Raw genomic sequence first — 42,628 nt, 5'->3', positions numbered from 1 at the left:
TATTATTGAGTTTGAAGACAGACTTGTGAAACATATTAACTAAAACTGCAGTTACACAGAATCTGTTACACCCTCGATAAGGCCCGTACAGTGGTATCTAAAGTCGCAAATAACTTATCTTCGACTAATACTTCAGAAGCTGTTAACCCACGCATTAGCGACGATTTACCTGCATTTGTATAACCAACTAACGCAACACAAGGCATTTCGAAGCGACTACTTCGTTGCTCTTGCATCACTTCTTGAACTTTCTTTAGCTCACGCCTTAGTTCGGCCTGCTTATCGCGAATTTTACGACGTTCAATAGCAAAAAGGCTCTCGGCCACACCTCGACCACTTTGGCGTTCTCGATCTCCCCCATGATGACTGCGTAGTCTTGGGGTTAAATAATTTAACCGTGCCAGTTCAACCTGTAATCGAGCCGTACGAGTATTAGCATGACGACTAAAAATTTCAATGATAATGCCGGTTCGATCATACACTTCTACTCCCAAAACGTTCTCAACATTACGTAATTGCATTGGGCTAAGTTCACAATCAAACACTACGACATTAGCATGCTGCTGGGTGTTAGATGACGTTAAAAATTCGTTTAATCCTTGTTCATCAATGTTCGCCAAAGAATCAATTTGTTCAACGCTATCAAGCTCTCCCGTCATTCTCGCCAACTCTTCGAGTTTACCCTCACCTAATACCGACAAACGCTTAGTAGAGTTCTGCTTTTGAGTTTGCGTTGCGAAAACGGTAAAACCAAGAGTACTAACTAATCGTCCTAACTCCTCCAACGATCTATCAATATCCTCTATTTTTGTATTAGGAGTGCGAATTGAAATTAATAATGCACGAGTATCAGCTTGTTCCATGGTCGTAGACATAGTCATCCATCTAGTTAAGAAGGTAGAGTTCACAGCTCAGGATCCTACGCTTTTGTCACGCAAAGTTATATGAAAGAAATCTAAGCTATCAACTTAATACAAAGCCAAAGTCACCATATTTGGGAGGAGCTATTATACTGGACAGCCCAGAAACCATTGATATTCATTTGCCTAGCCGGCTGTTTGTGCATAAGAACCGAGGAAAATAAGTTTAAGTAACGCAGGTTACTAGGTATGAATTCGGTTCGTCTAAACTAAATGCTATGGAGTTCATATGTAATTTCTCAGCCAGCTACAGTTACGGTTAAAAATATTATCTATCTAATTCAGGCACCTGTATCTAAAGGTTTTGATAATTAGTTATCTGCAAGACTAAAAATTGGTGAAAATGTTTGACAATCTAATGTTTAATATTGCCCTGTAGATTATCTCCCGATTTTACTTTCTCTAATAATGGATGCTATCCAAGCGCTTGGGCGGGATGGTACGCATAATCCAAACATAAAAGCACAAATGAATAAGATTCCATGCTTAGGTAAAAAAGGGGTAAGCGCTGGGAAAACAATTCGAATTTTGGGGGAGTGATAAAAAGTCAGGCAAGCTTAGTGTTTAATTAGGTTGGGGCTTGATTCTGAGAGGGCTGGATCAACAGCCCAATCTTTCGACTGGCTTTATTTTTAAGGTTCCAGTTTGGCAAACCACACCTAATCTTTTATACATAGCCTTAGGGTGAACCATGTTAGAACTAAATGACGACTCAACAAAAGCACTTGTATTCATATTAATCACGTATCTAAAACAGACTCACACTATAAAATCTTAGCTCATATTAAATTCATGGTTAAATAGCATTTAGCCGGCATCAATTCCATAACCATGCTGCGCCACGAACACCTGATGAAGCCCCAAAATGATTTCTTACAACAGGCGTACTACATTCACCTCCAAGCACATACTTTGGCAAGATGCGTGGAAGCAACGGATAAATAGCTTCAATATTTGACACTCCTCCCCCCAAGACAATGATATCTGGATCAAGAATATTAATCACATGAGCCAATGAACGAGCGAGTCTATCGATATATCGCTCAAACGCCTCTTTAGCGAGTTTTTCCCCACTCTCCATTCGCTGAGCAATCTCAATACCGCTTGGCGCATCACCGCCAGCTTGCTTGTAGTCGCGCACAAAGCCAGTACCTGAAATAAAAGTCTCAATACAATCTTTATTCCCACAAAAACATTCAGTTGAATTGAACTCACCAGCCGTCATCCAAGGTAGAGGATTATGTCCCCACTCACCACCAATACCGTTACTACCTCCGTGCACTTTACCATTTAGCGCAAGGCCTGCACCGCAGCCAGTACCGATAATTACACCAAACACAACCCCTTTGTTTGCAGCGGCGCCGTCGACCGCTTCAGATACAGCAAAACAGTTAGCGTCATTGGCTACTCTAACCTCTCGGTTGAGTCGTTTACCTAGATCAATATCCAGAGAATGACCATTAATCCAAGTTGCATTCGCATTCTTAACTAGACCAGAGTAGGGAGAAACAACACCTGGGATCCCGACGCCAACAGTGCCTTTATCATCAAGCAAAGACTCAGCTTCGCTGACTAAAGATTCTATTGTATCTAACGTCGCCATATATTCCCGAGGAGTAGGTACACGTTTACGAAAAAGTTCTTCACCTTCGTTACTTAATGCAACTAACTCTATTTTTGTTCCACCAAGATCGATGCCAATCCGCAACATTTAAGCTTCTCCTATAATCCTACTGATTATTTATCTAGTTATATTATTGAGGCACCAAGCTTATACAAGATACCAATTATACCTTCTTGCTCACTCTAAATAAGGTGCGTAAGCAACAAAGAATGGATTCAAAATATCTGACTTTTGATTGTATTCAAGTGCCTTATCTCTGACTTATTGCAGGATTTTCCCTCCTGCACTTTCTAACACAGCCTGCGCTGCTGCAGTATCCCATTCACTGCAGAGTCCCCGTATTGGGAATATTCGCTTCATCTTCCGCCAACAAACAGAACTTAAATGAATTACCAAACACTCTTCATTTCATGTTATCCAAGTGCCTCTAGGTAGCTCTGTAAGCTAGGGCTAATATGAGACGGCTACCTAAAAGCCTAGGTACAGATTTATTTCTAACAGATGCGTAAACCACACCTGCATCCGTTTGCATTTGATAAATATTTTGCGTAGCGTAATATTTACCTGACATGTATTAGCGGCTCTCTCCTTGTCCCCATTCAATAGCTGAAACATGAAATCTTTCTGCTGGATTTTCATTAACAGCTAAATGGTAAGACAAGCCAGAATAAACATTTTCAGGCCATTATTTACCATAATGCAACGTACCGTGAATTCGGGTTTCAAGCAGCTTTGCTTCGTCCTGTTTTTGACTAGCGGAATATTCATCAGAAACAGTGCCAAGGTTGACTGCTTCGACGATATCAATCTCACCAGAGCTGGCCCACTCGCCATAAACCCAGTCGGTTGGCAGCATCCAAGCAGCTCCCCACGTTCCCTGACCTTTTGGAAACTTGGCTCTAATTTCAAAGCGACCATAGCGCCAATCTCCTTTCCCGAGCGTACGTAACCCGGCAGAGGTGTAATCTTTAGTCACTGATTTATCGTCAGCGTGATAATTTGGATGTTCATTTTATCAGCCGCTCCACTGTATGGATCTTTTATCGCAACAATGTGCAACGAACCACCTGCCACATAGCTATTACTGGCATTCGCGGTACAAAACTGAGCCTCATAGTTTCCACCACAATTGCACACGAATCGGCTGTGGACTACTTAGCCGTCCATAGCCTTTGTTAGTTCGCAATAATTGCAAAGTTAATCATCTCAATATTTAAAAATGTAGATAGGAGCCACCCTCTATATAAGAAAATGGCTTATCTTTATCAAATCACTGGCAGTCAATACTTGCTTGCTGATTATCAACTCGCGGCAACAGGGCTACATCAGCAATACTCAGCGTTAATTTCCCCTGCGTTGACAGTGAGAATGGTGAATTGACCCTCGAAAAGTCGACTCCAGTGTCGCTAAAGCATTTCAAATCAATACTAACGGTTTGCCAACTGTTCTTTGGTTTTTCAGCAAGTAAAGAGCTGACATTTAACGGCTTACCACATTGGATATCACAACCCATAGAGATATAGACGTCATCACTAAGCTCACTATCGAGTTTTACCGCAAAAGACAGCGCTGAGTTAGATTCAATTGCGGCTCTTAGATCTCTTGGGAAGTTACTCGTAAACCGAACAAAGCCTGCGCCTTTACCATTAAACTCTATTCGCCTTGCATCTTCCTGCACCACTTTATCAACTGTACGCAAAGAGACTGTTTCGCCCTGCAGCACACTGCTGGTAACTGATAACTGCTCATTATCACTGCCAATCGACATCACCCAAGGTGCTTGTACAGAGCGAGTGAAAATGGCAACGCTTTGTGACTCGTCATTACTCAGCTCTGCGACTTCCCCCAACAATTCCAGTTCGGTTTCATCGCCGTAGCTCAAACCAAAGCCGTAAGGAAATAGCGGCTGATAGTCGTCATCAAAACGATTAACTACCGTTTGTGTTGGACTGTTTGGCCATGAAAAAGACAGCTTGCCTGTCATATCAAATTGCAGTTGATTATCAACGTCAGTAAATATCACGTCAGCAACAGCCTTACCCTCACTACCAGGCAACCAAGCGGCGACAAAAGCATTTGACGCATTTAACTCAGCGTTAACCCACATCGGTCTACCACTAATAAACACCGCAATAACTGGAACACCTTGCGCTTTCAACTTTTGCAATAAGGCTAAATCACGTTTATTACCACGTTGATACTCCAAGTTATCAATATCGCCATTGCCTTCAGCATAGGGTTCTTCACCAAAAACGACGATTGCCACATCAGGTTTAACCGCATAATCCCCTGAAACATTAAGAATGGTTTTTCCGCCAGCGCTTTCTACTTGAGCTTTAATCCCATCATAGATTGAACTGCCACCAGGAAAATCAGCATTGGTGTTATTAGTGCCTTGCCAAGTAATCGACCAACCACCAGATTGCTTACCGATATTATCGGCAGCATCACCAGCAACAAGTACAGTTTGCTTAGGTGATAATGGTAAGATGTTGTCGTTATTTTTCAGTAGAACCAAAGACTCTCGAACTGCTTGCTTTGCCACTTCTCGGTGCTCTTTAGCACCAATAAGTTCTGTTTTACCTGATAGTGTTCGCTTTGCAGGACTTGGTTTATCAAACAGACCCGCACGCATTTTGACTCTAAGTATACGCGTTACCGCATCATCCACTCTCGCCATTGGGATCTCGCCGCTTTCGACTTGGGCGACGGTATTTTCAAAAAGCGGTTTCCATGCAGCCGTTGGCACCATATAAACATCAAGTCCTGCATTAATGGTTTGTGGGCAATTATCATTACTGCAACCGGGGATTTGACCATGACCATTCCAATCACCTACCACAAAACCGTCAAAACCCATCTGGTCTTTGAGCACATCTGTTAGAAGATATTTGTTACCGTGATTTTTAAGCCCATTCCAACTATTAAAAGATGCCATTACAGTTTGTGCACCAACAGAGAGTCCACTGACATAACCTTGGGCATGAAGATCAAATAACTCTTGCTCCGTGGCGATATTATCGCCTTGGTCGATACCATCAACTGTGCCGCCATCTCCCACAAAATGCTTTACCGTTGAGATAACCCTTTCATCGCCAAGAAAGTCTTCATCTGCCGCGCCTTGCAACCCTCTTACAATAGAGGCGGCATAAGCCCCAACAATTTCAGGATCTTCAGAGTAGCCCTCGTAAGTGCGCCCCCATCTGTCATCACGAACCACTGCAACCGTTGGTGCAAAGACCCAATCGATACCCGTAACCATTACCTCTTTAGCTGTGATAGCCGCAATCTGTTCAATGAGTTCTGGGTTGTTAGTCGCTCCAAGGCCGATATTGTGCGGGAACAGCGTTGCCCCTATCACATTGTTATGGCCGTGCACGGCGTCGGTGCCCCACATTGTTGGAATTGAAGAACCATCAATGGAATCATCGATGGAAGCTTGGTACATAGCCTCAGCCAATGCTATCCAATCACTTGGCGTGGCATGCTTATCATCGTTAGGAAAAGCGCCGCCGCCATTAAGGTAAGAACCAAATCCATAAGTGCGCATATCCTCAACGGTAATATCACGGATCTCAGGCTGGATCATCTGCGCCACTTTTTGCTTCAAAGTCATCTCACTGACCATTGTCGCAATCTTTTGCTCCATCTCCGCATTTGGCTGTACTTCTAACTGTAATTTAGGCCATACCACTGAGGCATCACGTTTCTCAACGGGCTCAGCCTCTTTTAACGAACAAGCCGTTACACTTGATAAAAGCAACGCAGATACGAATAAACTACATTGCGATTTTTTTAGTATCGCGGTATCTAAACGCAGATTAAATTTATTGTTAGTCATTATCTAATTCCCTTTAAGTGGCATGCATCGAGGGTTAACCCGCTTAAGAATAAACTTGCCATTACACGTGCTCCTTGCATGAAGCCTGCTCTACTTGGCTTCCTTTAAGACCATAGAACAAAATATAGCCATAGCACAGTACTGGTAGGAAAAAAGCCAACTGAATACCAAGGGCATCAGCCAGCACACCTTGCAGCAACGGCACAATAGCGCCACCTACAATGGCCAGACACAACCAACCAGACCCCTGTGAAGTGTGCGGTCCTAAATTTTGCAGCGCTAAACTAAAAATTGTTGGGAACATAATAGAGTTAAACAGACCAACTGCCAGTATGGCGTACATAGCGGTTGCACCAGAGCTAACAACAGCCACACACACTAACAGTGCCGCCATGGTTGCGTTAAAGCCCAATACTTTTCCAGCAGGGATCTTCTGCATCACTGCTGAGCCAATAAAGCGCCCTATCATCGCGCCACCCCAATAATAGGTAATGTATTTCGCCGCTTCAGCCTCCTCAAGACTCGCAATATTTGATTCACCTAAAAAGCTAACCAAGAAACTACCAATTGATACTTCAGCGCCAACATAAACAAAAATAGCTAATGCACCTAGTGCAAGATGGCGATGGCCAATGGCATTGGTTTTTCCTAAATACTCAACGGCCTTACCATCAGAGCGCACCTCTCCATGACCTTCAATAACCGGTAGCTTAAGCTTTGAGAAAATCACCGCAAGTGTGGCTAGCATCCCCGATAACAAAAGGTATGGCAGCTTAACCTGCTCCGCCTCAGCTTGAGCATGGCTCAGTTCACTGCCAGCTCCTGATGCCACAGATAGAATAAGCACTGCGCCAAAGTAAGGCGCGACTGTAGTGCCTAGCGCGTTAAATGCTTGAGTTAAGTTAAGGCGACTAGAGGCCGTCTCTGCGCTACCTAACGCATTAACATAAGGATTCGCCGCCACTTGTAAAATAGTAATTCCCGAAGCTAAAACGAATAGTGCGCCTAGAAACAATCCGTAAACCGCCTGATCCGCAGCAGGATAAAACAATGCACAACCAAAACTTGCAATCACAAGACCTGTAACAATACCTCGTTGATAACCTATTTTTTTCACTAAGTGACCAGCAGGCATAGAGACTAAGAAGTAGGCACCAAAAAAGCAGAACTGGATCAGCATTGCTTCAGTGTAATTTAGCGAAAAAACAGCTTTTAAATGAGGAATTAGAATGTCATTTAAACAAGTAATAAATCCCCACATGAAAAACAACGACGTTAGCGATACCAGCGCGAATGTGTGCTTTTCAGCGTCTCTCGCCCCATTCAAGCTACTGTTATCTGACATTATTGGCGAACTAGCCATATACACCCCTTATTAGTCTTATTATGCGTGTAGCCAGTATCGCTACAATATCGGTTATTTAAGCAGGGTCGCCGTTTATACAAGCTAATCTGCCTCTCTACTGTCTAGCGGTAACATCTCGGTAAACATGTTAAATAAATGTGTTGACCTTTTTTCTGTTACGCTCTAATCTCAATGTAAGCGCTTTCATTTATAACACAAACACAACGAAGATCAACCGTTCTGTTAACATTTTATGTAAGCGCTTTCATTGCTACGGTGTTTGTTGATATTGCAATTTTCTTCGCCTGAAATCTTGCTGCTTATCGGCCAATAGTGAATAACAAGTAATGATTTATTAGGCTCAATCATGTTATTTGACTCCAAAATGCTTCAGGTTAATGACCTTAATGATTGCGCTGTATTTTTTGTCACTATTAGGAAATGACTAATATCGCCATGAAGATTTCTCTGCCTTTCAATTCAAAAATGCAAAAGCGTGACTTTTTGTTTGGAGTCGCCACCGCCTCATTTCAGATTGAAGGCGGTATTGATTCACGCCTTCCCTGTATTTGGGATACTTTTTGCAATACGCCTAATAAAATTCGAGATAATTCCGACGGTGCAACAGCCTGTGACCACTACAACTTGTGGCAGCAAGATGTTGATCTAATAGAGTCTTTGAACGTAGATGCTTACCGTCTATCTATCTCGTGGCCACGTGTTATCACTGCAGAAGGTGCACTTAACCAACAGGGCGTTGATTTCTACATCGGTGTGTTAGATAGATTAATTGAAAAAGGTATTAAGCCTTTTGTGACGCTTTATCATTGGGACTTACCGCAACACCTTGAAGATAATGGTGGCTGGCTAAACCGAGATACGGCCTATAAACTTCGAGATTACGCCGATCTAATATCAACAGCATTTGGCGACCGAGTTCATTCATACGCCACACTGAACGAACCTTTTTGTAGCGCCTATTTGGGTTATGAAGCGGGCATTCATGCGCCAGGTTTAAAGAGTCGCTCATTCGGAAAAAAAGCGGCGCATCACTTACTGCTTGCTCATGGTTTAGCGATGCAAGTGCTGCAAAAAAACAGCCCTAATGCACTTAATGGTATAGTGCTTAACTTCACGCCATGCTACCCACAATCAAACTCGCTGCAAGATCTTAATGCCAGCAACATTGCCGATGCCCATTTTAATCAATGGTATATAAAGCCGCTTTTTGACAAATGTTACCCAAGCATTATTGACACTTTACCTACTGAAGAGTTACCGCAAATAGAGCCTGGTGACATGGAGATCATTGCCCAACCATTAGACTTTATGGGCGTTAATTTCTATACCCGCGCAGTTTATAAAGCTTGTGTTGTAAACCAGTTTGAGCAAGTCACTGTGCCTGATGTGCCCCATACCGATATTGGCTGGGAGATCTACCCTAAAGCCCTATCAGGGCTGCTCGTGTCATTAAACAGTCTGTATCCCCTGCCACCACTTTACATCACCGAAAATGGTGCAGCTATGGATGACAAGCTCCAAGCGGGCAACGTTGCAGATGAAGATCGCACTCATTATTACCATCAGCACTTAAATGCAGTAAACGACGCCATTGAAGCTGGCGTCGATATCAGAGGTTATTTTGCCTGGAGCTTGATGGACAACTTTGAATGGGCAGAAGGCTACTTAAAACGCTTTGGTATCGTCTACGTTGATTACCGGACTCAACAACGAACGCTGAAAAACAGTGCTAAAGCTTATCGAGATTTTATCAGTCTCCGGGCATAACAAGCTTTAAAATCAGACTCAAAAAGATTACATTCTTTAACTTCTCTGCTGCAATTTATTTACCAGTAGAGAAGTTAGTTAAGCAAATACCCAAAAAAATAAAAATAATGAGGCTACAATGCTTAAAGTAAAAGAGAAAATTGCCTATGGTTTAGGCGATACAGCAAGTAACATCATTTTTCAAACCGTGATGATGTTTCTACTCATTTTCTATACCGATGTCGTCGGTTTATCACCCGCAGCAGTGGGTACACTATTTTTAGTTGTGCGTGTTTTTGATGCCATTACGGATCCGCTTATGGGCTCTCTCGCTGATAGAACCCGCACTCGCTGGGGCCAGTTTCGCCCCTACCTACTTTGGCTTGCCATTCCATTCGGGCTTATTAGTGTATTAGCATTTACTACCCCTGATCTCAGTGACAGCAATAAGCTCATTTATGCTTTTGTGACTTATACGCTACTGATGATGGTTTATACCGCCATCAACATTCCTTACTGCGCCTTAGGTGGAGTACTTACAGCAAATCCCTCCGAGCGAGTATCCGTCCAGTCTTATCGATTTGTATTCGCCATGCTCGGTGGCGTAGTTGTCGCTTCTTGTACCCTGCCATTAGTCGAATGGTTCGGTAGCGGTGACTCAGCTAAAGGCTACCAACTAACCATGACCGCCATGAGCCTTTTTGGCGTTGTGCTGTTTCTACTGTGTTTTTTAGGGACTAAAGAGCGGATCAGTGCACCTAAGGCACAAAAAGCTAACTTTTGGGTGGAGATTAAACATCTGTGGCAGAATGACCAAGCCAGAATTTTATGTATTACAGGGATATTTCTGCTGACCGGTCAAGTGCTTAAATTCACCCTCGCCGTTTATTACGTTAAATACTTCTTGTTAAGAGAAGATCTCATTACCGCCTTTATGACCACGGGGATGGTCGGCAGTATGCTCGGTTGTGCATTGGCGCAAGTACTTGCAAAGAAAATGTGTAAGATAAAGGCTTATATCGGATTACAAATTATTGCAGCTATTATCTGTATTCTGAGCTATTTTATTGCCGCCGATCAGATAATAATGGCCTTTATCGCATTCTTCTTGTGGAAGTTCTTCCTTGATATGGCCACCCCTTTACTGTGGGCAAAAATGGCTGATGCCATCGACTATGGGCAATGGAAAACAGGAGTACGCATTACCGGCATGGTTTATTCAACCATCATATTTTTCATTAAGCTCGGCGTAGCGCTTGGCGGCGCACTGGCTGGCTGGGCATTAGCTTATTATGGTTACCAAGCAGATGTAGAGCAGACAGAAGCAACAAAATCGGGGATCTTGCTATCATTCACTCTTTATCCGGCGATCGGCAGTTTACTTGTTGCAGTCGTGATGAAGTGGTATATCTTGGATGACAAGAAAGTTGAGAAAATTCAAAGTGAACTTAATGCAGCAAACACGTAAAGTAAGTAAATGATGTCGATAGGTGTTTAATAGGGAATATATGGCAACGATTTACGATGTATCAGTACTAGCTGGTGTGTCACTCGCAACAGTATCAAGAGTGTTGAATAAAAACGCTAAGGTCAGTGAAAAGACACTCAATAAAGTACAAAATGCGATGGAGCAATTAGGCTATAGACCTAATGCGATTGCACAATCTCTTGCCTCTAATCGCTCAAATAGTGTCGGTATTTTGGTCTCTGAGTTACACGGACCTTTCTATGGTTCCATGCTTAGCGGTATTGAAGCAGAGCTTCGTGGTTCACAAAAGCATGCCATCATTGCCGCTGGACATAGCGAAGAGGAAGCTGAAAAAGAGGGGATTGAGTTTCTTATCAGTCGCCGATGTGACGCATTAATATTACATGTTGAAGCGGTATCGGATGAATACCTCGTTGACCTGGTTAACAATGAGTTGCCCATTGTACTGATCAACCGGTTTATTCTGGAAATAGCTGATAACTGTATTAGCCTCAATAATGAGCTAGGCGGATACCTTGCAGCAAAAGCAATACTCGAGCAAGGACACAAAGAGGTCGCTTATATTTCAGGGCCGAATTGGAAAATGGACGCTAGTGACCGCCTAAAAGGCCATAAAAAAGCCTTAAAAGAATTCAATCTCACATACAACCCAAAGTTAACCTATGAAGGGGATTACAAAGAAGTGGGTGGTAGGAATGGCTTAGAGCAGCTGCTTAACAGTAAGCAGCCTTTTACTGCCGTTGTATGTGCAAATGATGAAATGGCTTCTGGTGCCATGACTTTTGCTCGTGAACATCAAATATCAATACCGAAAGATCTATCGGTAATAGGCTTCGATAACATCATTTTAGCGCAGTATATTTACCCGAAGCTAACCACAATTGATTACCCTATCAACCAGATGGGTCAAATGGCTGCGAGATGGATTATTAAAAATACTTTTAAGCAAGCCGATCTTGAAGTTATAAATGTGTTTGAACCTAAACTCATAATGAGGCACTCAATCGGCTTTATTGACTAAATCTAAGGAACCATTTGGCCGTTCTGTGATCAGATCTTGTCAGTACCAAAACGAGACAGGCTTCATGGGCAAATCCAAGCGTAAAATAATTAACTGGAATCAGTACAACTAAGCAATAATCAAATGAGATTTGGTCACTTTTTGGTTGGATTAATAGCCATCAATGCTTGGCGCTACAAAACCTTCACTGTGGTCGTCGTAAAGGTTTTCAATTCAGTGATACAGCGATCAAAACAGCTCAAATGCTCAAAGGCGTATTTAAGTTGTCACTGCGGGCAACTGAAGGCTTCATAAATTATCCGTTTTGACGGATGGATGTACCATTAGCTGCACCGGATTACACTTGTATAAGCAAACGGGAAAAGACTGTTGAAGTTAAGTATCGTAAGCCCTGTCGAGGTCCCGTTACGCATCTTGTCGTGGATTCAACGGGGTTAAAAGTTTACGGTGAAGGAGAATGGAAAACGCGCAAGCACGTAAGGAGCGGCGACGCACACGGCGTAAGTTGCACCTTGCGATTAACGCTGATACACACAATGTTGTATCAGCCTCGTTAATATCGCTGATTACGAAGTATTATCTACAATGTTCAACCCATTTAGCAGGAAGATCAACCAAGTCTCAGCTGGTAGTGCATACAACACAAAAGAGTATCACAAATGGCTGAGACCCAAAGGTGTAAAACTAACTATTCCGCCACGTTAAAATGCAGGTATTGGGAAAATAAGCACCTGTACAATGAAGCTGTTGAAGCATTCAAATCAGGCACGGTAGAGCAATGGGAAGATGACTATGATTACCGTCAGCGCTCGCTATCGGAGACAGTGAGGTATCATCATAAACAACTCATCTGCCCCAAGTTAAGCATACGTGATTAAAACGCATAAATCGGTTGAGCTTTGGGTAGTGTAAAAGCAATGAACAAAGTAATAGGGCTAAGTATGCCTGTTCGACAGACAACGGTATAAACACTGAAAACCTTGGTATTGCGACATCTCAAACCAGTATTTATGCAACAGAGCCTATAAGTACTATACAAGAAAAAAGCCATTATTCACTCTATTCTCACTGAACTAGCGCGCCTAAATTTTCCGAACCAAACAATGATATGTAACATTTGTTACAAAAACGCTTTTAGAATTCTAATGCTTAGTTGCAAATCCGAAAGTATAAACCTTCGTTTGATATCGAGTTATTGAATACCGATATGATTATAAGGAAGTTATCTTTTTTACAGGCGCTGAAAGCATCGAGGTAAACTGAAGGTAAAAGATTCTGTTTAGCCTCCATGCCAAACAGCCTTAAATAAGTTTTATTAAACAGAGCATAATTCTAGAATATCTGTAGATCTTACAGCTCTAAATGTCTAAATGAGACCTTACCCTACATTCGACAGCGTAACTTTAAACATAAAATAGAATATATGGAAGGCTTACATTGAAAAAGGTGTAAACAAGGACTTATTTGCACAACAGATAGATAACAAGTTGAGGCCTAGCGACACTACGATTTGAAAGAATAAAAGGATATAAATGCTGAGTTTTATCTGCAATAGTGACATTTTCTCAGGTTTCACTCTAATTTCTAGCACAAATATATATATTTGTTTAGTCACTTTCCACACAAGTTCCTAGTTAATTTTGTTATTAATAAGCTTACCTCCTTCCCCATTTTCCTTCACGAAAACCCAACAGAAAAAAAGTAAAAGAATATATAACGAATTATAACAGTACCTTATAAAAAAATTGCAAAGCATACCGACCTCGTTAAGATTAGGTTAAATTATTGTTGACGAGAGAGCTGGTTTGCAATAGGTTTATGTAAGCGCTTACAAATAGCGTTTATTTTTTTAACGGAATTTGTAAGCGCTTACATTTTAAATATAAATAAAAGTATGGTTGAATGACTCAAGGGGGAGACGCATGAAACAAAAATTTAACAAAACAAGGCTTGCAACAAGCTTATCATTGATACTCAGTGTATCGACTGTAGCACCAACTTATGCTGAAAATGCTGAAAATGCTGAAAATGAATTAAATAAAGAAATGGAGGTCATCTCTGTTACTGGTATTCGTGGAAGCTTGATTAAGTCCATGGATATCAAAAAATCCTCAAGTGGGATTATCGATGCAATCTCTGCTGAAGATATCGGAAAGATGCCCGATACTAACTTAGCAGAATCTCTACAACGTGTCCCTGGTGTTTCTATCGACCGTCAAAACGGCGAAGGAAGCCGTGTGTCTGTTCGCGGTTTTGGTGCAGATCAGAATTTAGTATTGCTCAATGGTCGCCAAATGCCTGTAACTACAGGCTCACGCTCATTTGATTTCTCTAATATAGCCTCTGAAGGTATTATTGGTGTAGAAATTAGAAAAACAAGCCAAGCATCTAGTCCAACAGGCGGCATTGGTGCAACTATAGATGTGCTAACCCACCGCCCTCTTTACGATCCAGGCTTAAAAGCTAGTATTGGCGCTAAAGCTGTTCACGATACCTCGACAGATAAAGGTAATATCACTCCTGAACTCTCAGCACTATATTCTAATACGTTTGCTGATGACAAGTTTGGCATTGCTCTTACAGCAAGTTACCAAAAACGCGACAGTGGCAACCAACAAGCGAATGTTGGTACTGGCTGGCGTAGTTTTCCTGGAGAAGTGGACAATGACTGGGGGGCTGGTACAGCTGAGTGGGGAGGCGTCCCACAAGACAATCAAATTAATCGCCCAGGTGAAGGTGATGTTTACTCTGTTCCTCAAACCACAATATATAAATTCGAAGAGCAACAGCGTACTCGAACAAATGGCCAGCTAGTTCTACAGTATAGCCCCGTAGATTCTTTAGTGGCCACTCTTGATTATACCTACATGCGAAATGATATTGATACACAATACAATGATGTATCAGCTTGGTTCACATTTGCTCCATCTGAAAACACTTGGACAGATGGCCCCGTATCCTCTCCTCTTGTTTATTCTGAAAGTTATGATACTAATCAAGACCTATCTATGGCTGCTGGTGACTATGGTGTACGCAATGAAAGCGGTTCACTAGGCCTTAATTTAGATTGGGAAGTGAGCGACAGTTTAAATATTACCCTAGACATGCATAAATCTAATGCTGAGATGAAACCCAATAGTATTTATGGTAGTAATAATTCATTAAGCACTGCAGCCTTCATTCGTACAACTGCCGCTACTGATTTTTCAAAAGATTTACCAGCTCTTGCTGTTGGCGGGGGAAATGCAGTAAAGCCATCCGATATGCGTGTAACAGGCAGTGTCTTTGGGAATGCACGAAATAAATCTGAGATAGAACAATATCAGCTTGATGGAGAATATGTTTTCGAAGAGGCTGGTAGCATAGATTTTGGTATCGCACTTACAGATGTTAATAACCACTCTCAATCAATAAATGTACAGCGAAATGACTGGGGCGGTGTTGGTCAAGCTGGTGACTTTGAAGATGCATGGTTCCCATCGGATACTATTCACGACAAATTCGACGCAGACAAAGGTAACTTTGCCGATGCTGACGGCGACTTTGATCTGCTTGATACCATCTTCTTCTGGGATTTTGATGCCGTTAGAAATAAAGCTGAAGAACTATATACTCCCGCTGGTTATGTAGGCGCTGGAGATTGCGGTACTGACTTCTGCCCATCTAGCAAATACGCAATGGATGTCGATCGTTTTACACAAGAAAAGTCGAAGTCAGCATATATACAATATAACTTTGATTCTGAATTTGGTCAGATGCCTTGGGATATTCATGTTGGTATCCGTTATGAAAAAACTAACGTTAACTCCACTTCTGCGGTAGGTAGTTATGATGGTGCGGAGTGGATTGCTGATACAGAAATTGAATTACAATCAACCGGTATGCAAGACTTCCAAACTAAAAAAGGCGACTATGATTACTTCTTACCTAATGTGAACTTTAATATTGAAGTGCATGATGACGTAATTATTCGCGCAGCATATAGCCAGACAATAGGTCGCCCTGATTATACTTCTATACAGGGAGGTACTGTCGTTGGAGCCCTTGCAAACCAGAGTGGAGGAAGCGGTAGTAGCGGTAATCCAAGTCTCCTCCCACTAGAATCAACCAACTATGATTTTTCTGCAGAATGGTATTATTCAGATACAGGATATGCATCTGTTGGCTATTTCAGAAAGGACGTGACTAACTTTATTGATTCTAGACAAATCAATTCAAATATTTATAACATCGCTGATCCTGCAAATGGTCCTAAGGTCGATGCCGCAAAACAGGCTGGTGCTTCTACAGGCCAAGAGATTCGTGATTATATTTTTGCAAACTATCCGAATGACCCATCTGTTGATGTTGCTAATGGCATTATTTACGGTGATCCGGCAACAGATCCAGATTTGAATTTCTTAATTACAGAGCCTGACAACTTAAATGATTCTTCAGTCATTGATGGTTGGGAATTTGCTATTCAACATTTTTTCGGCGATTCAGGCTTTGGTGCTATTGCTAACTATACCCTTGTAAATGCGGGTGATGACTTTGATAACCAAAATTTAGGGCGCGAGGACGATCTTGCTCAAAATGTGCTAACAAACATAAGTGATACAGCCAACCTTATCGCAATATATGATAACTATGGCTTTCAGGCACGTTTAGCTTATAACTGGCGAGATGAGTTCCTTAATTCTACGAATCAAGGCACTGGTGCAAATCCACAATACACTGAAGCTTACTCACAGGTTGACTTTAACGTTAGCTATGAAGTAGCAGCTTTAGAAGGCCTAACAGTATTCTTTGAGGGCTTGAATATTACCAACGAATATACTCGCGTCCACGGTCGCGCTAAAGAGCAGGTACTTAACCTGACGCAAACTGGTGCTCGCTATAGTTTAGGTGCGAGATACACTTTCTAGAGCGAATCGAAAAGGTGAAGCCTCGGCTTCATCTTTTCCTTTTCTATTTTTATTATTCTTTTTAAGCCACTTTTAGCCCGATCCTTATAGGCATAAAGCTTTACGTTTGATAAGTAACTCTTGATACATAAAGTAACTAGATCTCCTCCCACAGCAAAGGTTATATTGGCAAAGGTTAATTAGTTGTAACAAACCATGAAATTAATTAACGCAATATAGATTAACACTATAAAAGAGTGACTTAATAAAAATAAATAATAGGTCAAGCAGTATGAGTAACGAAATTAAAAGAGTGATAATTGTAGGTGGCGGAGCAGCAGGTTGGCTCACTGCGGGGGTTATTGCAGCTGAACATATTAATGTTGTTGAAACCCCATCGCAACGTACGCTCGAAGTTATTCTTATTGAATCACCACAGGTGCCCACCATCGGTGTCGGCGAAGGTACTTGGCCATCAATGCGCGGCACGCTCAGGAAAATGGGCATTTCTGAAACCCAATTTATGATTGAGTGTGACGCCAGCTTCAAGCAAGGCTCAAAATTTATCGATTGGTTACACTCACCTGCTACAGCAAGCTCGGATAAAGCCCCGCTCGATAACCAAAGCTATTATCATCCGTTTTCTCTACCAAGTCAGTTTAACGAGATTAATCTCGCTAAGCATTGGCAAGCCCATAAAAAACAAGTTTCATTTACTAATGCGGTAACTTATCAAGGCAGACTTTGCGATCAAGGGCGCGCACCTAAACTCATTTCGACGCCGGAGTATGAGTGCAATGCCAATTATGGTTACCACTTAGATGCCGGAAGGTTTGCTCAATTTTTACAGCGTCACTGCACCGAGAAATTGGGTGTTCAGCATATCGTCGATCATGTGGACTCAATTTGCAGCCATGATGACGGCAATATTGCCGCACTAAAAACTCAATCCAATGGCAGCCTAAGCGGCGATCTATTTATTGATTGCAGTGGTTTTAAGTCACTGCTGATCGGTGAACACTATCAAGTGCCTTTCATAGAAAAAAAATCTGTGCTGTTTAATGACTCAGCCTTAGCGGTACAAGTACCTTATGAAAACCAACAAAGCGCCATAAGCTCCTGTACCCATTCAACCGCAAAATCTTCTGGATGGATTTGGGATATAGGCCTGCCCTCACGCCGTGGCGTCGGTTACGTATACTCGAGCAGCCACACTGATGATGACCGCGCTGAAAGCGAGTTACGGAGTTACCTGTTATCGAGTATGAGTAAAGCACAGGCTGAGTCAGCATCGCTGAGAAAAATAACATTTAACCCTGGCCACAGAGCCCATTTTTGGCATAAAAACTGTGTCGCTGTCGGCATTGCCGCAGGCTTTATTGAGCCGCTAGAAGCATCAGCACTCGCACTCATTGAACAATCAGCAAAGATGATCAGCGAACAGTTGCCACAAAACCGTCAAGCAATGGAGATAGTGGCCAAACGTTTCAATGAAAAGTTTTTACAGCGCTGGCGTCAGATCGTCGACTTTCTCAAACTGCATTACGCCATCAGTCAACGTGACGACTCCGAGTATTGGCGTGACAACCGAGACATAGCCTCAATACCACAGTCTTTACAGCAACAATTAACGCTGTGGCAGTATCAACAACCCTACTCTTACGATATCACTGAAACCGAAGCGCTATTTCCAGCGGCTAGCTTTCAATATGTGCTGTTTGGTATGGGCTTTAACAGTGTGCCACCGCGCTACATAAAGCTAACAGAGCAAGAAAAGGCCATGGCACTGTTTCAACAAAATAATCAACGTAGTCATCAGTTGCTTTCAGCACTGCCCAGCAATAGAGCACTACTCGATAAAGTTCATCAATTTGGTTTTCCTAAAATATAGCGACTAAAGCAACGATAAAGAATAAAAAGGAGTCAAAATGACCGCACAAGCCTCGACCCAAATGCCAAACAACAACGTCATGCTCAACAGCATTGAACATAAAGATCTTAAAGTTATCACCGAACACTCTGCGCACTATGGCGATAATATTTGGTATTCATTGACCTTCCCGGTTGAATTTAGAAGTGTACAAGCCCACTACCCGATTTTTTTCCAAAAAGATCCACAAACGGGTCGTTTCTTCTCTGTGGCGCTGTTTGGCTTTAAAGATAAAGAAAACCTATTTCTAGAAAATGGCCAATGGCAGGCATCTTACGTTCCATTGGCCATAAAACGTCAGCCATTCTTAATCGGTAGCCAAAATATAATGGAAGATGGTGTGCAGAAAACGCAACGAGTACTGCACATTGATCTTAATAACCCACGAGTGAGCACGGAGCAAGGTGAACCGCTGTTTCTTGAGTTTGGTGGAAATACGCCCTTCCTCGATACTGCTGCGGATATGCTAGATGTCATCCATAACGGATTAGAAGACAGTGACCGCTTTATTGAAGCGCTACTTAAATTTGAATTACTTGAATCTTTTACCTTAGATGTTGAGCTAAATAACGGCAGCAGGCATCAAATGATAGGCTTTTATACCGTCAACGAAGACAAACTGAAAACACTTTCAAGTGATAATTTAGCTGAGCTGCATGACAAAGGTTATCTGCAAGCTATCTATATGACGATGGCTTCACAAGCCAATATTCGCACACTATTGGATAAGAAAAACAAGCAGATAGAACAGTAGTTTTTTTGCCCATTGATGTAAGCGGTTACAGAATAAGGTGTATTTATGTTAGCAGTCGAAAACAGTGTCAAACAGATAAGTCATTGCAAACCAGGCGATATTCCTGAGTTTGTATTATCGTCGACGCAGCCGCTGATTTTAAAAGACTTTGCTACCGAGTGGCCATTGGTTCGAGCAGGTAAGCAATCTACCCAAGCTGCGATTGATTATTTACTTCAATTTTACAGTGGTGTGCCGGTAACTGCTTGTTTTGGTGAAAGTGAGCACCAAGGCAGAGTGTTTTATAATGAGCAACTCACAGGCTTTAACTTTAGAGCCAGTCAGGTTGATTTAAGGCAGTTGTTTGACAAACTACTATCGCATAGAGACGACGAGACACCGCCAACACTGTATGTCGGCTCTACCGAAGTAAACCGTTGGCTACCAGGTTTTGCCGCCGCCAATCCACTTGCAATTGATGATATCAAGCCTTTAACCAGCGTCTGGATTGGCAATCAAAGCCGAATTGCCGCGCATTTTGACTTTCCCAATAACCTTGCCTGCTCTGCTGTTGGTCGCCGCCGCTTTACCCTGTTTCCACCCGAGCAGATAGATAACTTGTACGTGGGGCCGATGGAGCTGTCCCCCGGTGGACAGGACATCAGTATGGTCGACTTTCACACCCCTGACTTTGATAAGTACCCTAAGTTTCAACAGGCGATTGAAGCAGCACAAGTTGCAGAACTTGAGCCTGGTGATGCGCTCTTTATTCCCAGTATGTGGTGGCATCACGTCGAAGCACTTGATGCGATTAATGTGCTAGTCACTCACTGGTGGCGAGACTCAGCAGCTTATATGGGCAGGCCAACTAATGCATTGCAACACGCTATTTTAAGCTTGCGAAGCTTACCAATAGCCCAACGTAAAGCGTGGCAAGCGATGTTTAATCACTATGTTTTTGAACATGAACTTCACGACACAGACCATATTGCAGAGCATGCTCAAGGAATGCTGTCGCTGCCTATCGATGAATTATCTGCGCGAAAATTACGTGCTGACTTACAAAATAAATTAAAGCGTTAAGCCATTAGTTTGCGCTGATTAAGGACATATGATGAATACAAATAAGCCAATTAAAAATGTCGTCATTGCCGGTGGTGGTACTGCAGGTTGGATGGCAGGCGCCGCGCTGTCAAAGCTACTTGGTAAAAACCTTAATGTGAGTTTAATTGAATCAGACGATATTCCAACCGTCGGAGTTGGTGAAGCCACCATTCCAACCTTGCATGTATTTCATCGCTTACTGGGGATTAACGAGCAAGAGTTTATGGCGGCGACCAATGCCACTTTTAAACTGGCGATATCATTCGAAAATTGGCGCGATGAGAATCAAGACTACCTACACTCCTTTGGTTTCTTGGGTAAAGATTGCTGGGCGGCGGGTTTTCAACACTTTTGGCTAAAGGGCCGTGAAAAAGGCTTTGCCAGCGAAATCGGCGACTACTGCGCCGAACACCTTGGCTCACGCACTGGTAAGTTTGCAGTATTGCCAAATCAAGACTTAAACCATGCTTATCACCTTGATGCAGGGCTATACGCAAAATTCCTTAGAACAATTGCAGAACAACATGGCATCAACCGTATTGAAGGTAAGATTACTGAAATAAACCTCAATCAACAAGATGGCCAAATCGAGAGCCTATTGTTAGCCTCTGGACAGTTAGTTGAAGGCGATCTCTTTATCGATTGTACCGGTTTTAGAGGCTTGTTGATTGAAGATGCATTGCATACTGGCTTTGAAGATTGGTCCCACTGGCTGCCTTGTGACAGTGCCATTGCCGTGCAAACCACCACCACCAACACGCCAGTTCCCTATACCCGCTCTATAGCACGTGAATCGGGTTGGCAGTGGCGTATTCCTCTACAAAACCGAACCGGCAATGGACTGGTATTTTGCAGTAAATACATGACTGATGAGCAGGCAAAACAGTTATTGCTCGATAATATTGAGGGCGATCTGCTAACTGAGCCTCGCGTCATCAAATACAAAACAGGCACCAGACGTAAGCACTGGAACAAAAACTGTGTCGCCATTGGACTCTCAAGTGGTTTTATTGAACCGCTTGAGTCCACCAGCATTCACCTTATTCAACGCGGCATTGTGCGTTTAATGCAAATGTTCCCAGCACAAGGTTTAGTGCAAGCCGATATTGACGAATTTAACGCGCAGACCAAGTTTGAAACTGATAACGTACGCGACTTCATTATCTTGCACTATCACGTCACCCAGAGGCGAGACAGCAAGTTCTGGCGTTACTGTTCAAGCATGCCAATACCCGAATCACTTGCCCATCGGCTAGAGATGTTTGCCGCAGCAGCCAAAGTATACAAATATCCCAATGAACTGTTTGGTGAAAGTTCTTGGATCCAAGTGATGTTAGGCCAAGGTATTGACCCTAAACAATATCATCCTATTGTCGATATGATGGAAGATGAAGAATTAAAAGCTTTCCTAAACAATATTAAAAGTGTGGTAAAACGAAAAAATGACAACCTACCCCACCATTACGACTTCATTCAGCACTATTGTAAATCGCCAATGATGTAAACACTGCAAGGCTTTATGTCGTTCTAGCACTAAAGAGCGAAATAAAGCCTTGTAAATATACTCACGAAAACAGTTCACTTGGTTACATTAATATGTCGCAAAACCTAACTACAGTAAACCCAGCCGCCACGCCAAAAATCAAATTAATCGGTAAGGAAAAAACGCCTGTTGTTGTCATAGATAACTTTAGTTTAAACACTGACAATATTATCACTTATGCGACTACAGAGGCTGATTTCAAAAACGATAACAACTCATACTACCCAGGGATCAGGGCAAAGCTTCCTTGTGAATACGTCAAAGCAGTGATCGATGCTGTTTTCCAAGGGATCTATCAGTGCTACAACATTCCGCGGCAGCTAAGACTCAAGCCCCAGGGTATGTTTTTGTCACTGATCACTCGTGAAGAAAGTGCTCTCTCTCCTTTACAAAGAATGCCGCATTTCGATACCCCAAAACCCTACTACTTTGCCATCGTGCATTACTTAAATCCAAATGTTCACGGACCGACTGGATTTTTTAGACATAAACCAACTCGCTGGGAGCTAATCAACGAAAAACGTTGTCAGCCTTATTTTGATGCTGCACAAAAACACAATGAGTTAAATGGGGAGCCCAAGCAAGGTTACTGTAACCAGAGCAACCATCATTTTGACCTATATGAGCAGATTGAATACCGCCCAAATAGACTAGTGATCTATCCCGGTAATTTACTACATTCCAGCATTGTAAACACTGCTAAGGATATCGACAGTAACCCAGAAACTGGCAGGCTCACCGCCAACATATTTATCGATTTTCAATGAGCGGGGGCCAAGAATAAAAGCTTTAACCCTATCGCCACTTCAATAAACTAATACGGAATTTAGCATGAAGCGTCCTATTATTAATAAATTAGCCCTTAGCAGCTTGGTTATCTCAGCCTTTCTGGTTACAACCCCTATTACCAAAGCTGAAACTCAAGTAAAGCAAACCATTTATGAAGATGTCGGCTTAGTTGAACCTAGTCGGCCACTGCTACAGCAGCGTTTAGATCAAGTAGAGCAAACCATTCAAACGCTATTACCACAAATGACACTGGCTGAAAAAGTCTCTTTAGTTCATGCCAATGGCAAGTTCACCACCGCCGCGATTGAACGCCTTGGGATCCACGAAATGTGGCTATCTGATGGCCCCCATGGTGTGCGCCATGAGATAGAGCGTGACAGTTGGAACTCGGCAAATTGGACAAGTGATTACTCAACTTATCTACCGGTTTTAACTGCGGTAGCCGCCAGCTGGAATACCGACATGGCGACCCTGCATGGCGACCCTGCATGGCGCAGTACTCGGCAGCGAAGCCCGTCACCGTGGTAAAGATCTCATTCTCGGGCCAGGCGTTAATTTGGCAAGATTACCGCTCTATGGGCGTAACTTTGAATATTTAGGTGAAGATCCGTATTTGGCATCGAAGCTGGTGGTACCGCAAATTATCGCGATTCAAAAAAATGATGTTGCCGCCACCATCAAACATTACGCGCTGAATACTCAAGAGCTAAACCGAACAGGGGTTAATGCTAAGCCTGACGAACGTACTCTACGAGAAGTGTACCTGCCCGCCTTTGAAGCTGCTGTAAAACAAGCTAACGTTTACGCCATGATGGGTTCATACAATGAATTTAGAGGCACTAATGCTAACCAAAGTAAACATCTGGTCATGGATATCCTTAAAGGTGAATGGGGTTACAAAGGGTTGCTCGTGACTGACTGGAATGTAGATATCAATACTTATGACGCTGCCGTCAACGGTTTAGATCTCGAAATGGGCACTGATGTACCACATTACAAAGACTACTTTCTCGCCGAACCACTGATTAAAATGATTAACGCGGGTGAAGTACCTGTCGCGGCACTCGATGATAAAGTCACACGAATACTAAGGGTACAACTCAGTATAGGTATGATGGATAACTACCGTCTCGCTGGCCAGCGAAATATTACCGCCCACCGCAGCGCGGCAAGAAGAATTGCCGAAGAAGGAATGGTATTACTTAAAAATGATCGCCAAGTATTGCCGTTTGAACAAGATAAAGTGAAAAACATTCTCGTCCTTGGCCCTAATCTTGATAAGAAACATGGCTTAGGTGGCGGTTCATCAGAGGTAAAATCACTTTATGAGGTAACGCCATTGCAAGGCCTTAAAGATAAACTAGCTGGCAAAACAAATATTACAGTTATGCGCGCTCAAAGTAGTAAACTAGCGCCAATCAGCAACGATTACCTAGCCACTAGACACTGGACAGGTACGCCATCGTGGAATATTAGCTACTTTTCAGATGAGAGCCGTCAACAGCTTATCGAAGAGTCTTGGATAGCCGACTCTGAGTTTACCACCTCAAGTCTAACTACCGCTGGTACAGCTCATTTCATAACCATGAAAGCGGCAATAAAACCACTGAAATCCGGTGTCCATACTCTAAAAGTCACCGCCAAAGGTAAATTAAATATTAAGATCGATGGCAAATCAGTGATGCAGTTTGATGGAACTACTAGCGAAGTGTTGAGCAAGCATATCTCTCTTTTACAGAACAAAGATTACCAGTTCGAAATCGACTATAGTGGCAATGATGGCTATACCCTTGGCTGGGATACGCCTAATAAACTCTTTAATACTGAAGATGAGTATTTAACAGCAGCAAGAAATGCGGATGCGGTGATCTACTTCGGCGGGCTTAGCCATAGCGATGATAGGGAGTCTATCGACAGAGTTGATCTCGTGCTCCCTAATCAACAAGATGAGATGATAACAAAACTGATTGCCGCTAACCCTAATACCGTGGTGTTCATCACTGCAGGTAGTGCAGTAGAAATGCCATGGGTCGACAAAGCATCCACCATAGTTTGGAACTCCTATAGCGGCATGGAAGGCGGTCATGCTGTTGCTGATATGCTGTTTGGTGATGTAAACCCAAGCGGTAAAATGCCCTTTACGCTGCCTAAAAAACTTGAAGATACCGCTCCTATCGCACTGAATGATTACAATGCTGTTGAATCTCTCTATTCAGAAGGAGTCTTTATAGGCCACCGTTGGTTTGAGCAGCAAAACATAAAACCACTTTTTAACTTTGGCCATGGGGTTTCTTATACAAACTTTGAATTATCCAGCCTTACGCTATCCTCAAAGGAAATATCAAATGGAAATTCAATAACGGTTAGTCTCAATGTGAAAAATACTGGCGAACGTTCTGGTGCAGAGGTTTTACAACTCTATTTAAAAGACAATAAGTCTAGTCTTATAAGACCAGATAAAGAATTAAAAGGTTTTAAAAAGGTATTCTTACAACCCGGTGAAACTAAAAAAGTTTCATTAACTTTAACCAATCACGATATGTCTTTTTGGGATGAAAAAGGTAACGACTGGTTAGCTGAACCCGGAGAATTTACCATTTTTTTAGGAACTAGTTTTGATAAATTACCTTTGAAGGCTACATTTATACTGAATGAAAGTATAAGGTAAACTAAATACAACCGACAAACATACTGCATATCATATTAAAAAAGGTTCATAGCGGCTTTCTGAGGAAAGCCGCTATTATCTTCATAAAAGAGTAATCCGTATCCCTGTATCCATACCCCATTCTTTTTATTAGTTTGATTTTGTTGTTAATCCCCTACAACGTACATTTATTCAAGTGATATGTTGCGGATGCTACAACGCCATGAAGGTACGGCGGCCTTTCAAATGAAAATCCGTTCTATGCCATTATCGGCGGCCTAAAAAGCGATAAGAAGGTCATTAGACCTGGTTCTAACTACGATAAAGCACTTCAAAAATACAATTAAATTCAAGATATATGTTACCCATACATACAAAGAGAACAGAAGAAATTTGTTTCATATCAGTACCCTAACCCACTTTGCTGTACAAAAAATAGACCCAGTAACGCAATATAAAGACGAATAAACTCAGACGATTAAAAACTGCGTTGGGGAATCCTTGGGGAATTTTGCACTAAAAAGACATAGTTTGCCATCCATGAAACTACCTATTCATTGTTACAAACAACTGAGTCAATCGACTCCCATTTACCTAATAAAATGGAGTAAACAATGAACAAGCTAAAACCGACAACGGAAGAGCTAGATAACGAAGAAATGAGTTTGGACGAAAGCTGCCAAATTCTGACGCAGAAAAAAAAGAAATTAAATAATGCTCTGACAGTTCTTTCTAAACTCATCGAGCAACTACAAACTGAAGAAGATTCGAACGAATTGGATTTTTATGAAGAGTACCAAAAACTCTACTTTGACGTTCAAAAAGGAATTTGGGCTGAGATTGATGACCCATTAGAAAGTCACATCCTCATTCACTTTGTGAGCACTTATATCGACTACATGTAATGAAATCTAATATGCAGTGAAAATATTTTCATTATTTTACCGCTAACTCAGCAAAACTCGCTTTTCTAGTTCCTACCTAGTTGATGAACAATAAAGACAACAGGAGAACATAGATGCAGGCGAGTTTTTTAGTCCAATTAAACGCACTGGTTAGGTTACTTAACGAGGTATCTAACAGCCTTACAGAAGAGTTGCAGTACGCTGAACGAGACCAATATAGATTGGAAACTGAGGTGAATTTCTTGGAATTTTCGCTAAGGAAGCACCTAACTAAAAAGCAAATATCGCTAATACAACAAGAACAGGTAATAACTTTTTTTCGCCAATACTTCAATAATTCGCATGCGGCAATCCTAACTACTGATGAGGACAAATCATTAGTCAATTAGGAGCCACTATGAGCGATAAGAAGTCATCTTTTATCAGAGTGTATCAAAGGCAATCCAAGTCGCCCTGGAGCGACCATAGCACTGTTTTGTTACTGGCAGGCCACCAAGTAACAGAAGGCGGTGCTATGGAATTAAGTTTTAATCGATACATCTATCAACATAGAGATTCTGCAGGGAGGATTTTAGGCATGAGCATCAGTAAATCAATACAAGAAGAGCATCCAGAGCTTGATAGTCAGTATCTGGAGGATTTGGATATGTACATGGTGTTACTGCTGCTCAAAGAAGAAATACAAAGCTTCTGCGGCTTATTTGATGATGAATTTGAGGCGATTTTTGGGTTACCGCCAGAAATTTACTTCGACATAGCCGAGCAACATTGGGCACAAAAACTAGAGGATAGTTTATAGCAATGACTAGCGAGCCATCAGGCTCGCTTTCTTCGGCGCTCTAGGCTTTCTCTAGGTTAAGCACCACAGACAAAAATTAGGTTAATAGACAGGCATCAATTGCATTTTGCATCGGTGTGGATAAGACAAATCGTACATAACGACGGTCAGCGACCGAGGCTCTATTGAGCCAAAACAACAAACGCTTTTACTTATTAACTATTCTGCCGTCATCACTATATATGCGGCAGTGACTTTTACGCTTGCCCAAATCGATTTGTAAGTGACGACTACAAGTGACGATTGCAAGTGTCTGGAACCTATTATGAACAGCAAGATTAACACTGCAGCAAAGTCCCCAGCTCCCAAAGCTGAGGGCCGAATTGAAGATACACACCACTTAACTCAATTATCTTTAATTGAGAATGTACTCATTTTTCCAACAGGCTTAACGGTTGAGCAAGCAAAGGTTAATGCAAATGGGCTTGAAAAGGAACAATCCCTAAGCCACACAGAGGCCATGAAATCCATTTGTTGGGGTAACGGTATTCATAACGTGCAAAGCTTCAGCGAAGCGTTGCCTCAGCTTGTAAAGTCAACATTTGGGATCGAACATAGTGAGTTTGGCCTTTACTCTGACGACAATAGCTACACTGGTTTTTGGTGGGTTAAAGAAGGAAAGGTTAAATATACCAGAGTAGCAATTCCAAATATCGATAATACGGAAGAAGAGCTAACAGGCATGCTAGTTGATCGACTGTTACCCGTTAGAGAAGACTCCCCTAAACAAGTTAAGTTTTTACATGCGGTCAAAGACTGTCTGATTTATTTAGGTCGCGGCTACACCCTCGCCCCACACCGACCGGACCTTAACCAAGTTCAAGATATTTATGAAATCGACATCGATATTAGAAAGCTCATATTGAACAGCAAAGGCTCTGCAGATAAGCTTTTGAGCTACGCCTTGGCAAGTTGCTACAACACTCGACACACGACGGAACTAATGATGCAACTAAGCCTTGCTGATAAAAGTGAATACCTTGAAACAACAAAGATTGACCTTGCTAACAAGTATGAACGGGAGGAGCTTGCTCGCGGTTTTCGCTACCCTCAGTTTGGTGAGATGTGCATGCAACTTGATGATGCGCAGAAGGACATTCTAAAGAGGCTACTCGAAAACTATCAAGGCTGGTAAATAATTGTCAGGTAACTACATGAATTGACTATTCCACTGTTCATGCATTACCGATTATCGTGTCAATAGGAATGCCTTATCGAGTTCAATTTTAGTTGACCTCGATAAGGAGGGAATATAGCGATGATTCACGGGCCAAATTAACTATGACACTACAACCCCACTACTTGCCTGCCTAGTTGAGGGGCTTGGACAGGTACTTCGGTGGGACGCCATAAATATGTCCCTATACGCTCGACACCTCCAAACAACATCCATGTTTAACAGCCAGCTCGGTGTCCCAGCCTCTCGTTCGAAGAGTATCACTTCGCGATACCTCACCTTGCCACCAACGCCCTCAACCGCATCTACACCTGATTATTTATCTCTTCGATTTAGGTTTTGTCGTTATTACTCATTTCTGGACAAAATCGTGTCATCGCTGTTGTTAATTTAGCAAGAGTTGAATAACTAAAAGTATGGAAAATCACTCAACTCTGTGTCCAGTTTTGATGGTGCAAATCAAAACAATCAAAACTGGTTACTATTTCGGCGTATCTAACTTGCTTCGGGCACCAAGTACCTTAGAAAATAGGCTGATCCCACTGCACATTATGTTGGATAACCAAGCACTCGCACTTCACCACTTGGCTCAATAATAATTTCTACTTCGTTGAGAGGTTGTGATCTTTGATCGATTCGTGATTTTTCTGGATAAATTAGTTCCTGATTTTCTGAGCCATACCATTGGTTATTGATGTTTCGAAGTTCTTCCTGATATCGGCCGGTCACAAGCAAGTCAACGTTGGCTTCTAGGGTTGTCCAGAGTTGTTGCAGCTCAAGTTCTGACTTGGTATATCCGGTATATAACATCACTGTTAAGGACGTTTGGCGCTTGACTTCTTGGATTAGCCAGAGGGTGTTTTCAGCTTGTTCGAGTGGTTCGCCGCCTAACAAAGTGATCCCTTCAATATCTTGTTCGGCAAGAATTCTAGCTAGTAGCGTTTCGCGATCTATTAGTTCGTTGGCTTTAAATGACCACATTTGTTTATTCCAACAGCCTTTGCAAGCGAGCGAGCAACCTTGCAGCCACACGGCAAAGCGCCTGCCAGGCCCATAAATATGGGTGGCAGGCTCAATGTGAGAAATATTAAACTGGGTACTGTACAAGTTCTTCATATTAAACTGAGCGGGTTAGTACTAACTGAATTTTCCCTCGGATATGCTTTTCTTTTACACTGTATCCTTGTGCCTTCGCTTTGGCAATTGCCTGCTGCCGGGTCGCTTCTACCCTATCAATTCTTTCTTGCTCAATGCGTTGTCTTTCAAGCTCTGCAATGTTGTCGAGATGTACCTGATAACAGCCTTGATAGGTAACATTTAACTCGTTTAAAAAGCGACTCACAGATTGATACTGTTTTTGTGTAGCTGATACAATACGAGTGGCATATTCATCTTGATCATGTTGCAGTTGCCAGACATCGCCATTAAAACAAAATAGCTGTAAGCCGTTATAATCTCGGCGGTTGGTGATGATATCGCCAATGGCGACATTCGACTGCTCTCGAAAATTATTAATATTCTCAGCCGTTATTGATACAGGCTCAGCTCCTAGCCTTGCTAGCGCAGAAAATAGTACCTCTTTAATAGTGAAAGGGGTGGCTGTTTTGATCACTGCACTCATTGCTTAACTCCTTAACTTAATCGTTTCACGAAACTGAACCGCTTGTTGCTGGTGATACTCATCGGTGGTATTAACCTGAATAAGCCCGGTTGTTTCTCCTAACAGCTCTTCAAGCGCTTCTAAGCAGGCCTCGCCTTTGAACCCACTTGTCTTGGCGGTTATAGCACCTTCCTCATCGATGGTTAATGTGATTTGTTGCTCAGGCATTATGTATCCTCTCTTGCTTGCTGTGGTGCACACAGTTTGGCGTTTAGACGTTGCGCTTCCTGCTGTGCCTGCTCTAATAAATCAAGTGATGATAAGGTCAGATAGCGTTGAGCGTTTGCTTCGAATAATTCCAGTTCATGATAAATTGGCAGTGCTTCATTTGGCCAGTTGATGTTATTAGCTTGGCTTTTACTTTTCTTGTTGCCTAGTTGCTTACTTAGTTCATCGCTTTCGTTAGTTTTACGATAAGAAAATGTAGAACCATATTTATCAAGTGAATCTTGTGCAATTTTCTGGTCGTTAAAAGCGTTATCTAGTTTCTTTTGTGCTGAATCTAAATCTCGTGTCACTTTGTTGCGGAGTTGGGTATGAGTTTCAAGCGCTTTTTTCAATGACTTATTGGTGTTCTGTGTTAGCCATTCACCCAACGCGGTAGGCTCCATTAAATAGATTTTACTGATTTCTTCTTTTTGTTTATTAAGCGTTTGTTCACACTGTTTTTTCCAGTTAGTTATAAATAACTCTTCATTAGCTAAAATCTGCCTCTGGGGTTGCACATTTTCACTTTCTTTAGTTTCTTTTGTCGTTTTTTTACTATTGTGCGAACTTTTAATCTCCTTTACTCGCATCGAATGTTGCGTTAATAACTTGGCTAATTTCGGATTGCTTTTGCTATTTTTATTGAGCCATTGAGTTGCCTGCTGTAGTGACATTACCGCTAGTTTGTCATTACCTTGAACTAGCTCTTGAGTGAGTGTTACTACGGCGTTATCTCGACTTACGACAAACTCATTATATGCTTGAGTATATTTGTCTTCCTCCGCTTTTTTTAGGGTATTTATGCTGTGTTGTTCTTGTGAATAAATATCTTCTTTATGCTGTAAGCTCTTTGTTAATTGTTCTTTTTTGTCGTGCCACTGCTTTTCTAGCTTGGCTTTGTCTATCGCTTGGTCGGTGGCATCATCATCGTGAGAAAGCTGTTTAAAGCAGTCAAGATAGTTTTTTTGTTGCTCTGCTCGTTCGGCAGGTGTAGCCGTGATCATGTCTGGCTGAGTAAGCTCAAAAATACTCTTTTTAAGTTTCTTATGTTTGTGTTGCTGGCCAAGTGAAAAGCTCTTGAAAAAAGATAAAATTGATTGTGATACCGATGTGCGTTTTTTATCAAGTCTATCAAGTTTGACTTCCAGATCTGCTAGTGCAGTTAACCAGTTATTATTGGCGCTGTCCCATTTGCTATATAGCTGGGATTTACTGGCGGATTGCGGGCAGTAAGGAGGATGACGTTGCACGTAATAATGAATGCTCTTTGCTAGGTATTCACGAGTTAACTCGGTGTCTGAACTGGTTAGAACTTCAATGTTATCGTATAAAAAACTATCCATGCTGTCAGTGTAAATGGGGTCAAGCTCAAGCTCTATAGATTGTTCGCATTGATACACGCGGTTAGCTTCATCAACAAACATCAATGGTGAGTCTATGTTCTCAACAGAACGTGATTTGTCGAGTTGCCATTGTGCTGCTGCAAAGACTTGGTTGAGGCTGTTGGTGAGTTCAGCCGATTGCTGGTGATTGAGCTTGAGGCTCCAATTAACCTGCTGATTTGTTGCGCCATCAGGAATGAACCAGCAGCCACTGTTTGTGGCCACTATGTTGGGAATATTTACGTCTGTTAGTGCCACCTTTTTATTATCATTAACTAATGACTCAGCTAGTGCGGCCTTGTTAAGGTCTAGAATGCTGTTAGTTGCCCGTAATAGTTTGTTTGATAATGAGACATCTAAATCATGATGATTTAGTTGGCAGAATTTTATGTCACTTACCTGAGTAAAATTACCTGCTAATTGTTCCGGCAGGTGATATTGATGATTAACAATGATGGTACCAGCAGGATTTGTTACTGCTTTGTCTGATTGCTCACCTTGTTTGATGACTTGTTTTTCGCTTTTATCCCAAAATAAATGGCAAAAACTACGATAAGTGTCTTGGATTTGTGCTGCTGTTAATATAATAAAGAAATTGTCATCGTCATCATTGTTGGTGAAGACAGTCGATGAATTTAAGATATGACCAACTGGCGAAAATGTAGCATGATCGCTAATTAGCAATGCTCCTTGTTGTGGTTCGCCAGTGCGAATTAAGCAGCGACTGGATAGCGCACTAATCGCCTGTTTATTTTTATGTTCATTGCCTAAATACAAATAAATCCTGATGCCTTTATCGGCAGAATTTTGTAGTGCTTTAATTATGTCTGCGTTAGTTAATTGATCTGCTGCCAGTAGCAAGGTCAGTCGAGTATTATCAATTAAATTGATAATTATTTGTTGTTCTACAGCCGCAATAAAGGCAGGTAAACTGAGGTTGTCTTCGGCTGCGCAGCCCTGATCGATAAAAATAGGCGGCAATAATTCATCGTGATAATGCTTAGTAAACGATTCTTGTTGTATCTCTAATGTACCCATTATGCTGTTACCTCAAGCGTGTTGTGCGCTAGTGCACGCTGTAAATATTCTGGAAGTTGCTCAATAACTATTGGAGTGAATGTTGGGTAGCCGTGAGCGTAATAAGCGGAATCTTTACTGGTTAAAAAGTCCAAGCTAACGGTACATTTCCAGGCGGTAGTATGGTCATTTGATTGAAATATCCAGTAGCGGTCATGATTGTCGGCACGCTTAGAGAACGATTCTATACTCCATAGTTCCGGGCATTTATCTGCTAGTGCTTCCGCGTCACTTAATTCCGTAAAAATGGTTATCTCAGAGTTACTTAATGGTTGTGCAATTACCTTAAGCAATGACTGTTGTCGGTTAGTTCTTATGTAGCGGTCTGAGTAAATAAATTGGGTGCAAGGCTTATCTAAAGAGAGTTTTCTAATGAGTTGTATTATATCGACTGGTTCTTTATCAATTAAGGTTAATGGCAGTGCTGCAGTAGACGAAAGGCTTGGGGTTAAATCATTGATTGCGGCGCAGTGCCAATAAGCGTGAGGATTCTTATCTTTAGATAAAGTTCCAATAAGGTCATTGCCCGATAACGGTACTAATTTGTATTGCTTAAGTGCTGGCTGAGCAAGCCATGATAGTTGATCAGCTTCCGCGCTCCCTGTTTCTTTAAAGCTGCTGGCATGATAACGCTCTAACCAGGCCAAGTGCCATTGACTAGCTTCTTCTTGAATTGGCTCAACTGGCAAGTGTTGTATATTAACATGGTCAAAGTGACCATATTGAGTCTCCATTTTAAATTCTGGATAATTATTTAAGCTAAATTGACTCAGCATTCCCTGATGTTGTTTAGTTAGCGTAAACGGAACGTTGGCTCGCTTAATCTGCTGTTGCCAGTGTCCATTCAGATGTGTTGCCAGTGATGAAAAAATAATAGGGGCTTTTGAGAAATATTCACCCTGTTGGAATTCAAAATCGACCCGACTGGTTTGTTTTAAATCATGTCCGGATAAAATATTTAATGGACCTTTGAGCGTTACATTTGAACTGTCTAAAGTAAGGTCCCAAGTTAAGTTGAGCGTCTTATTGTCGGTGGCACCACAGATAACCTCTGGTGAAATAGAGATGATCTCTTCAGTGCTTAATCTGTTGTTATTTTCTTTTTCATTTCCCGAAAATTTAACCGTTAGAGTTTGCGGATTATTTTCCGGTGAGTTAATAGCAAAGGCTGACTGAGCTGCACCTCGTCCTTTGTACATTACCTGATGTTTTGGCTCTTTAAAGGCGTTATCACGTTGGATTAATAATGCTCTAGTACCTAACAGCGGATCGTTATCGCTATACCAAATATGATAAAGTCCACGCTCGCTAATAGGCATTTTTCCCGTGGTGCACACCCGTTTAGCTTTATCGGTTAATGTGCTGTCGTGGCTGAGCAGGCCTTCCATTTTTAAGTAGGATGTTAATCTTATCGGTAAATTACTCGGATTTTGTTGCGTCTGCTTGAGCAAGCTAACGATGTCATCTCTTTTTTGTAGTAGACAAATAGTCGCGATAACTGGATAGCGCTTAACATTGAGTTGGCGTGATAAACACACTGAAAAAACTCGGTTACTTTCATTACTCACTACACCATGATTTGACTGCTGTTCTTTAGCTGCATGTCGCGGTTTTTTATTGTTAGACGCTGCAATTGTTTTAGTAGCAGTACTCTCTTTTAATTTTTCAAGTCCGCCAAAGCCACTGGTTGTTTTTTGCGTTCTGTTGTTTGGGTGGTTCATTTATATTTTCCTTAGCGCATCGTCAGGCATGTTTTTGCTTTAGACAGCTGCTTTAATTCTGGAGAGTACGAGCGCGGATGCGGCTTCGGATGCGAGCCTGAAAAATAGCTATGGTCTCCGACAATCGCTAACTGATATCTGGCGCGGGTGATCGCTACATTTAAGCGATTTGGCGCATCTAGAAAGCCATCTCGGGTTGTATTGACCATGCTTAACATTACATAGTCAGCTTCTTGGCCTTGAAAGTAATCCACCGTGGCCAATTTTATCTGAATGCCAAGGTAATCAAATTTTGCATAGGATCTGTTATTGCCAGTGAGTTTTTGAAGCGCTTCCCGTAAGGCATTTTCTTGGCCTTTGTAAAAGGTCAAAATCGCCATGTCATAAGGCTCATTCTTGCTATTTTTGACCTTAGCTTGTGCCCACTTACAAAAACGTTCAATTTCATCGATGATGCGATTTACTTCTTTGCTGTTAGAGTTTTTATATACACTGCCCTGTACATCAATCCAGACATTATGCTTGGCATACCTTGGATAATTCCACTGGCGCGCCGCACTGACTTGTTTACCATCAAATAGCGAATTTTTGTTATAAAATTGCTCGCGTGGAAAAGAAGAAATATCAGGGTGCATCCGGTGCTGATAGGTTAATGTTGTATGGCGCTGTGATTTTTCAGTGTGATGAAAACCTTGGTTTAAGGTGGTAGCAGAGTCAACTTTACGCTTGACTAATCCGTCACCTGATAGTGCCTCTAAGATCGACGGAAAGGCGATATTCTTAAGTCCGTGCACGCGCCCAAGTACATTAATTGCTGCGGGGAGCAACCTATTGATCTGAGTTTCAAGTCCTTTGGTTTTTCCTTTTCCTGATGATAAGCGTAACCAATACTCTCGCTCTAACCGCCAGCATAGCTCTTCTGCCCAATTGCTTTCTTTAATTCGGCTTAAGTATGCTTGGTTTATATCGGTCGATATTTTTTTGTGATCTTTTCTAAAATCAACACTTTGTTTGTTTTTGTAATTAGTATTATGCATAAAGGCATGGCGCTTCGATTGCCAGTGTTCACTTAGCATAATTGCATCGACTGGTAGGCAGCGCTCCAAACTATTTAAGGCGTTTGGCGTGATAAAACAGATGTTATGGTGATAAAGTGGCATTGGGTTATTTAGGATCTGGTGGGGGCCATAAATATTAAGACTTTCATTTGGTCGTTCGCCAATAAGTAATAGCTTATTAAGCTCACCGCACTGGTGAGATCTTGCTTCTATCTCTTTACCTAGAGCTTGCAATACTCCAGTTGAAACAGGAACGATTAGCTGATTGTTATAGAGGTTCTTTTGATCGCCTCTTAACTCTTCGAGTAAAAAACACGCTTGCTGGATATCTGGTGATAGCAACTCGGGTGTTCGGTAGTTGGATGATTTCTCATGGCCACGACCTGGCTTTAACATTAGCTTCTGTAGATTACATACAATTTGTTCACGATCGGTAAACGGCGATAATTGTTTGACATCACCCACTAATACAAAGCTTTTAGCGTATTGGGCCGGCACTAAAAACTCTTGGAAGGTTGTTTTACTACACTCATCAATAATCATGACATCAAACGGAGCTGTGCCATTATCTAATGACAAGGTTCGCTGCCGAAATAGCTTTAAAATCCCAATGGTAGTCCCACATACTAAATTAGAAGAATCGACTAATATTTGTTCCGAAATATCACCAGATAATTCGCTATTGATGCTGCTTAGTTGATTGTCATACTGAAAATGTTCAACATTTGTTGCTTTATTTTCATCACCAATACGCAGTGGGAATATTTCATCAAGCAGGTCATTTTCTTCAACCCTCTCTAACACATTATTAATTGCAGCATGCGTTGAGGCACTCAGCAGAATGCGCTTACCTTGGCGTACTAATTGAACAATTAATTCTAAGATTGTGGTCGTTTTACCTGTGCCCGGCGGGCCATCTAAGATGGTAAAATCACTAGAGCCTAATGCTTTGGTGACAAACTCGCGCTGCTCTTTACAACCATCAAAATTAGGATCGCTTAGTACTTTCCAGTCAATTGATTTGGCGTAGGGAGTTAGGAGTGGCCACTGGATATTATCCCGGTTTTGTAAAAGCTTAATTAGCGTTGCTTGTCCTGCCGTTGGGCGCTGCATTAAGTTATTAATCGCATCTCGTTGTTTTTTTAGTTGCGATGTATCTACCTGAACTCGTAAGGTGGATTTGTCTAATATTTGAGGATATACAGACTTATGTCTTTGTTTATCGGCGTTAGTTGCTAATAGTAACTGACGTTCTTCAGGCTTTGATTTTATGACCTTGTAACCAGGATCACGATTGCTATTCTTGTTTTTCTCACCATGATGAATGTTGACGTAGTCTTCAAAGAAATAATCTAAAACGGATTTACCGTTATCATCAGAATTTTCGGGTTCAATAAGCTGGATCCAGTGCTCTTTAATTGACTCTTTTTTTACCGTTAGTTCGAGTTGCGGATATTCGTTACAAACAAGGTCACTAATCGCTTGTTGATCTGATTGGTGTGCTTGCAGGCAAAACCCAGAGTTTTTTTTGTAACTAAGGTTCCACTGCTGTGCTACTAATGGTTTGTCGTGATAACTAAAATGACTTACTGATAATTTACTTAATGAGTCTTGTGTTATATCAGTGATGGTAGCATGTTTGATTGCTGGCTTTGTTTTGTTGAATACCAACCAGCAGTTACCATTATTAATCGGATTAAGTTTTTCTAATTGGGTAAGAACGCATGCACTCACTATAATAAAATCACGTTCAATATCGTCAACCGTTAGCTTAGATGTTGGGGTGATTAACCCTGATATCGTGACGGTATTGTTTTTTGAGGTGGCTTTATGTCTAACACCATCAACTTTGACACTGTTTAGCGTGCTTAGATCTAGGCTCAGAGGTTGTAATGTTAATTGATAGCCAGACCATGTAATCGCTTTTATTTCTGCTAGTCCAGGCAGGAATAGTTTGTATTTGCCACAGCTTTGGACGAATTCCTCAGCTGTTATATCAAATGACTGCCGTTCTCTGCCTTTACCGACGATAATTGTATCATCAGGATCTGGCATAAAATCATCATCAAGTGGTGTACCATCGATCTCTTCAGTGATCTCATACCAGCCTAAGTTGTTATCTTGAACCTCAACAACAGAAGTGGGAGTTACTTGATAAATATTTTGCTGCGGTATTAATTGGTAAATCTCATAAGCTAAGGGTTTCCACCGGCAGCGAACCTGCTTGCCTTCTAATGCTTTAATGCTATTTTCGAGGTAATGCCTAAAGGGTGTTAATGTGTCTGTTGCGCCTTTTGATAACCCAGCGGCACTAATGCTGCTGATGTTATCAAGCGCAGAAAAAAAAGGGTTCTCCATAACTACCTCTACTTCCATTTCTACTTATAAAAAAGGATTTTCGCCTTCTTGCTTTAAACGTACTTGGCTTGATGTCTTTTTGCTATCTAACGGTTCAGGTTTTTCGCTGCTGGCAGGGACTGCACGTCCTGTTGCCCACTTTCTCGTGTTATCAATTATTTCGTGCATAGTTAATGATAATGGTGAGGTATTTTGTATGGCGGTTTTTAAATACTTGAATGCTAATGGTCGCCCGGCATCAAATGATAAAAACATCGCTTCTTTGACTGCTTCTTCAAGCTCTGCACCAGTAAATCCCTGGCTAATAGTGGCCAGTTCTTGAATTTCTGGTAGGGAAAAGTCATCTAGACGGTCACGGTTTTTAAGATGTATGTTGAGTATTTCGATCCGATCAGTCTCGACAGGTAGATCGACAAAGAAAATTTCATCGACGCGACCTTTCCTAAGTAATTCAGGCGGTAATTGTGCGATGTTATTGGCGGTTGCAACGACAAATACCGGTTTCTCTTTTTCTTGCATCCAGGTTAAGAAGCTGCCTAACACCCGTGCGGTTGTGCCGCCATCAGTTGAGCCAGAACTTTGCATGCCAGATAGACCCTTCTCAATTTCATCAACCCATAAAATACTAGGCGATAGCGTTTCTGCTAGTTGTAATGCTTGGCGCATATTCTCTTCAGACTGCCCCACTATTCCGCCATATATTTTGCCCATGTCGAGCCTTAATAACGGCAACTGCCAGGCGTTAGCCACTGCTTTTGCCGCTAAACTTTTACCGGTCCCGGGTAACCCTAGTAGCAGTACGCCACGTGGTGTTTCTAAACCATAGCTTTTTGCATCTTCACTAAAAGACTGCTTGCGGCGGTTGAGCCAAGATTTTAAATTATCAAGACCGCCAATATCATCAAGAGTGGCTTTAGGGTGGAAGTATTCTAGGTGACCACTTTTTCTTATTACCTGCTCTTTTTGGCTGACAATAAGAGGGATTTCTGCGTCGGTTAACCGTTGTTTTTCGCAAGCTGCCTTGGCAAAAGCAAGCTGTGCTTCACTCGTCGAAAGGCCAAGTGCGGCTTCTAATAATTGCTGTGTCGGAGTAAAGTCACGATCATCCAACTGAAAACGTTGTTTTGCTTGTTGAGCTAATTTTTCTAAATCGTGAGTGTCCGGTAATGGCATCATCATGACTTGTATTTCTTTCTCGAGTTCAGCCGGTAGTTGGGGATACGGTTGTGATAAAATTATCGTGCAATCGGTGATCATTCCTGTTGAAACTGAGGTGGAGAAATTTCTTAACCTGCTGATTTTCTCATGCTCATGCTCTTGTAGATTAGGGTGAAAATCTTCGATTAAAAAGATACTACCTTCTAGCGAAATCTCATCGTCACCCTCATTATTATTGATTAGTTCTAAAATTTCATGAGGCTGCTTATAGTCATTAGACAATGCTTCTAGTAATGAATCCTTGTACTCTCTGAGCCCGTTTGTTCGATCCCAAATATAGACAGAAGTATCTAGTTCACTTGCCACCTTAAATGTTGCTGCGCGGATACGTAACGTTTCATGACTAATTATTTGAATTATTGGGGCGCCCGCTTGAATGTTTAATTTTAGTTGCGCACTAAAGCTTTTTGAATTCAACTTACCTTCCTTGTATATAAAATTGTATTATTTATAGTCTTAAATGATTTTTTGCGAACTGGAGGCATCTTTTATCGAACAAATCTATAGCGTTTTCTGTCCAACCAACAAATTCCATCTGTTTTTCTTTAAATATTTTGAAAATGTAGGAATTCATATATTGCATTTAACATATCACGCAACATATTGATGTAAGTAATGTTTTTTTTCAAGGTCCTTGGCACTCTTTACTTAAATTTTAAGCTGCATTTCTTGTTTCTGTTTCAGGTATAGTGGCATAGTATTTCTAGCCACCCGTTAAGAAAGAAATGATATGCTTTATGCATACTCAAAATGGGTGACAGAATGAGCAAGAAATCACAACAACGTAAGCGTTATACCGCAGCAATTAAACTAGAAGTTGCACAGTTAGTTCTAGATCAAGGTTACACGCAAGAGCTGGCAGCCAGATCACATGGTGTTGGTGTTTCAACAGTGAGTAAATAGGTCAGTCAGCTCAGAAATGAACGAGCAGGCAACACCCTAAAGAGTCAGCCATCACGCCAGAGCAGATAGAAATTCAAGAGCTAAAAAAGAAGATTAAACGGATTGAGTTTGAAAAGGAAATTTTAAAAAAGGCTACAGAACTCTTGATGTCCGACTCCTGAACAGTTCAAGATAATCGAAGAACTCGATCAACGAGAGCATCATCCAGTTCTATCTTTATGTGAAGTATTTGGAGTCCACCGTAGCAGCTATCGAGACTGAGCGAGCCGAGGTAAAGCCCTTAGTCCAGAAGAGCTACGCCATTAATCTGAGGTTAGGACAATCTTTGCTGAGAGCCAGGGCTCTGCGGGCGCGAGAACGGTTGCAGAAATAGCTAAGGTGCGTGGTTTTGAATTAAGCCGCTACAGAGCTTTAAGGCTTATGAAGAAGCTTGGTTTAGTCAGTTGCCAGCCACATAAACACCGTTATAAAATAAGGTGGGAATGAGCATCTACAGGTCGCTAACTTACTTGTTAAGCGGTTTGATGTATTTGAACCTAACAAAGTGTGGTGCGGTGATGTTACCTACGTTTGGATAGGTCATCGGTGGGCTTACCTTGCTGTTGTCATGGTTCTCTTCTCCAGAAGAATTAACTGTGCCATCCATAATGAATTTTATTACAAGTCGCTGAGACTCTTTACCCAAAAGCTGCTGAAGGCTCATGTGATTGGATGAACTCTTTATCACAGCAAGCCAGTCAGACAATAACGTCACAGCAAAGAGCGCGAAGATATGCAATTTCAAACTGATCGGGATGAGGGGGAAGCCGTCAAGTTTTTCCAGACTATGAGCATATACACTTTTCACCCAAAAACCGCTGAAGGCTCATGTGATAAGAAGCAAAACGCAGACAATACCGCCCTCATTCGTAAGCGAGTGGCGAACACCGTCTTCACTCCACATTTATTTGATTGGGGCCATCATATGCGTAAGTCAAAAATAATGAGGATTATAAGCTTGCGAAAAGTTCGTCAGAGTAATTTTTAAGTACCTATTTTCTTCAATAATACAAACTAAGAAAATTCACTACCTCATGACCTATCTATTAATACTGGAGAACAGGGAAGCCTTCGGTCAGTGCTTAGTAATTTAACCAAAGTGTTCAATTGCTTCCACAATACTGCAGACTATTCAAAGTTATAGCTCTGCCGGGAAAAGACACATTGCGTGTCTTTTCATCGTTATACAAAGCTACGAATAAAAAGTTTTGGCCAATTCATCACACAGCACCGTTCGGTGCACTATCTTTGCTTTAAGCAGTGCATCATCCTCCAGACTTAGTAGCACCTGTCGCGTCTTCTTATCAAACCTAATTGGCATCTCTTCAAAAAGTTGGCTATGCAGCCTCTTTATGTCATTGAAGATTTGCAGTGATTGCGAGAACAACATGATCTTGTCGTAATAACCATGCTTAAGGCCATGCAGCCACTTTAATAGGATGGTTTGCCTTGCAGCCTTTGTCTTGAATGAATGCTCGATTTCAATAGCTGCAATAGTGCCATCAGGCTCTATCGCTATACCGTCGACATTACGCACATCATTGGATTTAAAAAGCCGCTTAAACTCAGGTTCGGTAACAAACGAATACCAGTAAGGTTTAGCTATCTTAACTTTTGTTTGATTGTGCACTCCTTTGAGCAGAACGTACTGCATCATAAGGTCGTGCATGATGGTGTTTTGGTTGACTCGCAAGCTTGGCTCACCGGCACGAAAATACACCGCAACGGATAACAACTCTTCGGCGTACTTCGCCCCAGCATAATCGAGCACGTAAACGCGTCCATCGATAGAACGATGAGTGGTAACAAGGCTCAGTAATTTCTCGCTGACAAGTTTGTTCAAATGCTCTAATGCCAGCCGGTGTGGAATGTCGTAAAGCCAGCCAATAATCGTTGGCGATGTTAAGCCAAAACGCGTCACAATTTTCATAGTTAATACGCGCCGGTCCTTGCCAATCTGGTTATTACTTGTTCCTGGTTGATAGTGCATAGGCATGGAGATATAAGGTTGGTATAACCGCCCTGCCTCACCCGCTGTTTCACCCGCTGTTTCGACGGTTTGATTTAACTGTTGGATTGGATTGTTTTGCTCATTCATTTTGATATCCGTTGTTACGTTGAACATGGTTATCAAGAGGTAGAATCTTAGAACACAAACAATGTCGATTCAGGCAAAAAAGTGCTGATTTTTATTCCGAGATGCTTATTTCTCCCTCTCGGGATGAAAATAGCGATAGGTATCACTACCAAGCCAGGCTTTGCCTGATGGATGAATCACTTCGTGACACATCCATATGCCTTGAATAGCCCGCCAGCTCTGATGACTCGTCATCGCCACTGTCTTACGAGCTACGCTCTAGCTTTTCAATACATCAAACGCGCATGTATCTCGCTACGCTCTGTACTAACCGCATTTTCACCGCTTACGACGAGGGGATGTGTGCCA

Annotated in this window: 26 protein-coding genes and 4 pseudogenes; 16 read left to right on the top strand and 14 right to left on the bottom strand. The window is 41.8% G+C overall.

Annotation, left to right across the window (positions count from 1 at the left end; genetic code table 11):
- Positions 1-77 precede the first annotated feature (77 nt).
- The 5 genes and pseudogenes from ACVBIO_RS16615 to ACVBIO_RS16595 all read right to left on the bottom strand — a co-directional run.
- Positions 78-881 (bottom strand): annotated as a pseudogene (locus ACVBIO_RS16615) (HflX GTPase family protein); the annotation flags it as partial.
- 856 nt (positions 882-1,737) lie between these two features.
- The gene (gene mak / locus ACVBIO_RS16610; protein WP_447173038.1) at positions 1,738-2,631 is read right to left on the bottom strand and encodes a fructokinase; all 894 of its coding nucleotides are present in this window, start codon (positions 2,629-2,631) and stop codon (positions 1,738-1,740) included.
- A 598-nt stretch (positions 2,632-3,229) separates the two neighbouring features.
- Positions 3,230-3,520 carry a glycoside hydrolase family 16 protein gene (locus ACVBIO_RS16605; RefSeq protein WP_447173037.1) on the bottom strand — a complete coding sequence of 97 codons (291 nt, stop codon included), beginning with the start codon at positions 3,518-3,520 and terminating at the stop codon, positions 3,230-3,232.
- A 294-nt stretch (positions 3,521-3,814) separates the two neighbouring features.
- Positions 3,815-6,385 carry a glycoside hydrolase family 3 protein gene (locus ACVBIO_RS16600; protein ID WP_447173036.1) on the bottom strand — a complete coding sequence of 857 codons (2,571 nt, stop codon included), beginning with the start codon at positions 6,383-6,385 and terminating at the stop codon, positions 3,815-3,817.
- A 61-nt stretch (positions 6,386-6,446) separates the two neighbouring features.
- Positions 6,447-7,748 (bottom strand): sugar MFS transporter, encoded by a 1,302-nt coding sequence (locus ACVBIO_RS16595; RefSeq protein WP_447173035.1) that lies wholly within the window; start codon positions 7,746-7,748, stop codon positions 6,447-6,449.
- A gap of 438 nt (positions 7,749-8,186) precedes the next feature.
- Here ACVBIO_RS16595 and ACVBIO_RS16590 point away from each other — a divergent pair, with 438 nt between their 5' ends.
- From ACVBIO_RS16590 to ACVBIO_RS16535, 12 genes and pseudogenes are all read left to right on the top strand, one after another.
- Positions 8,187-9,518: a GH1 family beta-glucosidase gene (locus ACVBIO_RS16590; RefSeq protein ID WP_447173039.1), complete on the top strand. Its 1,332-nt coding sequence runs from the start codon at positions 8,187-8,189 to the stop codon at positions 9,516-9,518.
- A gap of 118 nt (positions 9,519-9,636) precedes the next feature.
- Positions 9,637-10,965 (top strand): glycoside-pentoside-hexuronide (GPH):cation symporter, encoded by a 1,329-nt coding sequence (locus tag ACVBIO_RS16585; protein ID WP_447173034.1) that lies wholly within the window; start codon positions 9,637-9,639, stop codon positions 10,963-10,965.
- A gap of 40 nt (positions 10,966-11,005) precedes the next feature.
- A complete protein-coding gene (locus ACVBIO_RS16580; protein WP_447173033.1) occupies positions 11,006-12,007 on the top strand; it encodes a LacI family DNA-binding transcriptional regulator in 1,002 nt (333 codons plus the stop codon).
- A 115-nt stretch (positions 12,008-12,122) separates the two neighbouring features.
- Positions 12,123-12,975, top strand: a pseudogene (locus tag ACVBIO_RS16575) (IS5 family transposase).
- A gap of 954 nt (positions 12,976-13,929) precedes the next feature.
- Positions 13,930-16,914, top strand: coding sequence for a TonB-dependent receptor (locus ACVBIO_RS16570; protein ID WP_447173032.1), 2,985 nt, complete (start codon positions 13,930-13,932; stop codon positions 16,912-16,914).
- Positions 16,915-17,185: 271 nt separating this feature from the next.
- Entirely contained in the window at positions 17,186-18,784 is a 1,599-nt protein-coding gene (locus ACVBIO_RS16565) for a tryptophan halogenase family protein (protein WP_447173031.1), read from the top strand.
- A gap of 37 nt (positions 18,785-18,821) precedes the next feature.
- Positions 18,822-19,577 carry a SapC family protein gene (locus ACVBIO_RS16560; RefSeq protein WP_447173030.1) on the top strand — a complete coding sequence of 252 codons (756 nt, stop codon included), beginning with the start codon at positions 18,822-18,824 and terminating at the stop codon, positions 19,575-19,577.
- A 45-nt stretch (positions 19,578-19,622) separates the two neighbouring features.
- Positions 19,623-20,639 (top strand): cupin-like domain-containing protein, encoded by a 1,017-nt coding sequence (locus ACVBIO_RS16555; protein WP_447173029.1) that lies wholly within the window; start codon positions 19,623-19,625, stop codon positions 20,637-20,639.
- A 31-nt stretch (positions 20,640-20,670) separates the two neighbouring features.
- Complete coding sequence (locus ACVBIO_RS16550; RefSeq protein WP_447173028.1) at positions 20,671-22,164, top strand: tryptophan halogenase family protein; 1,494 nt, start codon at positions 20,671-20,673, stop codon at positions 22,162-22,164.
- A 92-nt stretch (positions 22,165-22,256) separates the two neighbouring features.
- Positions 22,257-22,970 (top strand): DUF6445 family protein, encoded by a 714-nt coding sequence (locus tag ACVBIO_RS16545; protein ID WP_447173027.1) that lies wholly within the window; start codon positions 22,257-22,259, stop codon positions 22,968-22,970.
- A gap of 64 nt (positions 22,971-23,034) precedes the next feature.
- Positions 23,035-23,520: a hypothetical protein gene (locus ACVBIO_RS16540; protein WP_447173026.1), complete on the top strand. Its 486-nt coding sequence runs from the start codon at positions 23,035-23,037 to the stop codon at positions 23,518-23,520.
- Entirely contained in the window at positions 23,468-25,660 is a 2,193-nt protein-coding gene (locus tag ACVBIO_RS16535; protein ID WP_447173025.1) for a glycoside hydrolase family 3 C-terminal domain-containing protein, read from the top strand. The genes ACVBIO_RS16540 and ACVBIO_RS16535 overlap by 53 nt, the downstream gene beginning before the upstream one ends.
- Positions 25,661-25,706: 46 nt before the next feature.
- Here ACVBIO_RS16535 and ACVBIO_RS16530 read toward each other — a convergent pair.
- Positions 25,707-25,814: pseudogene (locus ACVBIO_RS16530) on the bottom strand (transposase); the annotation flags it as partial.
- A gap of 439 nt (positions 25,815-26,253) precedes the next feature.
- Here ACVBIO_RS16530 and ACVBIO_RS16525 point away from each other — a divergent pair.
- The 3 genes from ACVBIO_RS16525 (at position 26,254) to ACVBIO_RS16515 (ending at position 28,517) form a co-directional block, all read left to right on the top strand.
- Positions 26,254-26,544, top strand: a complete 291-nt coding sequence (locus ACVBIO_RS16525) for a hypothetical protein (protein ID WP_447173024.1) — start codon at positions 26,254-26,256, stop codon at positions 26,542-26,544.
- 397 nt (positions 26,545-26,941) lie between these two features.
- Positions 26,942-27,343 (top strand): hypothetical protein, encoded by a 402-nt coding sequence (locus ACVBIO_RS16520; protein ID WP_447173023.1) that lies wholly within the window; start codon positions 26,942-26,944, stop codon positions 27,341-27,343.
- A gap of 304 nt (positions 27,344-27,647) precedes the next feature.
- On the top strand, positions 27,648-28,517 hold the full coding sequence (locus tag ACVBIO_RS16515) for a hypothetical protein (RefSeq protein WP_447173022.1): 870 nt from the start codon (positions 27,648-27,650) through the stop codon (positions 28,515-28,517).
- Between the two features lie 591 nt (positions 28,518-29,108).
- On the opposite strand, the gene ACVBIO_RS16510 is transcribed toward ACVBIO_RS16515, so the two are convergent.
- The 7 genes from ACVBIO_RS16510 to ACVBIO_RS16480 are packed head-to-tail and all read right to left on the bottom strand — an operon-like array spanning position 29,109 to position 39,657.
- A complete protein-coding gene (locus ACVBIO_RS16510; protein WP_447173021.1) occupies positions 29,109-29,675 on the bottom strand; it encodes a 4Fe-4S single cluster domain-containing protein in 567 nt (188 codons plus the stop codon).
- Position 29,676: 1 nt separating this feature from the next.
- Entirely contained in the window at positions 29,677-30,180 is a 504-nt protein-coding gene (locus ACVBIO_RS16505; protein WP_447173020.1) for a hypothetical protein, read from the bottom strand.
- 3 nt (positions 30,181-30,183) lie between these two features.
- On the bottom strand, positions 30,184-30,387 hold the full coding sequence (locus ACVBIO_RS16500) for a DUF2997 domain-containing protein (protein ID WP_447173019.1): 204 nt from the start codon (positions 30,385-30,387) through the stop codon (positions 30,184-30,186).
- On the bottom strand, positions 30,387-32,846 hold the full coding sequence (locus tag ACVBIO_RS16495; protein WP_447173018.1) for a hypothetical protein: 2,460 nt from the start codon (positions 32,844-32,846) through the stop codon (positions 30,387-30,389). Before ACVBIO_RS16495 ends, ACVBIO_RS16500 begins: the two co-directional genes overlap by 1 nt.
- Positions 32,846-34,606, bottom strand: coding sequence for a hypothetical protein (locus ACVBIO_RS16490; RefSeq protein WP_447173017.1), 1,761 nt, complete (start codon positions 34,604-34,606; stop codon positions 32,846-32,848). The genes ACVBIO_RS16495 and ACVBIO_RS16490 overlap by 1 nt, the downstream gene beginning before the upstream one ends.
- An 11-nt stretch (positions 34,607-34,617) precedes the next feature.
- Complete coding sequence (locus ACVBIO_RS16485) at positions 34,618-38,022, bottom strand: AAA domain-containing protein (RefSeq protein WP_447173016.1); 3,405 nt, start codon at positions 38,020-38,022, stop codon at positions 34,618-34,620.
- Positions 38,023-38,046: 24 nt separating this feature from the next.
- Positions 38,047-39,657 carry an AAA family ATPase gene (locus ACVBIO_RS16480; protein WP_447173015.1) on the bottom strand — a complete coding sequence of 537 codons (1,611 nt, stop codon included), beginning with the start codon at positions 39,655-39,657 and terminating at the stop codon, positions 38,047-38,049.
- Between the two features lie 345 nt (positions 39,658-40,002).
- On the opposite strand from ACVBIO_RS16480, the pseudogene ACVBIO_RS16475 reads away from it, so the two are divergent.
- Positions 40,003-40,771, top strand: a pseudogene (locus tag ACVBIO_RS16475) (IS3 family transposase); the annotation flags it as partial.
- Between the two features lie 603 nt (positions 40,772-41,374).
- Here the strand turns inward: ACVBIO_RS16475 and ACVBIO_RS16470 are convergent.
- Positions 41,375-42,280, bottom strand: coding sequence for a hypothetical protein (locus ACVBIO_RS16470; RefSeq protein WP_447173014.1), 906 nt, complete (start codon positions 42,278-42,280; stop codon positions 41,375-41,377).
- Positions 42,281-42,628 lie beyond the last annotated feature (348 nt).

This window comes from Shewanella sp. 0m-8 (genome assembly GCF_052977265.1).
The sequence above is the reverse complement of the archived record's forward strand: the minus strand, read 5'-3'. Positions and strand labels throughout refer to the sequence as shown.

What these genes read in the sequence shown, in the direction of transcription:
- ACVBIO_RS16560 (WP_447173030.1), top strand. Translation starts at nt 18,822, where the DNA reads ATGACCGCACAAGCCTCGACCCAAATGCCAAACAACAACGTCATGCTC.
- ACVBIO_RS16485 (WP_447173016.1), bottom strand. Translation starts at nt 38,022, where the DNA reads ATGGAGAACCCTTTTTTTTCTGCGCTTGATAACATCAGCAGCATTAGT.
- ACVBIO_RS16515 (WP_447173022.1), top strand. Translation starts at nt 27,648, where the DNA reads ATGAACAGCAAGATTAACACTGCAGCAAAGTCCCCAGCTCCCAAAGCT.
- ACVBIO_RS16500 (WP_447173019.1), bottom strand. Translation starts at nt 30,387, where the DNA reads ATGCCTGAGCAACAAATCACATTAACCATCGATGAGGAAGGTGCTATA.
- ACVBIO_RS16510 (WP_447173021.1), bottom strand. Translation starts at nt 29,675, where the DNA reads ATGAAGAACTTGTACAGTACCCAGTTTAATATTTCTCACATTGAGCCT.
- ACVBIO_RS16520 (WP_447173023.1), top strand. Translation starts at nt 26,942, where the DNA reads ATGAGCGATAAGAAGTCATCTTTTATCAGAGTGTATCAAAGGCAATCC.
- mak (WP_447173038.1), bottom strand. Translation starts at nt 2,631, where the DNA reads ATGTTGCGGATTGGCATCGATCTTGGTGGAACAAAAATAGAGTTAGTT.
- ACVBIO_RS16595 (WP_447173035.1), bottom strand. Translation starts at nt 7,748, where the DNA reads ATGGCTAGTTCGCCAATAATGTCAGATAACAGTAGCTTGAATGGGGCG.
- ACVBIO_RS16585 (WP_447173034.1), top strand. Translation starts at nt 9,637, where the DNA reads ATGCTTAAAGTAAAAGAGAAAATTGCCTATGGTTTAGGCGATACAGCA.
- ACVBIO_RS16590 (WP_447173039.1), top strand. Translation starts at nt 8,187, where the DNA reads ATGAAGATTTCTCTGCCTTTCAATTCAAAAATGCAAAAGCGTGACTTT.
- ACVBIO_RS16550 (WP_447173028.1), top strand. Translation starts at nt 20,671, where the DNA reads ATGAATACAAATAAGCCAATTAAAAATGTCGTCATTGCCGGTGGTGGT.
- ACVBIO_RS16570 (WP_447173032.1), top strand. Translation starts at nt 13,930, where the DNA reads ATGAAACAAAAATTTAACAAAACAAGGCTTGCAACAAGCTTATCATTG.
- ACVBIO_RS16545 (WP_447173027.1), top strand. Translation starts at nt 22,257, where the DNA reads ATGTCGCAAAACCTAACTACAGTAAACCCAGCCGCCACGCCAAAAATC.
- ACVBIO_RS16540 (WP_447173026.1), top strand. Translation starts at nt 23,035, where the DNA reads ATGAAGCGTCCTATTATTAATAAATTAGCCCTTAGCAGCTTGGTTATC.
- ACVBIO_RS16525 (WP_447173024.1), top strand. Translation starts at nt 26,254, where the DNA reads ATGAACAAGCTAAAACCGACAACGGAAGAGCTAGATAACGAAGAAATG.
- ACVBIO_RS16600 (WP_447173036.1), bottom strand. Translation starts at nt 6,385, where the DNA reads ATGACTAACAATAAATTTAATCTGCGTTTAGATACCGCGATACTAAAA.
- ACVBIO_RS16495 (WP_447173018.1), bottom strand. Translation starts at nt 32,846, where the DNA reads ATGGGTACATTAGAGATACAACAAGAATCGTTTACTAAGCATTATCAC.
- ACVBIO_RS16565 (WP_447173031.1), top strand. Translation starts at nt 17,186, where the DNA reads ATGAGTAACGAAATTAAAAGAGTGATAATTGTAGGTGGCGGAGCAGCA.
- ACVBIO_RS16505 (WP_447173020.1), bottom strand. Translation starts at nt 30,180, where the DNA reads ATGAGTGCAGTGATCAAAACAGCCACCCCTTTCACTATTAAAGAGGTA.
- ACVBIO_RS16580 (WP_447173033.1), top strand. Translation starts at nt 11,006, where the DNA reads ATGGCAACGATTTACGATGTATCAGTACTAGCTGGTGTGTCACTCGCA.
- ACVBIO_RS16470 (WP_447173014.1), bottom strand. Translation starts at nt 42,280, where the DNA reads ATGAATGAGCAAAACAATCCAATCCAACAGTTAAATCAAACCGTCGAA.
- ACVBIO_RS16555 (WP_447173029.1), top strand. Translation starts at nt 19,623, where the DNA reads ATGTTAGCAGTCGAAAACAGTGTCAAACAGATAAGTCATTGCAAACCA.
- ACVBIO_RS16535 (WP_447173025.1), top strand. Translation starts at nt 23,468, where the DNA reads ATGGCGACCCTGCATGGCGCAGTACTCGGCAGCGAAGCCCGTCACCGT.
- ACVBIO_RS16490 (WP_447173017.1), bottom strand. Translation starts at nt 34,606, where the DNA reads ATGAACCACCCAAACAACAGAACGCAAAAAACAACCAGTGGCTTTGGC.